Annotated in this window: 42 protein-coding genes (2 of these 42 only partly in view); 25 read left to right on the top strand and 17 right to left on the bottom strand. The window is 36.8% G+C overall.

What is annotated here, in order from left to right:
* Positions 1-1,136: the 3' portion of an SLC13 family permease gene (locus V5290_RS03575; protein WP_333381976.1), read on the top strand. Its footprint begins 601 nt before the window's first position; the window shows 1,136 of its 1,737 coding nt (coding positions 602-1,737); its start codon lies off the left edge, out of view; its stop codon occupies positions 1,134-1,136.
* A 77-nt stretch (positions 1,137-1,213) separates the two neighbouring features.
* The gene (gene cysC, locus V5290_RS03570) at positions 1,214-1,846 is read left to right on the top strand and encodes an adenylyl-sulfate kinase (protein WP_113817534.1); all 633 of its coding nucleotides are present in this window, start codon (positions 1,214-1,216) and stop codon (positions 1,844-1,846) included.
* 132 nt (positions 1,847-1,978) lie between these two features.
* Here the strand turns inward: cysC and V5290_RS03565 are convergent, their stop codons facing one another.
* From V5290_RS03565 to V5290_RS03555, 3 genes are all read right to left on the bottom strand, one after another.
* Complete coding sequence (locus V5290_RS03565) at positions 1,979-2,500, bottom strand: methyltransferase domain-containing protein (RefSeq protein ID WP_333381972.1); 522 nt, start codon at positions 2,498-2,500, stop codon at positions 1,979-1,981.
* Positions 2,500-3,912, bottom strand: a complete 1,413-nt coding sequence (radA, locus tag V5290_RS03560) for a DNA repair protein RadA (RefSeq protein WP_333381970.1) — start codon at positions 3,910-3,912, stop codon at positions 2,500-2,502. Before radA ends, V5290_RS03565 begins: the two co-directional genes overlap by 1 nt.
* Before the next feature lie 67 nt (positions 3,913-3,979).
* Positions 3,980-4,636: a regulatory protein RecX gene (locus tag V5290_RS03555; RefSeq protein ID WP_333381968.1), complete on the bottom strand. Its 657-nt coding sequence runs from the start codon at positions 4,634-4,636 to the stop codon at positions 3,980-3,982.
* A 201-nt stretch (positions 4,637-4,837) separates the two neighbouring features.
* Between V5290_RS03555 and V5290_RS03550 the strand changes: the two genes are divergently transcribed.
* Positions 4,838-5,500 carry a 7-cyano-7-deazaguanine/7-aminomethyl-7-deazaguanine transporter gene (locus V5290_RS03550; protein ID WP_333381966.1) on the top strand — a complete coding sequence of 221 codons (663 nt, stop codon included), beginning with the start codon at positions 4,838-4,840 and terminating at the stop codon, positions 5,498-5,500.
* Between the two features lie 159 nt (positions 5,501-5,659).
* Here V5290_RS03550 and V5290_RS03545 read toward each other — a convergent pair whose 3' ends face one another.
* Positions 5,660-5,914: a DUF2960 domain-containing protein gene (locus tag V5290_RS03545; RefSeq protein WP_333381964.1), complete on the bottom strand. Its 255-nt coding sequence runs from the start codon at positions 5,912-5,914 to the stop codon at positions 5,660-5,662.
* A 420-nt stretch (positions 5,915-6,334) separates the two neighbouring features.
* On the opposite strand from V5290_RS03545, the gene V5290_RS03540 reads away from it, so the two are divergent.
* The 3 genes from V5290_RS03540 (at position 6,335) to V5290_RS03530 (ending at position 9,720) form a co-directional block, all read left to right on the top strand.
* Complete coding sequence (locus tag V5290_RS03540; protein WP_333381963.1) at positions 6,335-8,059, top strand: AMP-binding protein; 1,725 nt, start codon at positions 6,335-6,337, stop codon at positions 8,057-8,059.
* 228 nt (positions 8,060-8,287) lie between these two features.
* Positions 8,288-8,566: a peptidylprolyl isomerase PpiC gene (gene ppiC / locus V5290_RS03535; RefSeq protein WP_333381961.1), complete on the top strand. Its 279-nt coding sequence runs from the start codon at positions 8,288-8,290 to the stop codon at positions 8,564-8,566.
* A gap of 263 nt (positions 8,567-8,829) precedes the next feature.
* On the top strand, positions 8,830-9,720 hold the full coding sequence (locus tag V5290_RS03530) for a J domain-containing protein (protein WP_333381959.1): 891 nt from the start codon (positions 8,830-8,832) through the stop codon (positions 9,718-9,720).
* A gap of 53 nt (positions 9,721-9,773) precedes the next feature.
* Here V5290_RS03530 and V5290_RS03525 read toward each other — a convergent pair whose 3' ends face one another.
* Positions 9,774-11,747, bottom strand: coding sequence for a sigma 54-interacting transcriptional regulator (locus V5290_RS03525; protein ID WP_333381957.1), 1,974 nt, complete (start codon positions 11,745-11,747; stop codon positions 9,774-9,776).
* 211 nt (positions 11,748-11,958) lie between these two features.
* On the opposite strand from V5290_RS03525, the gene cynS reads away from it, so the two are divergent.
* The 10 genes from cynS (at position 11,959) to V5290_RS03475 (ending at position 33,904) form a co-directional block, all read left to right on the top strand.
* Positions 11,959-12,402, top strand: a complete 444-nt coding sequence (cynS, locus tag V5290_RS03520) for a cyanase (RefSeq protein WP_333381955.1) — start codon at positions 11,959-11,961, stop codon at positions 12,400-12,402.
* Between the two features lie 183 nt (positions 12,403-12,585).
* Positions 12,586-13,398 carry a formate/nitrite transporter family protein gene (locus tag V5290_RS03515; RefSeq protein ID WP_333381953.1) on the top strand — a complete coding sequence of 271 codons (813 nt, stop codon included), beginning with the start codon at positions 12,586-12,588 and terminating at the stop codon, positions 13,396-13,398.
* A gap of 220 nt (positions 13,399-13,618) precedes the next feature.
* Positions 13,619-14,431 carry a helix-turn-helix domain-containing protein gene (locus V5290_RS03510; protein WP_333381951.1) on the top strand — a complete coding sequence of 271 codons (813 nt, stop codon included), beginning with the start codon at positions 13,619-13,621 and terminating at the stop codon, positions 14,429-14,431.
* 38 nt (positions 14,432-14,469) lie between these two features.
* Positions 14,470-22,377: an SDR family oxidoreductase gene (locus V5290_RS03505; RefSeq protein WP_333381949.1), complete on the top strand. Its 7,908-nt coding sequence runs from the start codon at positions 14,470-14,472 to the stop codon at positions 22,375-22,377.
* 2 nt (positions 22,378-22,379) lie between these two features.
* Positions 22,380-24,866 (top strand): PfaB family protein, encoded by a 2,487-nt coding sequence (locus V5290_RS03500; RefSeq protein ID WP_333381947.1) that lies wholly within the window; start codon positions 22,380-22,382, stop codon positions 24,864-24,866.
* A gap of 9 nt (positions 24,867-24,875) precedes the next feature.
* Positions 24,876-30,695: a beta-ketoacyl synthase N-terminal-like domain-containing protein gene (locus V5290_RS03495; protein WP_333381946.1), complete on the top strand. Its 5,820-nt coding sequence runs from the start codon at positions 24,876-24,878 to the stop codon at positions 30,693-30,695.
* A gap of 10 nt (positions 30,696-30,705) precedes the next feature.
* Positions 30,706-32,346 carry a PfaD family polyunsaturated fatty acid/polyketide biosynthesis protein gene (locus tag V5290_RS03490; RefSeq protein ID WP_333381944.1) on the top strand — a complete coding sequence of 547 codons (1,641 nt, stop codon included), beginning with the start codon at positions 30,706-30,708 and terminating at the stop codon, positions 32,344-32,346.
* 8 nt (positions 32,347-32,354) lie between these two features.
* The gene (locus tag V5290_RS03485) at positions 32,355-32,789 is read left to right on the top strand and encodes a VF530 family protein (RefSeq protein WP_333381942.1); all 435 of its coding nucleotides are present in this window, start codon (positions 32,355-32,357) and stop codon (positions 32,787-32,789) included.
* Between the two features lie 10 nt (positions 32,790-32,799).
* Positions 32,800-33,255 carry a GNAT family N-acetyltransferase gene (locus V5290_RS03480; RefSeq protein ID WP_333381940.1) on the top strand — a complete coding sequence of 152 codons (456 nt, stop codon included), beginning with the start codon at positions 32,800-32,802 and terminating at the stop codon, positions 33,253-33,255.
* Positions 33,256-33,385: 130 nt separating this feature from the next.
* On the top strand, positions 33,386-33,904 hold the full coding sequence (locus tag V5290_RS03475) for a VF530 family DNA-binding protein (RefSeq protein ID WP_333381938.1): 519 nt from the start codon (positions 33,386-33,388) through the stop codon (positions 33,902-33,904).
* 66 nt (positions 33,905-33,970) lie between these two features.
* Here V5290_RS03475 and V5290_RS03470 read toward each other — a convergent pair whose 3' ends face one another.
* The 4 genes from V5290_RS03470 to V5290_RS03455 all read right to left on the bottom strand — a co-directional run bounded on the left by V5290_RS03470 (position 33,971) and on the right by V5290_RS03455 (position 38,528).
* Positions 33,971-34,570 carry a hypothetical protein gene (locus tag V5290_RS03470; RefSeq protein WP_333381936.1) on the bottom strand — a complete coding sequence of 200 codons (600 nt, stop codon included), beginning with the start codon at positions 34,568-34,570 and terminating at the stop codon, positions 33,971-33,973.
* A 410-nt stretch (positions 34,571-34,980) separates the two neighbouring features.
* Positions 34,981-35,550 carry a DUF2057 family protein gene (locus V5290_RS03465; RefSeq protein ID WP_333381934.1) on the bottom strand — a complete coding sequence of 190 codons (570 nt, stop codon included), beginning with the start codon at positions 35,548-35,550 and terminating at the stop codon, positions 34,981-34,983.
* A gap of 451 nt (positions 35,551-36,001) precedes the next feature.
* The gene (fbp, locus tag V5290_RS03460; RefSeq protein WP_333381932.1) at positions 36,002-37,003 is read right to left on the bottom strand and encodes a class 1 fructose-bisphosphatase; all 1,002 of its coding nucleotides are present in this window, start codon (positions 37,001-37,003) and stop codon (positions 36,002-36,004) included.
* 232 nt (positions 37,004-37,235) lie between these two features.
* Complete coding sequence (locus V5290_RS03455) at positions 37,236-38,528, bottom strand: DEAD/DEAH box helicase (protein ID WP_333381930.1); 1,293 nt, start codon at positions 38,526-38,528, stop codon at positions 37,236-37,238.
* 234 nt (positions 38,529-38,762) lie between these two features.
* Here V5290_RS03455 and V5290_RS03450 point away from each other — a divergent pair, with 234 nt between their 5' ends.
* Together V5290_RS03450 and V5290_RS03445 are read left to right on the top strand one after the other, a co-directional pair.
* Complete coding sequence (locus V5290_RS03450) at positions 38,763-39,131, top strand: thioredoxin domain-containing protein (RefSeq protein WP_333381929.1); 369 nt, start codon at positions 38,763-38,765, stop codon at positions 39,129-39,131.
* Positions 39,132-39,150: 19 nt separating this feature from the next.
* Positions 39,151-39,489 carry a hypothetical protein gene (locus tag V5290_RS03445; protein WP_333381927.1) on the top strand — a complete coding sequence of 113 codons (339 nt, stop codon included), beginning with the start codon at positions 39,151-39,153 and terminating at the stop codon, positions 39,487-39,489.
* A 90-nt stretch (positions 39,490-39,579) separates the two neighbouring features.
* Here the strand turns inward: V5290_RS03445 and V5290_RS03440 are convergent, their stop codons facing one another.
* Complete coding sequence (locus tag V5290_RS03440) at positions 39,580-40,578, bottom strand: Gfo/Idh/MocA family oxidoreductase (protein ID WP_333381925.1); 999 nt, start codon at positions 40,576-40,578, stop codon at positions 39,580-39,582.
* Between the two features lie 138 nt (positions 40,579-40,716).
* Here V5290_RS03440 and V5290_RS03435 point away from each other — a divergent pair, with 138 nt between their 5' ends.
* Positions 40,717-42,903 (top strand): Tex family protein, encoded by a 2,187-nt coding sequence (locus V5290_RS03435; RefSeq protein ID WP_333381923.1) that lies wholly within the window; start codon positions 40,717-40,719, stop codon positions 42,901-42,903.
* 13 nt (positions 42,904-42,916) lie between these two features.
* On the top strand, positions 42,917-43,612 hold the full coding sequence (locus tag V5290_RS03430) for a tRNA (adenine(22)-N(1))-methyltransferase TrmK (protein ID WP_333381922.1): 696 nt from the start codon (positions 42,917-42,919) through the stop codon (positions 43,610-43,612).
* Between the two features lie 85 nt (positions 43,613-43,697).
* Here V5290_RS03430 and V5290_RS03425 read toward each other — a convergent pair whose 3' ends face one another.
* Positions 43,698-44,453 carry an SDR family NAD(P)-dependent oxidoreductase gene (locus tag V5290_RS03425; RefSeq protein WP_333381921.1) on the bottom strand — a complete coding sequence of 252 codons (756 nt, stop codon included), beginning with the start codon at positions 44,451-44,453 and terminating at the stop codon, positions 43,698-43,700.
* Between the two features lie 818 nt (positions 44,454-45,271).
* Here V5290_RS03425 and V5290_RS03420 point away from each other — a divergent pair.
* Positions 45,272-45,814, top strand: a complete 543-nt coding sequence (locus V5290_RS03420; protein ID WP_333381919.1) for an NUDIX hydrolase — start codon at positions 45,272-45,274, stop codon at positions 45,812-45,814.
* 55 nt (positions 45,815-45,869) lie between these two features.
* Here the strand turns inward: V5290_RS03420 and V5290_RS03415 are convergent, their stop codons facing one another.
* The 5 genes from V5290_RS03415 to V5290_RS03395 form a co-directional block, all read right to left on the bottom strand.
* On the bottom strand, positions 45,870-47,420 hold the full coding sequence (locus V5290_RS03415; protein ID WP_333381917.1) for a cryptochrome/photolyase family protein: 1,551 nt from the start codon (positions 47,418-47,420) through the stop codon (positions 45,870-45,872).
* Positions 47,421-47,443: 23 nt separating this feature from the next.
* Complete coding sequence (locus tag V5290_RS03410) at positions 47,444-47,590, bottom strand: DUF2256 domain-containing protein (RefSeq protein WP_333381915.1); 147 nt, start codon at positions 47,588-47,590, stop codon at positions 47,444-47,446.
* Position 47,591: 1 nt separating this feature from the next.
* Complete coding sequence (locus tag V5290_RS03405) at positions 47,592-49,112, bottom strand: deoxyribodipyrimidine photo-lyase (RefSeq protein WP_333381913.1); 1,521 nt, start codon at positions 49,110-49,112, stop codon at positions 47,592-47,594.
* Positions 49,113-49,115: 3 nt separating this feature from the next.
* Positions 49,116-50,474 (bottom strand): DASH family cryptochrome, encoded by a 1,359-nt coding sequence (locus tag V5290_RS03400; RefSeq protein ID WP_333381912.1) that lies wholly within the window; start codon positions 50,472-50,474, stop codon positions 49,116-49,118.
* Between the two features lie 391 nt (positions 50,475-50,865).
* Positions 50,866-51,510, bottom strand: coding sequence for a DUF2913 family protein (locus V5290_RS03395; RefSeq protein WP_333381910.1), 645 nt, complete (start codon positions 51,508-51,510; stop codon positions 50,866-50,868).
* A 265-nt stretch (positions 51,511-51,775) separates the two neighbouring features.
* On the opposite strand from V5290_RS03395, the gene V5290_RS03390 reads away from it, so the two are divergent.
* The 3 genes from V5290_RS03390 to V5290_RS03380 all read left to right on the top strand — a co-directional run bounded on the left by V5290_RS03390 (position 51,776) and on the right by V5290_RS03380 (position 53,874).
* Positions 51,776-52,693 (top strand): patatin-like phospholipase family protein, encoded by a 918-nt coding sequence (locus V5290_RS03390; protein ID WP_333381908.1) that lies wholly within the window; start codon positions 51,776-51,778, stop codon positions 52,691-52,693.
* Between the two features lie 185 nt (positions 52,694-52,878).
* Positions 52,879-53,418 (top strand): DUF1415 domain-containing protein, encoded by a 540-nt coding sequence (locus V5290_RS03385; protein WP_333381906.1) that lies wholly within the window; start codon positions 52,879-52,881, stop codon positions 53,416-53,418.
* Between the two features lie 15 nt (positions 53,419-53,433).
* Positions 53,434-53,874, top strand: a complete 441-nt coding sequence (locus tag V5290_RS03380) for a GNAT family N-acetyltransferase (protein WP_333381905.1) — start codon at positions 53,434-53,436, stop codon at positions 53,872-53,874.
* Positions 53,875-54,084: 210 nt separating this feature from the next.
* Here the strand turns inward: V5290_RS03380 and V5290_RS03375 are convergent, their stop codons facing one another.
* Positions 54,085-55,209 (bottom strand): conjugal transfer protein TraF, encoded by a 1,125-nt coding sequence (locus V5290_RS03375; protein WP_333381903.1) that lies wholly within the window; start codon positions 55,207-55,209, stop codon positions 54,085-54,087.
* Positions 55,210-55,691: 482 nt separating this feature from the next.
* Between V5290_RS03375 and V5290_RS03370 the strand changes: the two genes are divergently transcribed.
* Positions 55,692-57,671, top strand: partial view of an ATP-binding protein gene (locus tag V5290_RS03370; protein ID WP_333381902.1) — the 5' portion only. Its footprint extends 1,746 nt past the window's final position; 1,980 of the gene's 3,726 nt are visible here — the first part of the coding sequence; its start codon is at positions 55,692-55,694; its stop codon lies beyond the right edge, outside the window.

Genomic DNA, 57,671 nt, shown 5'->3' with positions numbered 1-57,671 from the left:
GTGATACCGCCCAAGAATATTTTATAGAAGCTAAGGTTAAACCTGAATCTAGTTTAGTGGGTAAAAGTATCGATGAAAATGGTTTACGTCATCTACAATCACTATTCTTAGTGGAGATTATGCGTGGTGATTTACAGTTAACCGCGATTAACCCTAATCAAGTGATTCAAGCCAATGACAAATTAATCTTCAGTGGCGATATCTCCAAAGTAAGCCAACTTCGTCTGTTTGACGGGTTATCTATCTTTGCTGAAAGCAGCGGTTTGCCTTTAGGTAATCTTCGTGAAGTTGTAGTCCGCCCTGAAAGTATCTTAAATGGTAAATCATTAAAGTCTGTTGGTTTCCGCTCTTTGTTTGATGCTGCTGTGGTAGCTATAAAACGCGATGGTGAAAAAGTCTCAGGTAAAATAGGTAAACTTAAAATTAAGCCTGGCGATTTTTTAGTATTAGCAGTCGGTGAAGACTTTAAATCACGTCGTAATATTCGTAAAAACTTTATTTTATTATCCGATGTTGAGCTGGATTCACGTTTATCAGGTAAAAAAGAGTTACTGGCTATTGCTGGTTTCTTTGTTGCCATTGGATTAGCTGCGCTTGGTGTTATTCCGTTATTTAAAGCGGTATTACTGTTACTCGGTGTGTTGTTATTGAGTGGCTGTGTGACGAGTAGTGAATTGTTAAGACGTTTCCCTACGGATATTTGGGTGATCATTTCCTCCGCTATTGTGTTGTCCTACGCCTTACAAAACAGTGGTGTGATTGATAACTTTAATCAGTTGATGAGCGCCAGTACACACCTATTTAGTCCATTAGTGGCCTTGATTGCAATATTTGCGGTCACCTTATTATTAACTGAACTGGTTACCAACAATGCGGCGGCGGCTTTGATCTTCCCCATTGCCTATGGATTAGCCTTGAGTATTGATGCTAATCCGACGGCGTTTATTATGGCAGTTGCGTTTGGTGCCAGTGCTAGCTTTATTAGCCCATACGGATATCAAACTAATTTAATGGTGTTTAATGCTGGCCAATACAAACTCAATGATTTTATTAAAATCGGCATCCCTGTTAGTTTGGTTTATAGCGTAACCTGCATCATAGCTATTGTTGGCGTATTTGGTTTAACAGCCGCTTAACCGTTTATTATTTATGTTTTCCAGTGTTTATTAATTAACTATAAGACTGGATAAAAGCACTTTAAGAGAGAATTATTATGACAAATCCTTATATTGAAAAAGAAGTTGATGGCGAGAAATCATCTGATGTTGTTTGGCATCAAGCTAGTGTGTCCCACCAAGACCACTGTCAATTAAATGGACACAAAGCCGCAGTATTATGGTTTACTGGTTTAAGTGGCTCAGGTAAGTCAACGGTAGCAAATGCCGTAGATCTAATGTTATTTCAACATCAAGCTAAAACCTACGTCCTTGATGGGGATAATGTTCGTCATGGTTTAAACGGCGATTTAGGTTTCTCAGATAAGGATCGCATTGAAAATATTCGTCGTGTTGGTGAAGTTTCTAAGTTATTTGCTGATGCAGGTTTATTAGTTTCAACTGCTTTTATCTCTCCTTTTGTTGCTGATCGTGAAATGGTGCGATCGCAATTGCCAGAAGGGCAGTTTATCGAAGTATTTATCGATACTCCTTTAGCAGTTTGTGAGTCTCGTGACCCTAAAGGCTTATATAAAAAAGCGCGCGCCGGTGAGATTAAAAACTTTACCGGTATTGATAGTGCTTATGAAAAACCAGTTAATCCAGAAATACATGTACAGACAGATAAAAAATCTATCGAAGCATGTGCGCAACAAGTTATTGATTATTTAAAAGAAAATAAATACCTATAATCGATTTTCAATAAGTATCGGGTTAATTGGTATAGCTGGTACACAGTAGCCAAATAATAAAAAGGGATGACAAGTTACTTGTCATCCCTTTTAGCTTTTATACTGCATTATTGTTGTTAGTATTATGTATATTTATGGCTTTTTACACACTATCTGCGCAATCGCTCGGTCTGGATTGTGTTGTATCCCTTCAAAATAAAATAAGATTTCCCAATCTTTAAAAATACTCTTTAATTCATCTTTTTGTAATAAAAAGTCATCGCGATTAGGGCGACCAAATTGCCGATTTTCTGTGGTAAAGGTTTCGTAAATAACAATACCTCCAGATTTGACTGCCTGTTTAATATGCTCAAATAGTGGGCGGTGTAAATAACGAAATACAATCACACCTTGTAATGTTAATTGCTCCAATTTGAATCTGTCCGCACCTTGCTCAGACTCAAAGTCAGCTTGCCACAATTGCTCTTTTGCTATGTTATGTTGCTCATGTAACGCTAATAAAGGCGCTCCTTGTATATCTGCAAATACAACCTCGATTCCAGCTTCGGCTAGTGCTAATCCATTTTGACCTTGACCACACGCTAGGTCTAACACTTGACCATTAGCTGTTTTAAAAAGGTGTAAATGGTCCTGAAGTAAGTTGGCAACTTGCATTATTGTAATGCCTCAATTAAATCTCGCACATTCTTCAATGGGATAATCTTTTGTTCACCTTTTACAAACTGTTGCATTGATGCGTGGTAAGCAATGGCTGGAATAAAGATCTGTTTTTTACCGTGGGTGAGGGCTTCTCTTACTCGTGGGACGATTTGTGGAATTTGGCGTAATTCACCGGTTAGTGCTAATTCACCAATAAACACTGCATCACTTGGTAAAGGTTTAGAGTTAATTGAGCTTAGTAAGGCTGCTGTTACTGCCATATCTGTAGAGGTTTCTGAGTCCGCCATTTTAAGGCCGCCTACTAAGCTAATATTAATATCATAATAAGTAGGAATGCCGCCGTGCTTTTTTAATACCGCGGTTATTAATGATAAACGACTGTAGGAAACACCAATACAGTTACGTATTGATTTTTCACCTTCGACTTCAGTCGCTAAGGCTTGAATTTCAATTAATAAATTACGCGCACCATCTTTAATGACAGAAATAGCTGAACCTTCAAAATGCTCTTCACTGCCCGATAAGAATAAACGACTTGGGTTATCAACAGAACGCATACCTTTCTCTGTCATTTGGAAGATACCCACTTGCTCAGTATCACCAAAACGGTTTTTATCTGCTCGAAGAATACGCACCGATGCATCATTCACTTCAATATGAATGGCGGTATCGATAATGTGTTTTAGGGTTTGTGGGCCAGCCATTTGTGAATTTTTATTTACTTGGCCAACTAGAATCAAGGTAATACCGTGTTGTTTACATAATCGGTTGAGTATTTTGGCGCAGGTTTTCACTTGTGTGACACCACCTGCTGACCCTTCAACTGTGTTCGATTCAAAGGCTTGAATAGAATCTGCGATTAAGAATTTAACTTTGTTTTCAATACATTGATCGACAATATCTTCAATGCTATCGGTATCAGAAAGTAAAAAATTATCTTCATTGAAGTTAAGTTGTAAGCGTTCAATGCCGCGTTTTGCCCATTGGCTAAGACTTTCTTCCGCGGTGACGTATAAAGTAGACATAGATTGCGACATTACAGAAGCTACTTTAGTCAGTAGGGTTGTTTTACCTGAACCAGGATCACCGCTAATTAAGACAACTGAGCCTAAGGTAATACCTTCACCTAATACTCTGTCTAATTCACTTAATCCGGTCGATACACGTTGTGCGTGCTCAACTTGAACTGACGAAATGCGTTTTACGCCGTTTGTGGTTACACCTGCATAACCACCTGATTGACTACGGCTGATAGCGGCATTGACTGACTTAGTTGCAGCAGAGGCTTCACGAAACTCAGTAATGGTATTCCAGGCTTTACATTCGCTACATTGCCCTTGCCATTTTGTATAGTCGGCACCACAGTCGCTGCATACGTAAGATATTTTAGTTTTTGCTTTTGCCATGGTTTGTTCCGTTGTGTATGAATTAAATAGTCGTTTTGCTTAGTTGTTGTATTAAGTGTATTTATCATTACTCATTTTTGTATTCATTGAACAATTTGATAGCATCATTGGCTTTTGCATAGGCATAACCATGTGATGTTAATAGCCTTACTGCTTTCATTTTTTGCTTTTGTTCATCAATAGTCACTTTGAATTTTTTGGATAACAATTCACAGGCTTTTTCTAGATCGTTAAACGTAGGTGCAGGGAAGAGTTGATTATGCTCTTCAATGGCTGAGTTAATAATATCGAAGCTAAATCCTTTGGCTTGAAGAAACCCCATAGCTTTTTGCTTTAAATGTTGGGTTACAATTGCTTCTCGATATTTATTAGCGAGTAACCCTTGTGCAGATTCGATATAATCGAATTCGCTTTCCTGCATCGCCTGCTTAATTAAAGCTTCACTGATCCCTTTTAAAGTAAGATCTTGCTTTATTCTCGTCATTCCATAGCCTTTGTTTTGCGCACTGCGTAAAAAAGAATGGGCAAAACGTTGGTCATCTAAATACTTAAACTCCACACACTCATTAATAACCGTTTCAATCCATTCTTTATTGTCAGTTTTACGTTGCAGTTTTTTTAGTAATTCTGCTTGACTGTGGTCCCGACGAGAAAGGTGCCAAAAAGCACTGCGACGAACTGCTTCGATATCTTTAGCTATTTTAATCGGCTTATTAGCAAACATCTGGTTACTCTTTTAAGTGTGTTTATATACAGTATATATTCAAAGCGTAAAAAATTACAGAGGCCACCAAAACAGATTGTAAAATAGTTGTCCAAAAGGTTGAATTGTCTATTTATCACTCTATAATGTGCGCCCCCATTATGGGATAAATAATTAAGCGGGTTCCCTCACCCCGTTATTACATATAAAAAAGGTTACAATATGTTATCACTTACACACTCGCAAATTCGCCGTGCATTGACGCTATTGGTCGGATTTCACATTCTTATTATTTGTGCTAGTAACTACTTAGTACAACTTCCTTTTACACTTTTCGGTTGGCATACCACGTGGGGAGCTTTTAGTTTTCCTTTTGTTTACCTTGCCACAGATTTGACTGTACGCATTTTTGGTCAAGAAAGTGCACGACGCATTATTTTTAAAGCAATGTTACCTGCTTTAGTTGTTTCTTATGTAATTGGTGTTTTATTTCATCAAGGTTCGTTACAGGGCATGGGAGCATTAGCTGAATACAACAGTTTTGTTCTACGCATTGCTCTGGCTAGCTTTGCAGCTTACTTGTTCGGTCAATTATTAGATATCAAAGTATTTGCTAAATTACGTGCAACTAAACAATGGTGGGTTGCACCAACAGCATCGACTTTATTAGGGAATCTATTAGATACGTTAGTTTTCTTCTCTTTTGCTTTTTATGCATCTACAGATACATTTATGGCTGAAAACTGGTTTGAAATCGCAATGGTTGATTATGGATTCAAATTACTAGTGAGTATTTGTTTATTCTTGCCCGCTTACGGCGTGTTATTAAAAACACTAGAAAAACGCATTATCAGTGTACCTAATAATCAATCTTCTGTTGTTTAAAAATAATTGCTGTCTTTACGAAACTAGCTATGAATAAGTAAGTTATTGCAATTGGTATCAATAAACAGCTCAAAGGGAGGGCTGTTTATTGATCGTTTCAATCCATACCTTTTGAACAAAGTAGACTGAGTTTAAATATATTTTATACTTAAAAAATGACTACTTTTCTTGCTCTTCATCTTTAATGAAACGAATCTCAGAAAATCCCATACGATCAAATTCATTTGCACGGTAATTTTTCATAATACCTTGACCACGAGAAGTCATCTCTAATTGTTTTTCCATTGCCCAAAATGAAGTTAAATCAACACCTTCAGCGGCAGCCACTGCTTCATAAATATCAAAGTGTTGGCTGAATGAAAATGCGATTGTTTTTTTAGTACCCTGGTAAAAATAGCTGACTTGACGTGCCATAAAAATTGTCTCAATAATGAAAAAACATAATATTAACACAGCTTGATATAGCAATTATATTAAATAACCTTAATTCGAGTTAATCAGAGCACAGTTAAATTTTAAACCTTAAGATTGGATTTACGCCTGTGCAGTATTTTATATTTGGGTTATTACAAAGAGCTAAGGTTTAACAATTTGCTGTATTTGGCTGAGAGGCTTGGCAATATTAAATGCATATAGTAAGAATTTTTGAAAAACGAACATATCAGAGCCATTTTTTTGTAGGAAAATGTTATAAGACTCTGATTATAAGCTAAACTCATTGTTTTTCGGTCGCAATTTCTTAACCGAATACGTTACAATTACTGTATTGTTCGACCCATTAAAACCGCTCTGAGACTTAATGGATCCACTCATTACTTATGGATAGGTTTATATATGACGTTGACACTTCCTTATAATAATTTTATGTCTTTTGCAGACCACACATTCAAAGAATATGCTGATAATGCATTTCTAGGTTTTGTTGATGATGAAATGCTTACATATCGTGAAGCACAACAAAAAGTTTTAGAACTTCAGGCGTTATTTAAAGATTTAGGTATCAAGCAGGGTGATAAAATTGCTATCTGCAGCGAAAACATGCCGCATTGGGGGATCGTATATTTAGCGATCACGGCGATGGGGGTTATTGCTGTTCCTATTTTGCCTGATTTTCATACCAATGAAATTCATCATATTATCAAGCATTCTGAAGTGACTGCTTTGTTTATCTCTAAAAAAATAGCACAGAAACTAAACGAAGAAGATTTTAGTTCAGAACTTTCATATGTATTTTCACTGGAAACATTTGACTTAATTGAAGATAAAACACCTAAACACTCTGAATTACTTGTTAAAAGCGCACAAGCAATTGCTATAATGAAAAGCAAGGCAATTAAGTTTGCCAAGCAAAATAAGTTATTAAAAATGAGTGAAATAGATAATACATTAAACATTAATCCTGACGATGTTGCTGTTATTATTTATACATCTGGTACAACGGGGCAGTCAAAAGGGGTGATGTTGAGTCACAATAATCTACTGTCACAGGTTCACCAGGCAAACGGACTAACAGAAATAGTTGAAACAGACCGTTTCCTCTCAATCTTACCTTTGGCACATACTTTTGAATGTTCAGTTGGATTCTTGGTTCCATTTTCCAATGGCGCATCTGTTTATTATATAAATCGTATTCCATCACCTAAAGTCATTTTATCTGCGATGCAAAAAGTTAAACCAACTTGTATCTTAAGCGTGCCTTTGGTTATTGAAAAAATATATAAAAACAAAGTATTAGCTGAGTTTAACAAAAAGAAGATCATTCAATATTTATACAATAACGTAGGTTTTATACGTAAAAAGCTTAATAAAATAGCCGGTAAAAAGTTGGTCGAAAGCTTTGGAGGCGAGATTAAATTCTTTGGTATTGGTGGCGCTAAATTATCACGCTTTGTTGAACAATTTTTAATTGAAGCTAATTTCCCTTATGCAATCGGTTATGGGTTAACTGAGACGGCTCCTATTATCGCTGGCGCAGTGCCAGGTACTACACGTTTAGGTACAACAGGTACATTGGTTGAAGGGATGGAATATCGTCTCATCAAACACTCAGAAGATGATACCGAAGGTGAGTTACATGTAAAAGGACCTAATGTCATGCTAGGTTACTACAAAGAAGAAGAGCGAACCAAAGAAGTGCTCGATGATGAGGGCTGGTTCAATACGGGCGACCTGGGTAATATTGATGAAGCAGGTGTATTAACGATTAGTGGTCGAAGTAAGAACGTTATTATTAGTGCTAGCGGTGAAAATATTTACCCTGAATCTATTGAAAGCATTATTGAACAACACCCGCTAGTCGTGGATTCAATGGTATATGAATTAGATAAAAAATTAGTGGCTAAGATTTATATTGATTATGACTTATTTGATGAGCAGCATAATCTAAAAAAACAAAGTGATTTTGATTTGCATAAAGATATTATTAACTTATTAGAAGAGATTAAAGTGAGTTCAAATCAACAGCTTTCTTCTTTTTCCAAAATAAACTCAGTGATTGAGCAAACAGAACCATTTATTAAGACACCGACTAAAAAAATTAAACGCTATCTACATATGTAGTAAAGTATAGATAAAAAATAGGGTAAAAAGTCTTATTCTTTTTATCTAAAACTAAAGAGCCTATTACTGTTGTTAATGCAAAAGTAATAGGCCTTTTACTATAGACTTGGACGTGTAGACGTAATCAAGACATAACAAGTACATGAATGATTATTCCATAAAGAATTTAGACCTCATGAACTGTTTAACAACACACATTTTAAAAGCGATTTAAATAGAGAAAATATTATGGCTAAAACCGCTGCAGCACTACATATTTTAGTTAAACATCAAGACAAAGCTGAAGATATTTTAGCACAATTAAAGAAAGGGGCTAAATTTCAAACCTTAGCTAAAAAATATTCAACGTGTCCTTCTGGTAAAAAAGGAGGCGATTTAGGTGAGTTTAAAAAAGGCCAAATGGTACCTGCATTCGATAAATTTTGTTTTACGGGTGAAATATTAACGCCAACAATTGTCAAAACAAAACACGGTTATCATATTGTTAAAATCTTATACAGAACTTAGTTTTTTATGTGATAGTTAATGCTAAAGCTCTGTTTATAGAACATAAAAATTCTCTATCACTAAATGAATACAACAATCATAAAATAATACTCTAATCTCTTTTTTTTAGCATATTCACTTGTTTTTTATCTATTTTTTTGATTTTCATCAATCAGAATGTCACAATTCACTGGCTGAAAATGGAGTCTTGAATTGGCTCTTTACTTCTCGGATACAATCAAGATTGATTTTATATTTCTACACATTGGAAAGTGCCTTATACGATGAATAACCATGATATTTTAGGGACAAATGACACTTGGTCTAAAAAAGCAATTCGTAAACAATTTAAACTGCTATCAATAAAAATTCATCCAGATAAATCAGGATCTAGTGAGTTATTTAAAATAGTACATATTGCCTACAAGAAAGTAATGGCTGGTGAAGGTAATGATCCTTTTGTTTACTTACCCTCAGAAGAGATCGATCTTAATCAACCTATACAAGATAAAGAAGCACTTAAATTACAGGTTCATCAATTATTGAAAGAGGTGAAGATTAAAACAGAGTGTTTAGATGAAGCAAATGCACAAATTCGTAAGTTATCGGTCAATTCAGATGTAGCTAAAGTAACCAGCCAACTTAAACTAGCACTTAGCGCTTTATTTATTATGATGCTAGGTGGTGCAATGGTCTTGTTATCTAACTTTGGTAAGGATGATTCAGATAATAAAGTGTCACCACGTTTCTTTTTAAGCTCTGTTCCTAAATTGTTGACAGAAAAACCTAAACTTGAACTGAAAGCACTGAAAAAAGATTGGAGCCATTTACCTGGTTATTCTAAAAAAGGGGACTTTGGTGATTTTATTCTGCTCACAGAGTTGGGGATTCCAACTTTAATGTTGCAAATAGATAAGAGCAAATATAACAGTGAGCAAAAAGCTAAACTTCGTAATGAAAAACATGGTTCTTGTGAAGCTGCGTTAACAGTCAATGGTTATCAACGTGTTGGACTGATCAATCCTTTTGCTCGGGCGACTGTCGATAAGAACTTTATTTTTTCTATTTGGCTGTTTGATAGTGTTAAGTTAGATATGTTTAATGATTTTCAACGTATCACTTTGATTTGTGATGACTTAATTTTTAATGGAAAATTAAATCATCAAGCTGCTTAAGGCATTTTAGTGTGTAGCAAAGCTTCATCAAATGGCTACACACGCCTGTTAGTCTAAATAAAATCGTGCCGTTTAATTGTATATTTTTTTAATTTTGAGCTTAATGTGGTTGGCTTTAAACCAAGTAATTCAGCCGCTCCTCCTGCACCATAAATCTTACCTCTACAGTCTTTTAATGCTTGGATTAAATTATCTCTTTCTAATTGTTTATGTTGCTGTGCATTAAGAACCTTGCTGTGTTGTGTGTATGATTGATTTTTTATATTGATTGCTTTGTCTTTATTCATAAACTCGAAGTTTAGTTTGTTACTTTTAGACAATATTACTTGCCGCTCAATGATATTCTCTAACTCCCGAATATTCCCTGGCCAACTATAGCTAATCAAATGTTGCATCTGCGCTATTGAAACTTGTGGGGAGGGCTGATTTAACCTAACACACACTTTATCGATAAAGTGTTTTACTAATAAAGGTAAATCATCAATACGCTCTCTAAGCGGAGGTGAATTAATAGGAAATACATTTAACCTAAAATATAGATCTTCTCTAAATTTATTGTTTGTAACCAGTTTGGTTAGGTCTTGGTTGGTTGCAGCAATCACCCTGACGTTGACGTTACGTGTGATTGATTCTCCTACACGTTCGAATTGTTGCTCTTGCAAGACCCTTAGTAATTTACTTTGTAATTGTAATGGTATTTCGCCGACTTCATCGAGAAAAATAGTTGCTCCGTCTGCTAATTCAAAACGACCTACACGATCTGAAAGAGCACCTGAAAATGCTCCTTTTACATGCCCAAAAAATTCACTTTCAAAGAGTTCTGCCGGTATCGCTGCACAGTTAACACGTATCAACGGTCTAACGTTACGTTTACTGGCTTCGTGGATAGCTCTTGCAATTAATTCTTTACCTGTACCTGACTCACCTATGATCAACACATTCGCATCTGTTGGTGCAACGAGTTCTATTTGATTCATCATATGTTTAATTTTATGACTGTTTCCAATTAAGTATTGATGATTAAAGTCTGCATTAATCTCTTCTTGTAGATACGCATTTTCCATTTCTAATCGATGTTTAAGTGCATCAACCTCTTTTAACGCATTCAGTAATTTATCTTGTGTGCGTTTACGCTCTGTAATATCTCGAAAGATAACAACCGCACCGATTAATTCGCCATTCTCCCTTAGAGGGGTACTGGTATATTCCACAGGAATAGGTTTACCTTGTTGAGACCAAAAAACTTCATTATCAACGCTGTGAATAGCACCGTCATTAAAGGCTGCATATATGGGGCAGTTATGCACGTGGTAGTGACTACCATTAATATGCGTATGATGGATAATATCGTGAATTTTTTTCCCCATTAACTGTTCTTTTTTCCAGCCAATAATCTCTTCAGCTGCTTTATTAACAAAAGTGGTTTTACCGTCGCAGTCAACACCATAAATGCCATCACCAACGGCTGTTAGGAGTAATTGGTTTTGGCGTTCTATTTGTTGAAATACTGTTTCATCAGTGTCCCATTGCGATAAGCCCAATCGGTAATTGGATTCTATTCGTGATTTAAAGTGACGTTCAAAAGTCACACTGCCATCTTCACAGCTTAATAAAATATTATTAGCGAATTGAGAGGCATTAATACCAATACTCACGTTTTTATTAACCGTTTGTATGCTCAGCTCGCTCGACCAAGCTGTACCTTTAGTTAATACTTGCTGGGTGAAGCTATGCAGTTTATTAAGGCAGTCTGGAAAGAATTGAGTCACCGAGTATTGGTTTAATGCTCTTCTATCTAAATTGAATAATGCTTCTGCTTGATTATTAGCTATCAATATTCGATTGCTAATCGGGTTAATTAATAGCATAGCCGTAGGGGCATTTAAAAAGAGTTGCTCCAACATCGTTTTCTCCATTTCCAAATGAATAGGTGCATAAATATTTTGATAATTAATCGTTTTACACTGCAAGGTTTGAACCATTTCAACGAAATTTAGTTGTGGTAACCGCGATAATTCGTTTTGCACGATATTTCGTGATTATTTTTATTTAGAGGATCTTCTTAAAAATTAATGAAAACAGTGGTTTATGGGGTTATCGTGAAATGGCATAGTAAATGCTATATCGATATTGATTTAAGAAGTTACGAGATAAGTTATTAGGCATTTTTCTCGTTGCACCAATCCAGAGCAAAATGTTCTCTGTTTAGTGTCATTATCATTCAGGTAAGGAAATAAAATGTTAAAAAAAATAGAAGTTACTGAAGCTATTTTCGCGATCAAAAAAGACAAGCAGTTAACTTGGGAGACGATTGCAAATGCTATTGGTATGTCAACTGTCTGGACTACTTCTGCTTGTCTAGGTATGAACAGTTTTACAGATTCTACAGCTGACAAACTGATTGAATACTTAGGGCTACCAGCAGAAACAAAGTTTAGCCTATTAGAGAACCCTACTAAAGAGTGGGATAAGTCGGTTCCTCAAGATCCTCTTGTTTATCGTTTTTATGAAGTCGTTGGTGTGTATGGCGATACATTGAAAGAGGTTATCCAAGAGAAGTTTGGTGACGGTATTATGAGTGCTATCGACTTTACAATGTCTGTTGATAAAGAGGAGAACCCAAAAGGTGACCGCGTAGTAGTGACGATGAATGGTAAGTTTTTACCTTATAACGCATGGTAGGTTGTCTATTGAAGTAGGTGATAGTTTCGAATTAATACATTTTTAGTAAAAGGGCGACCGATATTGAGAGTTACTGTAAAGACGTAATTGCTCTTTAAAAGGATGTTTGCCAACAGGAAGTTACATTAACCCGTAAGTTATTTAGCATATTAAATACTTACCAGAATAAAAGTGAGAAAAGCTATGTCTTATTTAGAACCCGCAGAGTTTGTAACCAAAATGGTCGATACTGGGGAATCCAAAGTTTATATGTCGACTAAGGACACCTTAATACGTGCTTTTATGGCGGGTGCCATTTTAGGATTGGCAGCTGTCTTTGCAATTACAGTTGCTACTAAAACAGGAAGTCCAATATTAGGTGCTTGTCTGTTTCCGGTGGGCTTCATTATGCTTTATTTAATGAAATTTGACTTGTTAACTGGTGTGTTTACTTTAGTGCCATTGGCATTATTAGATAAACGTGCCGGAGTTACTTTTTCAAGTGTTATGCGTAACTGGGGCTTAGTATTTATTGGTAATTTTGCGGGAGCAATGACAACAGCATTCATGATGTCCTTTATACTCACTTACGGTTATTCTGCAGATGGTGGGGTTATTGCAGCTAAAGTGAGTACAATTGGCGAATCAAGAACGCTAGGTTATCAAGAGCATGGCATTGGTGGATGGTTTACTATTTTTATTCGCGGAATGCTATGTAACTGGATGGTCTCAATGGGTGTAGTTGGTGCATTAATTTCAACTTCAGCTGGCAGTAAAATGGCTGCGATGTGGATGCCAGTAATGTTATTCTTTTACATGGGTTTTGAGCATTCAATCGTGAATATGTTTTTATTTCCATTTTCAATGATCATGGGCGGTGATTTTACTGTTTATGATTACCTGTTATGGAATGAAATCCCAACAGTATTAGGTAATCTAGCTGGTGGGTTATTATTAGTAGGTTTACCGCTATACTTTACTCATGTTAAAACGTCTAAAGCACGTAAATTAAGTTAAATAAAACTATTTACCGCCTGTTAATTTGCTCTTAATTGCTTAATATTTCAAATTGTAATTAAGGGCTTTCTGCATTGAATCTTCAAGACTTCCTTATTAATAAGCCAATATATTTTAGCGTGTTATTGCAATTCATTAAATATTAAGTATCGGTTGATTGTATAGGGTGTGATACCTGTGTATATTAAGCTTAATTTTAAATTTAAGTGAATTCATCATATTGAGCGCTAAGCAGCATAAAAACGCAACAACGACCCCAGAAATAAGAGCTTTTATCCATGACTCAGAGCTGCCGACTGCGGTACTTGCTCGTCTATTAAAAATTTCTGAATCTACCGTGCGCAAATGGCGCAAACGGGAAACCGTTGAAGATGCTTCTCACGTGCCAAAACATTTTAAAACAACGCTTTCACTTCAACAACAATATGTAGTTGTTCAGTTACGTACTCGATTAATGCTTTCTTTAGATGAACTGTTAGTGGTTTGTCGACAGTTTATTAATGAAAATACCTCGAGAGCTGGTCTACAGCGCTGCTTAAAACGCCATGGTGTGTCTAAACTGGCAGACATTGATCCTGCTGGTGAGTTAATTAAATTAGAGCAGCAAGTTACTGTTGCCATTAAAGACAATAGCTCGGATCAAGTACTTAAGTCAGTAGTGAGCCCTGAAGCAATGAGCGAAGTACTCAATCAACTACGTATTGAAGCCGCAGAGAAAAACAACACTAGTGAATTAGCTGATCATGCACGTAGTGCTAAAGCGCGCTCCTTAACTTGCTCAGATGTAGTACAAGTCAGCGTGACAACTTTGCCTGTTTTAGATAAAAAAACAACTAATCAACATCGTTTATTGATCGCTCATGACCCAGATAGTCAGTGGGTTTATGTCGATCTATATCAAGACGATGAAGCTGATGCTGCACGACGTTATATGCGCTACGTGTTAAAGCATGCACCATTTCATATTCGTCGCTTATTAGCGGCAAATTATAACGAATTTTTGAGCCGATTTCGTTTGCTAAGTGAAGTCTAAACACTAGTAAACAAATAGTAATGCCATTGGAGAACATAATGTCAAAAAAACAAAACACCAACATAGCGGCAGATAAGCGTATTAACTCTCGCTTACAAGAAACGCCAATAGCAATTGTTGGTATGGCTTCGGTTTTTGCTGAAAGTAAAAATCTAGGACAGTTTTGGGAAACCATAGTTAATTCTGTGAATGGCATTCAAGATGTACCAGAGGACCGTTGGGCAATTGATGATTATTATTCTGCAGACAAAAAAGAAGCAGATAAAAGCTATTGCAAGCGTGGTGGTTTTTTACCTGAAATTGATTTTGATCCGATGGAGTTTGGTCTTCCACCAAATTTATTAGAGCTAACTGATATTACACAATTAATGGCATTAGTGACGGCAAGAGATGTGATTGCTGATGCGGGTTTAAGTGTAGAAGGCAATATAGACCGCGATAAAATGGGTATCATTTTAGGTGTTGGTGGCGGTCAGAAGCAGGGCGGACAACTAATGTCTCGTTTGCAAGGCCCTGTATTAGAAAAAGTACTAAAAGCATCGGGTGTGAGTGATGCTGATACTAATGTGATCGTAGATAAATTCAAAAAAGCCTACATTCCATGGGAAGAGAATTCCTTTCCAGGCATGTTAGGTAATGTAATTGCAGGTCGTATTGCTAATCGATTCAATCTTGGCGGCACCAACTGTGTCGTTGATGCTGCTTGTGCAGGCTCTTTAGCGGCTATTAAAATGGCTGTATCGGATCTGTTAGAATATCGCTCGGATATGATGTTATCAGGTGGTATTTGTTGTGATAACTCACCGTTTATGTACATGTCATTCTCAAAAACACCAGCATTTACCGACGGTGACTGTATACGTCCATTTGATGATAAATCAAATGGTATGATGATTGGTGAAGGTGTTGGGATGATTGCGCTTAAGCGTTTGGAAGATGCTGAACGCGATGGCGACCGAATTTATTCAGTTATTAAAGGTATCGGTAGCTCTTCAGATGGCAAATTTAAATCTATTTATGCTCCTCGCCCAGAAGGACAATTAAAAGCATTAAAACGTGCCTATCAAGACGCAGGTTTTGACCCGAAAACATGTGGCTTAATAGAAGCTCATGGTACTGGCACTAAAGCGGGTGATGCTGCGGAGTTTAGAGGCTTAGAGCTACTGTTTAGTGAAAACAATGAACAAAAGCAACATGTCGCGTTAGGATCTGTTAAATCCCAAGTAGGTCATACTAAAGCAGCTGCGGGTACTGCTGGTTTAATCAAAGCTGCGTTAGCGCTACACCACAAAGTCTTGCCACCAACGATCAATGTAGATCTACCCAATAAAAATCTAAATATTGAAAATACCCCATTGTATATCAATACTGAGACTCGCCCTTGGATGCAGCGTACTGACGGTGTTAAACGTCAAGCTGGGATCAGTTCTTTTGGATTCGGTGGTACTAACTTCCATTTGGTATTAGAAGAATACTCACAACAACATGAACAACCTTATCGATTGAATGAGGTTGCTCAATCGTTTTTAATTGCCGCTGATAATAAAGCACAATTGATTGAGCTATTAACGACTCAGAAAAATGCTTTAAATGTTGACCAAGATAATCAGCCTTATGCTTATAATCAGTTTATTATCGATTTTCCGGTGCGTAAAATATCAGCCGATCATGCGCGTTGTGGTTTTGTAGCTAATGATATTGCCCATGCACAACAGCTATTAACACAAGCGATTGACAAATTAAAAGCCGAATCGTCTAAGCAGTGGTCAATGCCAACCGGTATTTATTATCAAGAGCAAGCTATTGACGGCAAAGGAAAAGTAGTTGCTCTATTTTCAGGTCAAGGATCCCAGTACGTTAATATGGGACGAGAATTAGTTTGTCATTTCCCAACTATGATGGCTAGTCAAGTTGCCATGGACAAACAGTTTGCTTTAACTGCATCAGGTAATGTCAGTGATGTGCTTTATCCTATTCCAGTATTCGATGCAGAGAAAAAAGATCAACAAGAGCAGACTTTACGTTCGACGGAGTACGCGCAACCTGCAATAGGTAGTCTGTCTGTTGGATTATTTAACACCTTCAAACAAGCTGGTTTTAAAGCTGATTTTACTGCAGGTCATAGCTTCGGAGAATTAACCGCTTTGTGGGCTGCAGGTGTTTATTCTGAACAAGATTATATGCGCCTTGCTATTGCTCGAGGCCAAGCAATGTCTACGCCCGATGGGGCTGATTTCGATGCAGGAACAATGGCGGCAGTCATTGGTGAAGTTGCATTAGTAGAGAATGTAATATCTGAAATTGATGGAGTCAGCATTGCTAATTACAATGCGCATAATCAAGCCGTTATTGCAGGTAATAAAACAGCGATTGCTGAAGCAACAGTAAAACTTAATAATTTACAACTAAAAGTAATTGAACTACCCGTTTCAGCTGCATTCCATACTCCATTAGTAGAGCACGCGCAGCAACCATTTGCTGCAGTAATTGATCAAATTAATTTCTTAAAACCGGATGTTAGCGTTTTTGCTAATGGTACTGGTGAAGCTCATAGCAAAGATCCTAAGAAAATTAAATCTGCACTTAAAGGGCATATTCTTGAATCAGTACAATTTAGTAAAGAGATCGAAAATTTATACAATGCAGGTGGTCGAATCTTTGTAGAATTCGGCCCTAAAAATGTATTAACTGGTTTAGTGAATAATATTCTGCAAGATAAATCAGATGTGGTAAGCATCGCAACTAATGGCAATGCCAAACAAGATGCTGATATGCAATTACGCTTAGCAGCAGTGCAATTAGCTGTTTTAGGGTTAGAGCTTGACAATATTGACCCTTATTCTGCTGTAAATCGCCCAACCGTTGCCCCTAAAAAATCGCCTTTAGCAATGAAGTTATCTGGCGCTGCCTATGTGAGCCCTAAAACGCAACAAGCTTTCCAAGATGCATTAACAGATGATTGGAAGATAAGTAACAATCAACAACCTATCACTGACATTAAAGAAGTAATAAAAGAAGTTGTTGTTGAAAAGGTAGTAGAAAAAGTCGTTGAAAAAATTGTTTACGTCGACAGTAATGGTAAACCTTTGGCTGATCAATCCGCTGTGGTAACAGAACCTGTGAAGACAGTAAATGCACAAGTATCGGTTAATAATATTCAAGATAGTGTTAAGCAGTTAATTGAGCATCAATCACAGTTATTGTCGGTACACCAAGCATATTTAGAAGGGCCAAACCAATATGCGGATACTTTCAAGTCCGTTTTAACTGCGCAAGCTGGTCAACAGGAATTACCTGAAGGTTTGGATAAAACCTTAAGTATGTATCATGATTTTCAAACAGAAACTTTAAGAGTACATGAGACTTACTTAAATAATCAGACGGAAAATATGCAGCAGATGCTGAGTAATGTGTCTGATACTAAAATAGTAAACACTCAAAAAATGGCATCTGCTACTGAAGATCAAAAAACTGTGCCACAGCAAAGTGACGTTAAACCCTTAGTAACTGATTTAAACCTGCAGGAGCAACTGCAAGCAACACATAATGTAGTTCAAGCTGCGCAAGTTAAACCGGTTAATAAAGTGCAAAAAAGCATATTTACCAACGAAGTGGTGTCACTTAATGGCAATCGTGATAATCAAGCAATAGCAGATACTATGCTCGCAGTGGTTGCAGATAAAACCGGTTATCCAACTGAAATGCTTGAGTTAAGCATGGATATGGAAGCTGACTTAGGTATCGATTCAATTAAACGTGTTGAGATTTTAGGCGCAGTACAAGACCAAATTACTGACTTACCAGAATTAGATGCTGAGCAACTAGCTCAAATGCGCACGCTTGAAGAGATTGTTATTTATATGAGCTCAGTGATGAGTGAAGCATCAAATACCTCTTCAAACATAGCAGTCAATAACAGCGAAGTAAGTTCTGTTTCTATTAACATTGACACAAAACTTATTGAACAAACCATGTTATCAGTTGTAGCTGATAAAACCGGCTACCCAACCGAGATGCTTGAACTGAGCATGGATATGGAAGCGGATTTAGGTATCGATTCAATTAAACGTGTTGAGATATTAGGCGCAGTGCAAGACCAAGTTACTGACTTACCAGAATTAGATGCAGAGCAACTAGCGCAAATGCGCACGCTTGAAGAGATTGTTATTTATATGAGCTCAGTGATGAGTGAAGCATCAAATACCTCTTCAAACATAGCAGTCAATAACAGCGAAGTAAGTTCTGTTTCTATTAACATTGACACAAAACTTATTGAACAAACCATGTTATCAGTTGTAGCTGATAAAACCGGCTACCCAACCGAGATGCTTGAACTGAGCATGGATATGGAAGCGGATTTAGGTATCGATTCAATTAAACGTGTTGAGATATTAGGCGCAGTGCAAGACCAAGTTACTGACTTACCAGAATTAGATGCAGAGCAACTAGCGCAAATGCGCACACTTGAAGAAATAGTCGTGTATATGAACTCGGTAATGGGTAGCACTTTAACTGAACAAGTAAACACACCGGTAGTAAATACCATTAGTACTGACACAAAGCTTATTGAACAAACTATGTTAGCGGTTGTAGCGGATAAAACTGGCTACCCAGCTGAAATGCTTGAGTTAAGCATGGATATGGAAGCGGACTTAGGGATTGATTCTATTAAACGTGTTGAAATATTAGGCGCAGTACAAGACCAAATTACTGATTTACCGGAATTAGACGCAGAACAACTAGCGCAGATGCGCACGCTTGAAGAAATAGTGGTGTATATGAACTCGGTAATGGGCAGTACCTTAACTGACCAAGTAAGTATAGTAGCAGTAAATACCACTAATATTGACACAAAGTTTATTGAACAAACTATGTTAGCGGTTGTAGCTGATAAAACCGGTTATCCAACTGAAATGCTTGAGTTAAGCATGGATATGGAAGCGGATTTAGGTATCGATTCAATTAAACGTGTTGAAATATTAGGTGCAGTACAAGATAAAGTTACTGACTTACCGGAGTTAGATGCAGAACAACTAGCGCAGATGCGCACGCTTGAAGAGATCGTCTTGTATATGAACTCAGTGATGCGAGGAAATGGTGTTATTACAAAGGCTAATGAAGATAGCATTACTGTAGATAGAGTATCTGCCGAAGACTCTGCGCAAAGTATCGATTTAGCCCATATAGAAAAAACTATGCTGTCAGTTGTAGCAGAAAAAACAGGCTATCCAATTGAGATGCTTGAACTAGATATGAATATGGAAGCGGACTTGGGTATCGACTCTATTAAACGAGTAGAAATTTTAGGTGGCGTACAAGATCAAATAACAGCACTTCCAGAGTTAGATGCAGAACAGTTAGCACAAATGTCTACACTAGCTGAAATTGTTAGTTATATGCACTCTGTACAATCTGATAATACATCTGTGATATCCGTTAATGCATTAAGCTCTGAATCATATGCGCCATTAACTGAAAACTTTGAGCCTGCACCTAGTGCAACGGTGGTAACAAAAAAGCTTGCTGCACTTGAATATTTTGATTCAAGTGCATTAAATCAAACCAATGGTAGTAAAAAACTATTGTTGGTTAATGATGGGCTTGATAGTTGTGTTTTAACTGCCAATGAATTAGCAAAGTTGGGTTGGAAGGTGACAGTGTTAACTCCTCACTGGATTAAGGTGAAGTTAACTAAACAGTTTGAGCAGCAGATTCAACTTGTTGATTTAGCATCCCTCGATGAATCGTTAATTGTTGAGGTTATGTCTGCTCAACAATGGCAATCGGTTATCTATTTGCACCCTAAAACTAATGCTCCTGGTATTGATTTTGATGTACAAGCTAAACAAGGGCTGCAATTAGCATTCTTGTTGGCTAAGTTATGTAAACTGAATCAAATAAATAATGAAGTCCGTTCATCTTTTTTAGTGGTGACACGACAAGGTGGTGACTTTGCAACAAACAATTTAGAAAGCAAAGCTGATTTAGTTCAGGGGGGGTTATCTGGGCTAGTTAAAACCTTAGCGCATGAGTGGGATAATGTTTTTTGCCGAATCCTTGATCTACCTTATAAATTTACAACGAACAAAGTTGCGAAAATAATCCTGTCTGAGTTGAATGACAAAGATCTTTTGCCAACAGAGGTTGGTTATAACAGTGACGGGCGATTGACTTTAGTTGCACAGAGTACAGATAGTTATCAATTAACTGCAGGTCAGACGATTAATCAAGAGTGTGTATTCTTAGTGAGTGGTGGTGCTAAAGGGGTAACTGCACATTGTATAGTCGAACTTGCTAAACAACATCAATGTAAATTTATCTTATTGGGCCGTTCGCAATACCAAGCTGTTGAAGCATCTTGGTCATTGGGCATAGACAGTGATATTGAATTGAAGAAAGCGGCAATGCAATACTTGCTAAATAACGGTGAAAAACCTAATCCAAAATCAGTGAAGCAGCTAATAAATACTGTTTTAGCTAATCGAGAAATTAAACAAACTTTACAGGCTATTACATTAGCTGGTGGTGTTGCTGAATATGTTGCAGCAGATGTATGTGATAAGCAGGCCTTACAGGCAGCAGTTGCTCCAATTATCGATTTATGGGGTAATGTTACTGGCGTTATTCATGGCGCAGGTGTGTTGGCCGATAAATTAATTGAAGATAAGACATTAAGTGAGTTCGAACAGGTTTATAGTACTAAAATTGATGGGTTAGCGGCTTTATTGTCCTGTTGTGAATTGGATAAGTTAACGCATCTTGCGCTATTTTCTTCGGCGGCTGGTTTCTATGGTAATCCAGCACAATCTGACTATGCAATTGCTAATGAGATCTTGAATAAAACAGCTTACCGTTTTAAAGCTTTATACCCTGCAACACAAGTATTGAGTTTTAACTGGGGACCTTGGGACGGCGGTATGGTTACAGCAGAGTTAAAACGCATGTTTGACCAACGTGGTGTGTACATCATTCCCATTGAATCGGGTGCTAAACTGTTAGCTCGCGAACTGGCAGCATCAGATAACCGCTGCGTACAGATTGTAGTGGGTACTGATATGTCTGGTTCAGATAAAGAGCCTGAATCAATAAAAGTAGACGGTCAAATTATTAAAGTATTTAACCATCAAGAAAATAGACTTTTATCCGACCACCAAATCGATGGCCAACCTGTTTTACCAACAGTATGTGCGATGGAGTGGCTTAAATCTGCCTGCGAGCAACAATACCCTGATTACCAATACCGTGGAATAAAAGGCTTTAAATTATTCAAAGGAGTTGTATTTGATGGGGCACATGCGGAACAATTTACACTGGACACGAAACTAGTAGAACAATCTGAAACGCAATTAAATATCGAGGTGTTGGTAAGCAGTAAGTCTGAGCAAGGCAAATTAGTTTACCATTATCAAGGCGTAGTGACTTTGATTAAACCTTTATCTGGTTTACCAACGTTGAAAGAACACCATACTGCATTGCCTGAATTAGTTAAAAAGCAGTCTCAGCAAGCATCTGAATTGTATGCTGACGGTAGTTTATTTCATGGTCAAAGTCTGCAGGGTATTCAACATATCCATCAATTAGATGAAACGGGTTTATTACTTGAATGTGCGATTAAAGTTGCTGCAAACCAAGATAATGATGAGTTCGATTTAACTGAAACGAATGTTGTTGCTAATGATTTGGTCTACCAAGCATTGTTAGTATGGACTAGTAAACAGTTAGGCATTGGCAGTTTGCCTACAAGTACTGGTAGCTGGGATGTATTCCGTGAAGTTAAATTAGGTGAGCACTTCTTTATCAAACTAACCGTAACCAAACACCAAGGGCAAAGTGTATTTGGTGATTTACTCTTAATTGATCAAGATAATAAAGTGATTAGTCAAATAAATGCTGCGGAAGTAACTTGTAGCCCAAGTTTATCTGAATTATTTAAGGCCAGCGCTTAATCATGATAGCGGTGTTGGGAATTGAGGTAAATATTGATTCAACTAGTAATGAAAATATTGCTATTGATGCTTTTGATTACCATTTATATCAAGGCTTGAAGATTGAGGCTCGAACCAAAACCTGTCTCAATAAGATGATCTCTGCTCTTAATTTATTAACCAATAAATTATTGAGTAATAATCACCTTAGCCGTTCGCAGGTTAAGTTGGCTATTTGTGGCACTAAAATTAACTCTGATATTCAGCCGTTTGCAGAGTTATTTTCTGCCACTAATAACTATGAGTCACTAAGTGATGCCTTAAGTGATTGTGTCTGTGGAGACATTGAGCAAGCTAAGCCAACGCTAATAGTTAGTCTTGATTATAGTTGCTTCAACGCTTGTGCAGCGATTTTGGTCACTCCGCAAGTTACGCTAAAAGATATTAATTCACCATTAAGCCAATGCCATTGTTATGGGTATATTAATGCACAAAGTGTGGCGAACAATGAATCATCTAAAACAAGCCAGAGAGACTTAATTGAACAGCATCTCGAAGAATTTATGGTGCATAGTGATTTAGACCCTGAACAACTTGAATCAATTATTATTAATCAAGCTATATCGTCGATATCGACCATTGATCATGCACAAACCTATTTAGCATTCTCTGATAAAAAGCTGCAACATAGCCCTTCAAATAAACGTACACTGTTAACCAGTATCGACTGCTATGACAGTCAAGACGAGCAGTTTATGGCGTTGCTTAGCTTAATTTCCAGTGTGTTATGTGTTGATCAACAATACCGTTTAGGTTGCCGAGGCAGATTATTATTGGCAGAGCCTACAGGTTCAAGAACTGGAATGTGGCGCAATTCTCCTTATTATTTATTGCCTGAATCAACAAGTTATTTAACCCAAAGCCAGAATCAAACTAGGCAGTTATTATTAAGTTTCGCAGCTAAAAGTTCACATCAATTAATATTGGTTTCTAACTTGGATATTATTAACAATAAGCAAGTTACTCCAAGTTATAATAATGGATTTTTAGCACAACAACAGATGAAGCCATTTGTATTCAAAGGGACTTCAGTACAACATTTCATTGAAATGTTGCGTTGCTGTGAGCAGTCAATTTTACAAGAAGAACAAAGTTTCAAAGGTTTTAGTGAAAAGCATTATAAAGCTAGTCAATATAATTATCTAAACCTTCAATCCAATCAAAAAAGTCATTATTGTCTAGTATTATTAGCCGATTGTTTTGAACAATTATCTGCAGAAATAACATTAGCTGTTAATGGTTTACCAGCAGCATTAAATAATAACCAAGTATGGAAAACACCACGAGGCAGTTACTTTAGTGGACAGTTAGTTGAAGAAATAAAGCCTAAAAAGCCACTCAGCTTTGTTTATCCTGGAGTGGGGGCTTTATATGTAAATATGGGGAAAGATCTATTACGTTTGTTTCCTCATTCGCATCATGCGTTGACCCAAATGAGCCCCGATCTAGCACAGAGCTTGCAGGATCAATTGATCACACCAAGACATCTTAGTGTTGATCGAGAACAGCAACTTCAAGACCAAAAAAACTTAAGGCATAACTTGGCAAATATTGCTGAAGCTGGTGTCAGTTATGCTTACTTATTGACTCATATTTTTCAATGCGGTTTGTCATTAAATGCCACTAGTGCTGCTGGGTATAGTATGGGCGAAGTAAGTATGTTTGCTGCATTAGGTTGCTGGGAAAACCCGCATTTATTAAGCCAAAGATTACGTCATAGTCCTATCTTTAATGATCAATTGGCAGGTCCTTTAAAACGTCTTGAGACAGCTTGGGGAGAAACTAATGGTGGTAATTCACATGATTGGGAATCATTCCATATCAAAGCTGGATTAGTACAGGTTAAAGCTATTATTTCAGATTACCCCCGTGTTTATATTACCATTCGCAATACTGCTGATAGTTTAGTGATTGCCGGCGAGCCAAAGCAGTGTTTAGCGCTAGCTGAGGAGTTAGGGGTTAGGGCGATTGCATTGAATGTAAATAACATTATTCATTGTGAATTATCTCAGACCGAATATCAGCGAATGCAATTAATGTATTCATTGCCCGTTCAGCAAAAGTTAGCGTGTCAGTTATTTTCTACTTCTTGCTATTTACCAGTACCTATTACTGAAAAAGCGATAGCTGTTAGCATCAGTAAGTGTCTAACTGAGTTTGTTGATTTTCCTCGTTTAATTAAAAATATGTATGCCACTGGCGAGCGAGTATTTATTGAAATGGGGGCTGGGAAATCATTAAGTACTTGGATTGAGAGAATTTTAAAGAATAATCAGCGTGCCGTAACTTGTTTGTCAGTGAATCAGAAAAATTTTGATGATTATACTGCGATTCTCAAAACTGTCGCAGCATTAGTCAGTCTTGGTTATCCCGTGAATTTACAGCCTTTTTTTAATGGAACGTTAGTTCGTTCCGTTGAAAAAATTGCTGAACCCGTATTAGTATCATAGAGAGTATTTATGGAAAACATTGCCGTTGTAGGTATTGCGAATCTTTTTCCTGGTTCAAGTGCACCAGAAGAGTTTTGGCAACAATTATTACAAAAACAAGACAATCGTACGGCTATCACTGAGCATGAGTTAGGGGTTAATCCTGAGCTATATTTGGGTAAAAAAGGTGATAATGATAAATATTATTGTCTGTATGGCGGTTATGTTCGTGACTTTGAATTCGATGCTCAAGAATATTTATCAGCCAATCATTCGTCTTTTACTGCTAGTGATTTAATGCAATTGGATGATTTACATCAATGGTCTCTTTACGTTACTAAACGAGCATTGCAGGATGCAGGGTATTGGCAAAGTGAACAGTTAAAGCAGTGTGGTTTAATTTTAGGGAATCTATCATTCCCAACAAAGCGCTCAAATCACCTGTTTTTAGAATCTTACCGTCAAGTCGTTGAGTTGGCGTTACAAGAAACTATTCACGCGAAGTTTAAATTATCTACTTTTGCAGCACAACAAAATGTAACTCCTGAAAACGGACTAGTGGCTGGATACCCAGCGGCTTTGTTAGCGCAAGTTAATGGTTTAGGTTGCCAATACTTTGCGTTAGACGCTGCTTGTGCATCGTCTTGTTATAGCGTCAAACTAGCCTGTGACTATTTACACACAGGAAAGGCAGATATGATGCTAGCTGGTGCGGTATCGGCAGCCGATTCATTATTTGTAAATATGGGTTTTTCTATTTTCCAAGCTTTCCCTGAAAATAACCGACATGCGCCATTTGATAAGGATTCGCAAGGGTTATTTGCTGCGCAAGGAGCGGGAATGATGCTGCTTAAGCGACACAGTGATGCCATTCGTGATGGAGATAAAATTCATGCTGTGATTAAAGGCGGAGCATTGACTAATGATGGCAAGGGAGAATTCGTCTTAAGCCCTAACAGTAAAGGACAAGTGCTCGCATATCAAGAAGCTTACCGTAATGCTGAAATCGATCCCAGACAAGTTGATTACATTGAATGCCATGCAACCGGTACTCCTAAAGGTGATAAAGTTGAACTCAGTTCAATGGAACAATATTTCAGTGAGTACCAGCATAAACCGTTACTTGGATCTGCAAAATCTAATCTAGGGCATTTGTTAACTGCTGCGGGCATGCCGGGAATGACTAAAGCGATTTATGCACTAAATAATGAGGTTATTCCTGCCACCATTAATGTAGATAATGCGATTAGTACTCAAAAAGGTTATTTTTCTGCCGCTCAAATTCCAACGGAAGCAGTCGAGTGGCCTCAAAAGGGTCATCAAAAAACCGCAGGTGTTAGCGTATTTGGCTTTGGTGGGAGCAATGCGCATTTGGTACTACAGGCAGGTAGAAGTGAATATATTGAAAATACGCAGCAAATCAACACGGTAGAAAAGCTTGCAATTGTTGGGATAGATTGCCATTTTGGTCAAGTAGACAGCATGTTGGCTTATCAAGAAGCTATTAACACCAAAAAAACATGCTTTAGTACTTTACCTAAACAACGTTGGCAAGGTATTGAGAAGCAATCATCACTACTGAATCATTTAGGGCTTAAAAATGCACCGAAAGGTAATTATATTAGCCAGTTCGATATTGATTTTTTGCGTTTTAAAATTCCTCCAAACGAACAAGATAGTTTAATTGCTCAACAGCTATTAATGATGAAAGTAGCTGATAATGCTGCAAGGGATGCAGGTTTAGTTGAAGGGGGAAAAGTTGCTGTGCTCGTCGCTATGGGCTTGGAGTTAGATCTTCACCAATACCGTGGCCGAGTTAATTTAGCAACACAAATTCAAGACAGCCTTGAGCAGCTTGGAGTTAAACTAACAGAACAACAACAGACAGAATTAATTAATATTAGTAAGCAAAGTATTAATGATCCAGCACAACTAAATCAATATACGAGTTTCATTGGTAATATTATGGCATCCCGGATCTCGGCACTATGGGATTTTAGTGGGCCTGCTTTTACCGTGTCTAGTGAAGAAAACTCAGTGTATAAATGTGTAGATATTGCAGATAATTTATTAAAAACATCAGACCTTGAAGCGGTGATTATTGCAAGTGTAGATCTTGCTGGTAGTTTTGAAAATATCAGTTTACGCCAACAGTTTTTACCTGTTTCTGAACAAGCGGAAGTTGCTGAAAGCCCTGCCCAACAATCACAATGGTTAGTGGGTGAAGGTGCAGGCGCGTTTGTTGTTAAAGCCAATCATCAAGTTAAACCAGAGCAAGTCTATGCAGATATTGATGCTTGTTTATTTGCTAATAACTCTGATGTAACGAATCAACAACAAGTAATTAATGCGAGTCTACAACAAGCTAAGATCACTGCACATGATGTGTGCCATGTTGAAACTTTTGCTGTAGGTGATACAAAACAATTAGCAGATGAGGCTCAATCATTAGCACAGGCTTACCCTAAAGCAGATCTTGTTTCTTCTAAACAATATGTTGGACATTGCTTTAATGCCTCTGGGATGGCGAGTCTATTATCTAGTGTTATCGCGCTACATAATCATCAAGAGAACACACCAGATAGCCAAAGTAATAAGTATGTAGCAGTGAATGGTCTAGGGTTGGATATGAGCGTAGCTCATTTAATTTTGTCTAATAAACAAGCCTGTAGAAAAATTAGTGCCTTACCACAAATAAAAACTAAATTAAGCTTAATGAAAACAGTGATTTTAGGTGGAAAATCGATTTTTAATGCAATATACGAGCTAAAGAACACCTCTGATATAAAAAGTATTCAACAACAGTTTATTAAACATTTTACACCAGCTACTGCTGCACCGGTTAGACAGCACCAGTCAATGCCGGAGATTGCATTACATAACAGGACTGTAATGGAAAAAACACAAGAAATGCCAATGAAACATAAGTCAAAAAACATGATTGAACACGCTGAGCAAATGACTCAAACTCAAGTAAAAAGTCATATCAGTCAACAACATCAAACTCACCAAGCTTTTTTGCGCCATCGTTTTATGGCGGAAAAACAAATCGCTAGTTTGATTAAATTACAGTCTGAAATGATAGGTTCTGATTCAGTAACGGAATCAACTAATGATAGTTTCGCGAGAAAACTCGAATCGACTAATGAATCTAATTTAAATGTTAATTATTCAAAGACTAAACTTTCGACACATTCAAGAATACCGGGTGTAATCAATATTAAAGGGCAGAGTGGTTATGACTATCCTCCTTTACAATTAGTTGAACAATATAACCAACCGAATAAAGTAATCTTCAATACGGCGCAACTAGTTGAGTTTGCTGAAGGCGATATTGGTAATGTATTTGGTGAAGAGTATCGTATTATCGATAGTTACCCAAGACGTGTACGTTTGCCAACCACTGATTACTTGTTGGTGAGCCGGGTTACCGATTTACAAGCAACAACAAATCAATATAAAAAATCGTCAATGATCACTGAGTATGATATTCCAATGGATGCGCCTTTCTTGATTGACGGGCAAATACCTTGGTCTGTAGCAGTTGAATCTGGGCAATGTGATTTAATGCTTATTGCTTACATTGGGATTGATTTTCAAAATAAAGGTGAGCGTGTTTACCGCCTGTTAGATTGTGAGTTAACCTTTTTAGAAGAGATGGCGTTTGGCGGCGAAACGCTTCGCTATGAAATTCATATTGATTCTTATGCTAAGAATGGTGAGCAACTGTTATTTTTCTTTCACTACGATTGTTATGTTGGTGATAAAAAAGTACTGATCATGCGCAATGGTTGTGCTGGATTCTTTACCGATGAAGAATTGGCTGACGGTAAAGGTGTAATTAGTACTGCACAAGATCAAGTACAATTAGATAACGCTCAAAAAAGTCAATTTACCCCGTTAATCAACAACAGCCAGACACAATATGATTATCAAGATATGTTAAAACTAGTCGACGGTGATATCACAGGATGTTTTGGTGAAAATTATGATCAACAAGGGAGAAATCCATCTTTAAAATTCTCTTCTGAAAAATTCTTAATGATTGAAAGGGTGACCAAGATAGATCCTCAAGGTGGGCATTGGGGACTAGGCCTATTAGAAGGCCAAAAGACCTTAGCTCCAGATCATTGGTATTTCCCATGCCATTTTAAAGATGATCAAGTAATGGCTGGATCTTTAATGTCTGAAGGATGTGGCCAAATGGCGATGTTCTTCATGTTGTGGTTAGGTATGAATGGTCAGGTTAATAATGCACGTTTCCAACCTATGCCTGGAGAAGCCCAAACAGTACGTTGTCGTGGACAAGTACGTCCGCAGCATAATACTTTAACATATCGTATGGAAGTGACAGCAATAGGCATGACACCACGTCCATTTATTAAAGCTAATATTGATATTATATTGGATGGTAAAGTCGTCGTTGATTTCAAAAACTTATGTGTCGAAATTAAAGAACAAGATCAAAATAGCCCATTTCCAGTGAAATTACCATACTCAGTGCAACAACAAAACTTAGAGTTGAGCGATGTTGTGGTGCCACACAGTGGTAAGGTGGTTTTGGATGAACGAGGCATTAATCCTTTTGCGCATATTGAACGCCCATTAATGCGTGTTGAGTCAGACTTTACAGCAGCAACGAATAAAGGGGTGGTGCCGATTAAACACTTCCCAGCACCATTTGCCGCACAACAAAACCGGGTTCCAGATACTGCACCTTTTACGCCTTGGCATCTTTTCGAGTTTGCAACGGGTGATATTAGTCAATGTTTTGGTCCTGAGTTTTCTGTGTATCAAGGCCGTACACCGCCACGAACTCCTTGTGGTGATTTACAGGTTGTTACGCAGGTTACGGAAGTTGTAGGCCAACGTATGGACTTTAAAACACCATCAAGTTGCGTTGCAGAATATGTTGTACCAGAAGACGCTTGGTATTTTACTAAAAATAGCGCTGAAAATTGGATGCCTTATTCATTGCTAATGGAAATTGCATTACAGCCTAACGGCTTCATTTCTGCCTATATGGGAACGACATTAAAATATCCAGAAAAAGATTTATATTTTCGTAACCTAGATGGCCATGGTGAGATAGTAAATAGTATTGATTTACGCGGTAAAACCATTGTGAATAAATCAGTATTACTATCGACGAGTATGGCGGGCGGAGCAATTATTCAAAGCTTTAGCTTTGAGTTAAGTGTTGCAGGGCAATGTATATATAGAGGTGGTGCAGTATTTGGTTACTTTAGTTCAGATTCTTTGACTAACCAATTGGGTATTGATAATGGAAAAATTACAGAACCTTGGTTTGTTACTAACAACACGCCAAAAACGCAACTGACTCAGTTAGATCTAACTAACGAGCGTTCAAGTTTATTTACGATAGATCCTGCCAAGCCTGCTTATCGTCTAGCAGGTGGACAGCTCAATTTCGTCGACCAAGTGACTATAGTGGAAGGGGGCGGTGATCATCAATTAGCCTATGTTTACGGGCAACGTACCATAGATGCGAGTGATTGGTTCTTCCGCTATCATTTCCATCAAGATCCTGTGATGCCTGGCTCTCTAGGTGTAGAGGCGATTATTGAACTGTTACAATGTTATGCATTACAGAATGATTTGGGCAAACAATTTAATAACCCACGCTTTATCGCACCTGAAACAAAAGTTGCTTGGAAGTATAGAGGTCAAATAACGCCATTAAATAAACAAATGAGTTTAGATGTTCATATCAAAGAAATTATTAGTAACACATCTGAAGTTCGAATTATTGGTGATGCCAATTTATCTAAAGACGGATTACGTATCTATCAAGTTGAAGATATCGTGCTGAGTATTATCGAAGCTTAAAGAGACATTTATGACACTAGCAACTAACAACACATTACTTGAAGCTAATGCCAATACCATAGATTGGAATTGGACAGTAGCTGAAAGTAACTTAAAGCATGAACAAGAAAATATTAAAACTGCACTATTAGCAGTTGATAAACCACTATATCTAGCGCAAACAGATCAAGGTGTAGGTGTTTGTCACCATCTATCTGATGAATCGGATCAACAGTCGGATAAGGCGGTAATTGGTTTTGCACAGGCCTTAACACCCGAACAATTAGGTAGCGAACAATTTAAACAAGCTCACGGTGTTAAGTATGCCTATCATGGCGGAGCAATGGCCAACGGCATTGCGTCTGTAGAACTAGTTATTGCATTGGGCAAAGCAGGTATGTTGTGTTCATTTGGCGCTGCTGGATTGGTGCCTGATGTCATTGAAGAGTCTATTAAGCGAATTCAAAAAGCGCTACCAAATGGACCATTTGCAGTAAACTTGATTCATGCACCAAGTGAAGAAGCTTTAGAATCGGGGGCAGTAGAGCGATTCTTAAAACTAGGTGTTAATACCGTTGAGGCTTCAGCTTTTTTGGCACTAACTCAGCATATCGTGCATTATCGTGTAGCTGGTTTATCACAAAATCCAGATGGTTCGGTGAACATTAACAATAAAGTCATTGCAAAAGTGTCACGCACGGAAGTGGCTGAACGTTTTATGTCACCACCGCCACAGAAGTTTTTAGATAAGTTGCTAGCAGCAGGTAAAATCACGCCTTTACAAGCAGAATTGGCCTTAAATGTACCGATGGCAGATGATATCACTGCAGAAGCAGACTCGGGTGGCCATACTGATAATCGTCCATTTTTAACTTTATTACCTACTATTATTAAACAACGTGATCAATTGCAAGCCAAATATAATTATGCAGTACCACTTCGTGTTGGTGCTGGTGGTGGCATTGGAACACCAGAATCTGCATTAGCAGCTTTTAATATGGGAGCTGCTTACGTTGTATTGGGTTCGGTAAACCAAGCTTGTGTTGAAGCTGGAGCTTCTGAACATACCCGCAAGCTATTATCTAATATCGAGATGGCAGATGTGACTATGGCACCTGCCGCTGATATGTTTGAAATGGGCGTTAAGCTGCAGGTGGTCAAGCGTGGTTCAATGTTTGCGATGCGTGCCAACAAATTATATGAACTGTATAGCCAATATCCAAGTATTGAAGCGATACCAAGTATTGAACGCGAAAAAATAGAAAAGCAGATATTTCGTCAAAACCTCGATCAGGTTTGGCAAACCACCATTAGCTTTTTTCATGAACGCGATCCCGCGATGTTAGCAAGAGCAAAAAATGATCCAAAACGTAAAATGGCATTAATATTTCGCTGGTATTTAGGGCTTTCTTCGCGATGGTCAAACATTGGAGAAGTAGGGCGGGAAATGGATTACCAAATTTGGGCAGGTCCAAGTTTAGGCGCCTTTAATAGTTGGGTTAAGCATACTTATTTAGCTGATTACCAACAACGTCGGGCTGTTGATGTAGCTTTACATTTATTAACTGGCGCAGTATACCTAGCACGTATTAATCAACTTAAATTACAAGGGATTAATATTCATAATAGTTTACTAAATTATCAGCCAGACACGACACTTTTAGCTCAATAAGGTATTACATGACCGCGAAAAAACAAAACAACCCACTCTTTGGTTTAAAGCTAGAAGTGTTACTCACTGAGCTATCTGATCACTATACATGGCCAGGATTAAGCGAAGCCTTATGCATTGACAGATTTAATTTTCATACGGGGATGAAATCAACCTGTAAATTTTTAAGAAATAATCAGTGGGCGAGAGAGAAAGTAGAGATGTTTTATCTTTATGAATTTAAGGCTTACCCTTACCCAGAAGCTAAGATTTTAGCTAAGCAACCTCGTGACCATAACTTACCAGAGGGGGCAGTAAGTGGAGAGCCTTCAGTAATAAACGATAGTTTAATTGATCGTGTGGATATTGCTTGTAAACATCGTGTTTATGAAAAAAAACCGCTAATAAATAATGAACCAGTTTATGACCCAAGTGATCCTTGGGGAGTTAATAAAAATAATTAGGAAGTAAATCATGGAAGACTGGCAGTTTCAGTTATTTTCAGAGTTATCGGCTCAACGCTTATATCAAATTTTAAAGCTAAGACAGGATGTATTTGTGCTTGAACAAAGCTGCTTGTATGCTGATTTAGACCAATTAGATCAACAATCAGCGCATGTTTCATTAATTGATGAAGAAAATGATGAATTATTAGCTTATTGTCGAATATTACCTGCAGGGCTTATTTATGAAGATGTTGCAATAGGTCGTGTTGTAGTCAGTCAAGGTGCTAGAAACAAAGGCATTGCCAAGAAATTAATGAAAAAAACTATCGCGTTTGTTGAATCCGAAATGCATGCATCAGCTATAACTGTTTCAGCGCAAAGTCATTTACAAGGATTTTACCAATCACTGGGATTTTTAGTGATATCTGAACCTTATGATGAAGATGGTATAGAGCATATTACTATGCGCTTAATTTTTAATTAATGCTTTAGTTAATTATTTAGTGAATAAACAGCTTAACCAATAACTGATTAGCTAATATAATTGTCTGGAATAGGTTTCAAATATTGAAGCCTGCTATAATCAAACAAAAAATATATCCCTAGGAATACAGATGTCTGCAGAGTTGCAACGTAACAATCCACTGCATGGTTTAAAAACAGAAACCATGTTAACTGAGCTCGTTGAGTTTTATGGCTGGAAAATACTATATGCCGCAACACGTTTTAAGTGTTTTGATGTAAATCCTACGATCAAAGGCAGTTTAAAATTTTTACAAAAACAAGAGTGGGCAAGATTGAAGCTAGAAAGCTTTTATTTATACCGTTTTAAGCGCATGCCTAAACCTAACGATGTAGAGTTTAACCTTAATCCTCGTGAACGTGGTTTCGAACATGGCATTGTGCCATTGTCACCAATGAAATTGACTATTGAATCTATTGAGTTATCTCAAGCTAAAGCTGCTTCAGCCTTTCAAGAAAGACAAAATGAAAAGCGCCACAGCAACAATATGCGACACCGTAAAGAGCAGGGGAGTAAACATCCAATGCGTGATAATAAAGTTAAGTCTCAATCTTCAACATCAAGCAAAAATGAGCCTAAATATGATCCAAGTAATCCTTGGAACGTGTAGCTTAGTTTTTTATATAGTCAGTTAGATAGCAAAGTGGTGTTACGAGCAGCTTTGTTATCTTTATGACTATACCTCTAACTGTCTTTTCAATAGTAGTATTTGCTTAATTAACTTAGATTTTTCTAATTTTGCTAATTCGGTAACTTGTAACTCAGTATTAAGTAATGTTTGTATGTCGACTTGATCATCTTCAGTAGAGCCCTGTAATGAAGCAGCATTTAGTTGCGCTTTTAATTGTAAGTTCTCTTGCTGCACTTGTTTAACTTGTTGCTGTAAAGATTGGATAGAACGGTGACTTTCACTCTCAGCAAAAATTAATAGTTCTAAAGTTGCATTTAAAGGTGACTTTTTGGCAATTTTTTTAAGCTGATCACCGGCTTTGACTGACATATTAAACGTATATAACTTTTTGCCGTTGTCACTGTCTCGCGACTTTTTGCTCCGCCAAGCTTTAAACATTTTATTACGCAACTCTCTGCCTTCTGCAGAAGTTTCTAACAGATGGCAAAAATCAATAAACTGAGCTTCATCCATAGCATCTACATCTAACTCCTCACCGTCTAATAATGGGGTTAAAAGCGCAGACTTAGGCATTAAATAGTGTTTAACCCAATTACGATTTAGATCGTTCCATTCAAATCCGGTAGGTGTTTCGACTGTGACCATATGAAGCTCCTTATCTCATATAACCTGAAGTAAAAAATAATGCCATTACTATAAGCATAAAGCATTTTAAAATAAAGTAATGCTGTTAGCTTGTTTAGAATGAGAAAACTTTAATACTAATTAATTGATTTAATTAACAAACTAAACAACTTAGTTATTCGTTGTAAGCTTTGTGAGAGGAGTTTTAATAAAAAGTTAGTACCATTGGTATATTTGCGATTAAATGATATAACTTTGTGTATTAAAAAAACAATCGCACGAAAGCAACTAAGTAATTTATCTGTTCAAAATAAGGCCATCTAATTAATATGCCCCTATCCGTTAGTATCAAGTTTTTAGTAATAATCTAGCGGCAGATTCAGATTTAATGAAAAATTCTGTCGCTATATAATTTGTGTGTTTAAAGAAAACTATTTAAAGTCGTTGTTGATTAACCAAATTTTAAATTGTTTCTTTTGTTCTGGACTAGCTACCTTGTATTGCTCTATTAAGCTATTGGTGGCTATTTTTTTGACTGAATTTTCAGTTACTTGCAAGTTGTTTTTTTGGTTATATTTGGCGACTAGACCTTCGATATCAGCGTAAGGAGCAAAGCCTTCTCCATATAATTGTTCTGATGAATCTACTTGATATTTACCTGCATCGTTATTAACGAACCAATTTAAGTGAGTCGATATTTTTTGCGTCGCTTGTGCGTAACTGGCCAGTTTTTCCGTAGATATCGTTGTATCTCCATCTACCTTGATATTGAATATATAAGGTCTACTTTCTAATAAACGTTCATCTCTAAATGCATTTGAGTACCTAACCACTACCTGATGAATGCCGTCTTTTACTTCGAATTTGTTATCAGATAAAAAAGAGCTTTTTACCTCAGTACCATTAACGGCCATTAATTGTAGATCGTTGTTGGTAATAATCTCACCCGAAAAAGCTAAAGGGCTGATGGCTAGTGATAAAATTAATCCTGCAATTCTCATATGTTTTCCTAACTGAATATTTTTGATTTTCCCAATATGACAGATCACTAAGGATTTTGGTATCTTCATAAATGATTTATGTCCATAAAATGAGAAAAAGTAAATTGTCTGCGTAAAATTTAAACTATCTTGAATCCAAGTAATAAGTGCAACAATATAAAATTTTTATTAGTTAATTAATATAACCGATTTATATTTCAGTTAAATAATAAGTGAGTATTAAATATATTGTTTTTTACAGCTTCTTAAAAAATTGCTCAGAACCTTTTATCACACCATTTATAGACTGCAGACTGGGTATATTAAAATACCTCACTTAAAAGCAAATAGGTGATAAAGTAATACAAATTGAAGGTGGGTTAGTATATGAATGCCTCACTACAAAGAGAATGGTGCAGGGGAAAGTGAGAGAATAGAGAGGTTATTTCAACCTCTCTATTTGATAGGTAACTTATTCTGGATTATCAGCAATCATTTGTTCTGCGGTTTTAACCATATCAGCACTACCACACATAAATGGTACACGTTGATGTAAGGCAGTTGGATCAATTTCCATAATACGTTGTGTACCAGTACTAGCAATACCACCTGATTGTTCAGCTAAGAATGCGATAGGATTACATTCATATAATAAACGTAATTTACCTTCTGGCGCTTGTGCTGTTGATGGATACATAAAAATACCACCTTTTAATAAATTACGGTGGAAATCAGCAACTAATGAACCGATGTAACGAGAAGTATAAGGGCGGTTATCTTCAGGTACGATTTCTTGACAGTACTTAATATATTTTTTAACGCCTAAAGGGAATTTGAGGTAGTTACCTTCGTTAATCGAGTAGCATTTACCTGATTTAGGTTGTTGCATATTTTCATGTGATAAGTAGAAAACACCTAACGATGGATCACATGTAAAGCCATGTACACCGTTGCCTGTTGTATAAACAAGCATTGTCGATGAACCATAGATAACGTAACCAGCAGCAACTTGCTTAACACCTGGTTGCAAGAAGTCTTCTAATATTACTGGTGTACCAACCGGACTAATACGTCGGTAGATAGAAAAAATAGTTCCAACAGATACGTTAACGTCAATATTTGTAGAGCCATCTAATGGATCCATTAGTACAACATATTTACTGTTCATGCCGCGTTCACTATCGAAGCTGACAAAGTCGTCTTCTTCTTCAGAGGCGATACCACAAACTTCTCCACGAGCTTCTAAAGCTTGTTTAAATTTATCATTTGCGTATAAATCGAGTTTTTGTTGTGTTTCACCCTGAATATTTTCAATACCAGTTGCACCAATAATATTGGCAATTCCAGCTTTATTTATTTCACGGTTAACAATTTTAGATGCTAAACGTATCGCACCCAACAAACCCGTAAGTTCCCCACTTGCTTCTGGGAAATCATGTTGTTTTTCAATTATGTATTCGCCTAAAGTGATCATATGCTCTCCAATAATTTTAGATTTTAATTATAATCTAAATAACAATCTTTGTTTGATTAAAGGTGTGAGCTACCTCTTAATATTGCACTTGGAAGTAGTATTGTATTACAAATTAGAGGTTAATAAAAAGTTAATAAGTTGTAGAATTATCTAGTATTAGGGATTGAAATAATTAAGATGAGGCAAAGCTAACATTCGATAACTTTACCTCTAAATTAGATTGTTAATTATATTATCTAGCTTTTCGAGCTTTATTCTTTGCTTTTCTGATTACCGAAGGTTTATTTTCAGCTTTGCGTTTTGCCATTAATTGATTGCGTTCTTGTGTTGCTTTATAACGGCTTTTCTTAAAAGCTTTTCCATCTTCTTGTACATCAACTGCACTATTAAACTCATAACCAGGGTAGACTATTCGTTCAAATTGGCGGCCTATTAATGTTTCTATGTTATCTAGAAATTGTTCATCTTTAGGGCTAACTAATGAAACCGCATGGCCACTTTTACCGGCACGCCCAGTTCTACCAATGCGGTGAACATAATCTTCGGCTAAAAAAGGTAAATGGAAGTTCACTACATGCGGTAAATCTGGAATATCCAAACCACGTGCAGCAACATCTGTTGCAACTAATACACGAACACTGCCTTCTGCAAACTGTTGAATAGCTTTATTTCGAGCACCTTGTGTTTTATCACCATGGCATAAAGCGGTTTTAATACCATCTAGTTTCAGCTCTTTTGCTAGTAGGTTTGCACTTTCTTTTGTGCCAGCAAAGACTAAAACTTGTTTCCAGTTTTTAACACCGATCAATTCAGATAATAGCTCACGTTTACGCGCTTCACTTACCCAATAGACTTGTTGTTTTACTTTGCCCGATGTTGAGTTTTGTTTTGCAGTTTCAATATTTTTGGGAGTGTGTAGAATTTGGTTTGCAAGTGTTTTGACTTTGTTTGAAAAGGTAGCTGAAAACATCAAGGTTTGATGTTTTTGTTTAATGATGTCGGTGATCTGTTGTATGTCTGTTAAAAAGCCCATATCTAACATACGATCGGCTTCATCTAATACTAGGTGTTTGATATGTGCTAAATCAACTTGCCTTGCATTAACATGCTCAATTAATCGTCCTGGTGTCGCTACTAATACATCAACACCTGTTTTTAACATTTGCGTTTGTGGTGACATATTTGCACCACCAGTTACAACACCTGATGTTAAAGGTAAAAACTGACTATATTGCTTAACATTTTCAGCAACTTGTAATGCAAGTTCACGAGTTGGTGTAAGAATTAAAACTTTGATGGTGCGTGAAGAGCCTATATTATTAGGTTGGTTTTTTGCTAAAATATCCAATAATGGGAGTGTAAAGGCAGCTGTTTTACCGGTACCTGTTTGTGCGCTTGCTAAAATATCATGACCAGCTTTGATCATCGGAATAGCTTGCTGTTGGATAGGCGTTAGTTTTGAATAACCACATGCTTTAACTGCCTTTAATAGATTTGCAGATAAACCTGCTGCATCAACACTCATATTTACTTCCTAAATTTATACACTACAAAATAATCGCGCAGTATAACAAACTCTGTTTTGTAATGTTATGAAAAACAAAGATTGATTACCACTAAATGGAAAACAGATTAATGTAAATTTAATATGTGAAGATTTATAGGGTAAGATGCTGATAACATAGATTTTTATATTAGATTGTTTGTTGTAATATAGTAAAATAATTTACTATAAATTTGCCTTTAAAAAGGAATCACTATGCTTAACCCTATTAAGATGATTAAACCTGACACGTTTTATGAAAAAATAGAACAACAAGACAGTTTTGTACTTAACATTGTTGCTTCGTGGTGCTCTGATTGTACAGACCAACAAAATAATATTAGCAGCCTAGTCGATACGTTAGATGTAAAGTTGCCAGTTCTACAGTTAACTGCGCAGAATGAGAGAGGTGTGTTTATAGACCAACAGCATCAAGATTTAGTTGATGAAATGGGCGGCCATGGCTATCCGCGTACAATATTGGTGATTGCTGGAAAAGTATTAAGTACCGATAATGTAGAGGTTATTAAACAACAAGATCTAATCAACCTTGCAAATAAATTCAATGTATTATTAAGTGCTTAAAGAATCTTTAAGGAATTATATGTCTGTATCAACAGCATTACCCAATGAAAAGAAAATGACTGTTATATTTCGTATGGAACCCGGCTCCCTGGGACCTGATGGATTGCAATATATCGAAGAGTTTTGCACGTTTGCACAAACTCAATTGCAAGCTTGTGCTGCATACTACCTAAACTTTTTTATTGAAGCTAGAATTGACAAAACCTTACCAGAAATGAGTTTTGTATTAGCTAATAAAAGTTTAAATCAAACACAAGTTGAAAAGTATTTAGCGTTATTTGATGAAGATTATGCTCACTTTGAAGACCAATTAGAAACTAACTTAGAAGCGATTGTTGATCAGTTCTTTGGTCGTTAAACCATACTCAATACTAGTTTGGTATGGTTGAAACTATTTAATCTAGAATCTATTAATTGTCGTAGTTTTACATGAATATTTTTAGTCTTGTTATGTTTTGTCACTAGGGAAAACTACACCAGTTTGGTGACGTATCTCTTCTATAATCTTGGATGTCTGCAATGCACGTTGTTCTAAAATAGGGTTAATCTGTGCGTTGTTAATTTGAGTTGCAAATGCCAATGCTTCATAGCACATACTATTATCAGATTGCGGCTGGGATAACGTTTGTTGGTTTTGTCCTTTGGGGTCTTGGTATATAACATTTAAACATTGACCAACATGCTCTATTAATAAAGTCCCAGACTCTCCTTGAATTTCACTTGCTTGGTTTGAACCTGATATCTTAGAATGATCGATTGTTACTGCAAAGCCTTGATATTCCAATATCACACTACCACACCCATCAACGCCAGATTCAAGTAATGTTGCCTGCGCTTTAATTGAGTCTGGCTTACCAAATAAAGCACTACTTAAAGCAACGCAATAAAAACCAATGTCCATAATTGAGCCATTGCAGAACTGAGGATAAAACGTATTAGGCTTCTCACCAGCTAAGTAAGCAGGGTATCGTGATGAATATTGACAGTATTGAATGTGTGCTTTGCGAATGTTACCTAAACGTACCAGATTATCTTTAATGACTTTAAAGTTGGGTAAATGTGCTGTCATATAGGCTTCAAAGAAGATCACATTGTTATCTTTCGCTGTTTGATACAGGTCTTGCGCTTGCTGAAAGCTGGAACTCAGCGGCTTCTCACAGATGACATGTTTGCCATGTTCCAACATCAATTTGCTTTGTTCATAATGCAATGAATTTGGACTTGCAATGTAAATCGCATCAATTTCTTTTGAACTTGCTAACTCGGATAATGTATCAAGTGTTAAGAGAGCATTATGTTTGTTAGCAAAGGATGTAGCTCGCTCAATATCCCTTGAATAAACACCATGTAGCTGCATAACTTGTGTTTCATCGTTTGGCGGATTGTTGGTACCTTCAATGAATTTTTCGGTAATCCAGTTAGTACCAATCACAGCAAATTTAATCATTATTCGACCTTATGTAAAAGCTATTAGCGATTGTAATATCACCCATAAACCAAGGTTAACAATAAAATCGCATCGAACAAAGTAACAAAGTGTGATAAAAATACTGCCTAATTACCTGAACAATAAAAGAATAACTTAATGTCATTATCTGCTAATCAACTTATCGACTATCTTGCATCTGCCTGTAAAATTAAAGCCTTTCAAGTTAACAGTGCCATTCAATTGTTAGATGATGGTAATACCGTGCCATTTATTGCACGTTATAGAAAGCATTTAACAGATTCATTAGATGATACGCAATTACGTTTATTAGAAAGTAAATTAACCTACTTTAGAGAGCTCGCAGCACGAAAAGAAACCATTATCAAAGCTATTGATCAGCAAGGCAAACTAACTCCTTTATTAAAAAATCAAATTGAAGCGATTAAAGATAAAGTTACTTTAGAACATTGCTATGCTCCTTTTAAAACATCACGCTTAACCAAGGCAAAGTTAGCTGAGGATGCAGGGCTAGGACGTTTAGCAGAACAACTGTGGCAGTCTCCTAAACAAGACTTAAGTAAAATGGCTAGCCGTTACATCAATATTGCTAAAGGTTTTGAGAACAATGCAAAAGTGTTGGAAGGGGCGTTAGCCATCGCCATTGATAAAATAGCGCAAGACATGAAACTGCAAAGCATGTTGAAAGATCACCTTGTGGAGCAAGCAGAACTGACTTCTACAGTGTTGAAATCTAAAATAGATGACGCTATTAAATTTAAAGATTATTTCGATTTTAAAGCACGTTTAAACCGCTTACCTGCTCATAGAGTGCTCGCTATGTTACGTGGTAAAGCTGAAGGTTTTTTACGTTTGAAAATTAATGCAGATCCCTTCCAAAAAGATAAAAAAGCGTACAGTTATTGCCAAACAATAATAGCAAAAAATTTAGGGGTTTATCTTGATAAACAAGATCATGATTCATGGCACAGATATGTTATTGATAACGCATGGCGAACAAAGCTGTTACCAAGTTTAGAAAAACAATGCTTAGTACAACTTAAAGAGCAAGCAGATACAGAAGCCATAGAACAATTTGCTAATAACTTGAAAGCGTTATTAATGGCTTCACCAGCAGGTGCTAAAATTACCTTAGGCTTAGACCCAGGTTTTAGAAGTGGTTGTAAATTAGCGGTAGTTGATAAAACGGGTAAACTCTTAGCGACTGATACTATTTATCCTCATCAGCCACAATCTCAAAGTGATAAAGCATCACAAGTAGTCGGTAAGTTAATTAACCAATATAAAGTCGAATTAGTGGCCATTGGTAATGGCACCGCCTCACGAGAAAGTGAACATTTTATTGCTAATACTCTTAAGGATCTGCGAACACCCATACAGGCTATTTCGGTGAGTGAAGCTGGTGCTTCAGTTTACTCGGCATCTGAATTGGCGGCGCAAGAGTTTCCTAAGTTAGATGTGACTTTGAGAGGGGCGATTTCGATTGCCCGTCGTTTACAAGATCCATTATCGGAGCTAGTTAAGATTGAAGCAAAGGCAATTGGTGTTGGTTTATATCAACATGATGTAAATCAGACAGCTTTAGCAAATCGTTTACAGGCAGTGGTGGAAGATTGCGTTAATAACGTTGGTGTCGACTTGAATACTGCCTCAAGCTGTGTGTTAGCTCATGTGGCAGGTTTAAATAGTAGTTTAGCGTCTAATATCGTTACTTACCGAGAAGAAAATGGTCGCTTTGATTCAAGACAAGCACTCAACAAAGTGCCACGCTTAGGCGCTAAAGCATTCCAGCAAGCGGCTGGCTTTCTAAGGGTCGTAGGAGGGGATAATTGTCTTGATCAAACTATTTTACATCCAGAACAATACTCGCAAGCTAAGCAGTTAGCTGCTTTTAACAAACAAACGCTCAGTAAAATTATCATCGAAAAACAAACCAGTAGTTTAGTTTTACCGCCTACAAATGGTTCACAAACACTTGAACAATATAAAGCAATTTTAGCGAGTTTAACCTCTGAACGGCTTGATCCAAGAGAAGAGTTTAAAACGGCAAACTTTGAGCAATCAGTTAATAAAATTAATGATTTAGAAGAAAATATGGAATTACAAGGTGTGGTGACTAACGTAGCTAACTTCGGTGCATTTGTTGACATCGGCGTACATCAAGATGGTTTAGTACATATTTCTATGTTGGCTGATCGATTCGTTGATGATCCACATAAAATAGTTAAAGTAGGACAGATTGTTAACGTTAAAGTGGTCAGTGTTGAGGTACAACGAAAACGCATCGCATTAACCATGAAACATGTCAATCAACCGAAAAACTAAGTCGAATTACATTATGAAGTTAAACAAACGTTTATTATCCCTTTCTGAAATGGTGCATGAACCCTATGATTTGGTATGGGACTGTTGTTGTGACCATGGGTTATTAGGTTTTAAAATTCTCGCTAGCGGTTTGATCAAACAAGTTAACTTTGTTGATGTTGTACCCGATATAACCGATAAACTAACAGCAAAGTTACAACAACATGGTCATCATCTACCCGCTGATGCTGGTTGGCAGGTGTTATGTCAGGATGTCAGTGAAATCAATCTAGAAAAATCTGCACAGCAGTTACCCATCGTTTCAAAACAACTTGTCATCATCAGTGGTGTAGGCGGTGACTTAATGATTGATATAATGAAACGTATTGTTACGTCTTATGATGACTTGAATGTTGACTTCCTTTTATGTCCTGTTCAACATTCCTATAAATTACGTAAAGTATTAAAAGATCTACAGTTCAAATCAAAAGCTGAGCGTTTAGTGCTAGAGAATAAGCGTGGTTATGAATTATTGTTAATAAGTCAAATAGAAGGGCAACCAATCAGCTTAGTTGGCAGCTATGAATTTTGGCAAAGTAATCCGAATGCTAATATTTACCTTGAAAATTTGATTACGCATTATCAACGCAGTGCTATTGCTAGTGAGGCCAACCAATTAAGTCAATTTGCTTTAGATGATTATCGAGTTGTTAAACAACAATACTTTTAAAGATACTAATACTGAATCAATCAAAAAAGCCACATAAAAAATTATGTGGCTTTTTGTTCAAACTATTTGTGTGAATCAGCTATAACTAGATACCTAGAGCTTGACCACCACCGATTTGGATTGTTTCAGCTGTGATAAACGCAGCATCTTTGCTTACTAAGAAAGAGATAACGCCAGAAACATCTTCAGGTTGGCCTAAACGACCTAACATGATGCTATCTTTCCAAGAAGCGAATACTTCTGGTTTAGTTTCTTTGATTTGTGCGTGGAATGGAGTATCAATAGTACCTGGAGATACTGCATTTACACGAATACCAGCTGGCGCTAACTCTTTAGCAAGTGCACGTGTTAATGTATGTACTGCCGCTTTAGATGTACCGTAGATACCAGCACCAGGGCCACCCGCATTCCATGCTGCGTTTGAAGTGTAGTTAATGATTGAACCACCTTCAGTTTTTTTCAAGAATGGGATTGCTGCACGTGAAACAAATACTGCACTATCAAGGTTTAATGCCATTACGAAACGGTAAAACTCAGTTGTCATCTCTTCAATTGGACTACGACCGCCTAAACCACCAGCGTTATTTACAACAACATCAATTTGACCATATTTATTACCAATTGCAGTTACATTTTCTGTTACTGCAACATCATCAGTTACGTCAAAACCGTAGTATTCAGCTTCGATACCTTCAGCTTTAAGCTCAGCAACACGTGTTGCACCCACTTCATCTTCGATACCGTTAAGTACTACAGTGTAACCATCTTGACCAAGGCGTTTAGCTACTTGGAAACCAATTCCACCAGTTGCACCAGTGATTAAAGCAATTTTTTTAGACATATTTATATTCTCATTGACTAGTTAATTGTTCGTAATGCCAGAGGCACGAAGGAGGTGATCAACCATGTTACAAAGAGGTCCTTAATGTAATATTAAAGTTTGGTATTAAAGAAGAAATTGTTTCTATATTCACAATGTCAGTCTTGTTACTCTATAACTTTGGTGACCACCTTTAAAAGTTAATTGATAGAAAACATTCTCAGTAAATACATATCAATCTAAATCACGGTGCTATTGTATTACAAATAATGCATTTGTAAAATCGTTTATAGAATGCAAATGTAGAAATTTTAACGTGAAAATAGACGTGAATGCTTGTTTAGGTGGAATAGATAATAAGAAAATAATTATATTTAATTTATCTAAGTTATTTTCCTATGTTAATTAATATATTTTAAGCTGTTGTTTTTAAATCAAATTGTTTTTTATTCTTCTTTATCGATTAAACTTTTTCTTTAAATGAATTTGAATTAACTTTACTCAGTACATGATTAACACTAATAATTACTCAGCTATTTTGTATGATTTAATTAAGTCTCGATTTGTGATCAATACCTCACCATTTTCTTCTCTATTTGTTGTACATAAGGGATGAAATTGAGGTTTATATAGCAGATATAGGTGATGTTTAGCATGCTGAAAGTAAAGTATTCTATTTGAATATGACCATTAGATTAATCTCTTCAAGTTCAATTAATTAAGTATTTTTCTGTAAAATATAAATTAGTTAATCGCTTAGTATGATGTGTGGTTAATGTTGGGTATGATGCCGCCTCATATTATTTTCATGTCAAGTTAGTTATTCATTAGAGATTGTTATGCAGCTATTAAAACGCGTTGTCCATCCGTCGATCACCGATACACATTTAACTCCTAAACATCCGGAAAGCTTTACGCGGCTAGCCACTCGAGCAATTGTGATTAAACAAAGTAAAATCCTGTTAATGTTCACCGAGCGTTATAATGATTATTCTTTACCAGGAGGAGGTGTTGATCTTGGAGAGGAATTAACAGATGGTTTAAAGCGTGAACTTTCTGAAGAAACGGGTGCACAGCAAGTTAGTAATATTCAACCTTTTGGTTTATTTGAAGAGTATCGCCCGCATAAAAGCCTTAAACATCGCCCTGAGTGTTCAATTATGCATATGCTATCTTATTGTTATACCTGTGATATTGCTGATCAGCTTGGAAAAAATAAATTAGAAGATTATGAAGTAAACAATGGTATGCGTGTTTGTTGGGTAGAGATCGAAGAAGCGATCCAACACAATCTACATACCATTGAACATGATAAAAAGCAGGGCTTATCTATTCAGCGTGAAACTTATTTATTGCAACAGATTAAACAACGATTAATTTAAATTTCTTGGTCCTTGGTCCTTGGTTAAGCTAAGCTGAAAGCTATATACACCTTGTTTATAGCTTATCTAAATTAGATAAAATATTTGCTGCTTTTTCTCTAATAGCGATTTTTTGATCGCTATTTATTTTATCCCAATTTCGTACTGGAAAGGACATTCTTGGGTTTTTAGAAAATTTATCATAATGCTGATCGATAAAGTTCCAATACAAACTATTAAGTGGACAAGCATCTTCACTGACTTTTTCTTTTACTTTATAACGACAGTTTTTGCAGTAATCACTCATTTTATTAACGTAATTTCCGCTAGCAGCATAAGGCTTGGTAGCAATCCAGCCACCATCAGCGAATAGAGCCATGCTGCGTGTGTTAGGTAATTCCACCCATTCAATAGCATCAATATAAATGCCTAAATACCATTCATCTACTTGATTAGGTGCGATTCCAGCTAATAGTGAAAAATTACCAGTGATCATTAATCGTTGAATATGATGCGCATAAGCATGCTCTAAAGATTGCGTAATAGCGCTCTTCAGACATTGCATTTTTGTTTTCCCATCCCAGAAGTATTGAGGGAGGTCGTTATTAGCAGATAGGAAATTTTGCTCTGAGTAATCTGGCATGTTGACCCAATACATTCCTCTTACATATTCACGCCAACCGATTATCTGTCTTACAAAACCTTCGATTTGCGGTAAAGTGATCACACCGCGAGAATGTGTGAATGCATGTAATGCAGTTTGTATCACTTCCAAAGGAGTAATCATTTTACAATTTAAGGAAAAGCTTAAACGAGAATGATATAAGCTCCATGAATAAGGGGAGTTGGCTGTCATTGCATCTTGAAAGTTACCAAAGTTTGGTAATTGATGCTCACAAAAGTAGTTCAATAATTGTAGTGATTGCTGACGATTAATTGGATAGTCAACTTGCTCAGAAGATTCGCCGATAGTCTTGATGTTATGATCTTCTATGCGTGTTAAATAAGATTTTGCTGGATTATTAAAGACCAGTGGACGTGGTATTTGCTTAAGATCTGAAGCATTAAATGATTTACGATTGTTCGAGTCATAATTCCAAGCACCGCCTTGTGGTTTGCCTGCTTCCATCAATATGTCAAAACGCTTACGCATAAAACGGTAAAAGGTTTCCATTCGTACGTGTTTTTTAGGCGTAAAATGCTCTCGTAACTGTTCAAAAGGTAATAAAAAATGCTCGGTATCTTCTTCAAACATGGGTAGCTCTATCTTTTTTGCCATCTGCTGTAATTGCTCGCGTAAACGGTATTCATCAGGCTGTTGGTAATAGATTGTTTCGCAGCTATATTTTGTAGCTAATGTAATGAGTAGATCTGGTAAGTCATCATATTCCTTTGTTTCATCTAAAGTCATATAACAGACATGGTGCCCTTGTTCTTTTAGATAAGTGGCAAATGCTTCCATCGCGGCAAAGAAAGCGGTTATTTTCTTAATATGATGTTTTGTATAATCAGCCTCTTGCTTTAACTCTGCAATGACATAAACAACATCGTCATCGACATTTTGGAACCAACTATGTAATGGATTGAGTTGATCGCCTAATATTAATCTAAGCTGTTTTGCTTTCATTGTTTTTCCTTATTGCACTTACACTATGTTTGTTTAGTTGTTTTGTTACGACGACAGCGTTCAGAGCAATATCGCACTTGTTCCCAGTTTAGTTGCCACTTTTTACGCCAAGTAAATGGCTTGTTGCATGTAAGACAAATCTTACTGGGTAGAAAAGATTTCTTATGCATTTTATCTTTTACTTTTAGTTGAAGAAGGGCGGCGTTTACGTACATGTTTAGCCACAATACGTTGACCTTCTTGTCGCGCGTCATAACGTTTACGAAAGCCCCACAGTAAGTCACGTGCAATTTTTCCTGTTTGCTCAATATCGACGATGGGTTCAGGGTAAGTTTTACCCACGGTAAATTGATAAAGTTGTTGCTCCATTAGCGATAATTCCCACGGAGTATGGATTATTTCATTCGGTATCTCAGATAGTTGCGGTAACCACTCCCTGATGAAATCCCCATCAGGATCTTTTTCCTGTGACTGCTTTACTGGATTATAAACCCGGATTGTATTGGTTCCGGTCACACCAGATTGCATCTGAAACTGTGGATAATGAATACCTGGTTCAAAATCAAGAAACAGTTTAGCTAGGTGTGTAACACCTAATCGCCAGTCGACTAATAAGTGATGGCATAAAAAACTGACTAACATTGCTCGCATTCTAAAATTAATATAACCAGTTTTTATTAAACACAGCATGCAAGCATCAACCAGTGGGTAGCCTGTTTGTGCTTTTTTCCATCGCTCAATTCTTGTCTCTACTGTTAACCCACAATGTAGTTCTGGGTACTCAAAATGATGATAGGCATGATTGATATGTCGCCATTGCATTTGATGCTCACTTTCAAACTTTTGAATAAAGTGACAGTGCCAATGAAGTCGTGAAGCTAAACCATCAATGGGCTTTTTCCAACCAAGCTCGGGACGTTTTTGTAAAATAGCCTGATAACATTGTTTTAAGCTAATGTTTCCCCAGGCCAAGTAGGGGGATAAACGTGAACAGCTTTTACGACTGGCTAAAGGTTTAGAAATGTTGAAGTGATAGTGCTTCCCTCGGCCACCAAGAAATGAGTTAAGTATCTTGTGCGCCCATTGCTCACCGCCCGTTAACATTGATTTATCATTAATCATCCACTCATCAGGTAACTCCGGCTGTGTTAATTCGGTCAGCTGATGGTTTGGCAACAAATTATGTGTAGACAGTAATGGCACTGTTAATTCACCCTTGAATACTTTACGCCATTGATTATCCCAGCCTTGTCTATCTTGTTTAGCGCGAATGACAGCACCAGTCTGAGTTTCATGCCACGGAACTTGATGTTGCTCACACCACTGTTTAATCTGTTTGTCTCGTTCAAAAGTAACTAATAATCCTGTTTCTTCATGACTGAATAATTGTTTAATGAAAAATTGTTTTTGAATTTCATCTAATGCCGCTTGAGCTTCACCATAAAAAATATAAACCTGCGAGTTAAATGTAGCGAGTTGTTGGTTTAAGTCTTGTATCGATTGCCATACAAAACGCCAATGTCGTAGGTCATAATGTGGATCGTTTATTAAACATGGTTCAAATACGTAATAAAGCAATGTTGGGCCTGATTCAACAGCAGAAGCTATTGGCTGATGGTCGTTCAGCCTTAAGTCTCGTTTCAACCAAACGAGATTAATAGCTTTACGTTCTAATGGAGACTCCTTGTTCATTATTTATTTCACAGGCCAATCGTCTGCAGAAACAGAGTCTAAAGGGGAATCAGTTTGTTGATTATGATGTCCAGCCCAAGTTGCTTGGTATTGACCATCAGGATCATGTATTTGGGTTTGTTTTTTTAAGTTAAAGTGTCTACCTCCACGTGGATCAACGCCAACGCCAGCAATATACTGCCAATTTCCCCAGTTTATCGCAGCATCGTAATCTATCAGGTGTTGCTCAAACCATGCTGCCCCGTATCGCCAATCAACACTTAATTCATTGACTAAACAACTTGCGACAATTTGTCTGCCTCGATTACTGAGGTAACCTGTTTCGAACAATTCAGTCATGCAAGCATTCACCAACGGGAAAGGAGTGCTTGCGGTACACCATTTTTTGAAACGCTCTGGATAGAAAGAGGTTAATGGTGAAGAATGTGCTAAGCCTTTAAAATGATATAACTTATCTTGAACTTTATAATGTAGCCATTGAAAGTATTCGCGCCATAAAATTTCGTGGTAGAGACTTTCGGTTGAAGCATTTTTACCATGTAATTGCTCAAACTCATTAATGGAGTTGATCACTTGCCTTACTGAAATAAAGCCATAATTGATCCATGCAGACAACTTGCTGCTATTATCCCAACCATCAAGCTTATTCCTCACTTCTTTATACCTTGCTGGTGCCGATGATGAGAAATATTGTTGAAGATGTTCAAACCCTGCTTGCTCACCGCCAGTAAATTCATAACCTCGCTGTTGGTTTTGGTTTTCAGTGCCTTCTACTATTATTTTTTTGGTTACTTCCTCATTCCAATACTTATGGCATTCGGCTAATGACTGAGTAAATTGAGATGGTAAACGATAGCTTGCTGTTGCTGGACTAGCAGCAGTGATATCTGCAACTACTTTCCTAAATTTTGAGTAACTTGCAGGTAGTTCCGCTAAGGCAAAGGGCAACATTTCCTCTGTGAAAAGCGTGAACTGTTGAACTTGATGTAAATTTAACTGAGGCTTTTTATGCTGTAATCTTGAGATGATGTCACGTTCATATGTCCCTGGTTGTTTGGTTACCACTAAATCTGTAATATCGAACTGTTCGCATATTGCATTCAAGGTATTGACGGTATTACCATTAATAATGTGAAGTTGTTGACCAAGTTTATTTAAGCTTTTATTGAGTGCTTGTAAACCTTGTAATAAAAAATTGAGGCGTTTTTTACCTAATGGAATAGCTTGTTGTTGATTAACTTTAAACCATTCTGGATCGATCACAGCAACACATATTAGTTGCTCACTTTGGCTTGCTAGGTCAAGCGCTAAATTATCACTAACTCGAAGGTCTTTAGTAACCCAATATAATGTACGTTGCATTGAAATCATTCCATAAATATAAAAATCATACGAACAATCAGTGCATTGAGATCAATATTTGGCTATTACATAATGATGGGCGGTAATGTAGTTACTATAGAAATACTTGTATTTAACAGCGATTATTAATGGTCGCCATAATATTAATCTTAAAACAGACAGGCTATTACACAGGCTATTACTCAGTGCAATTATGCAAAATAGTTTCGTAGGTTATGTTGGTCAGAAAGCATAGGATTACTGTCAATGGAAAGGATTTTATTCAAGATTGTTTTTAATCAATAAGTGTTGACTTGGGTAAACAGGCTACAAATAAAATTAGTAACCTGTTTATTCAACGTTCAATATTAAATGTTACTGAATATTGAATTCTGTTAATTGTTGAAGTTTATTATGCTTCCAATAACTCAGGTAGGAAGTCACCATTATTTTCAGGATATATGATGTATTCGCCGTGGTATTTTACTTTAGACTTATAATCGGTCACTTTATGTAATAACAATGTATGTTGGTAAGCAGCTGTTAGTGCTTCAGTCAGATCACCTCGAATGTATAAACTTAAAGGTTTTACTAGCAAACCATCTTCAAAGTTTGATTCAAATTGTTCCGAACAAATAATTAGTGAAGCTTGACCTCCGCTATGGCGATTTAATTTTTCGCCAACAACTAAGTCTGTATTTACCATCCATTGTTCTTCAATCAGTTGATTGCAAAGAGCAGATATTTGTTTTTTATCAACAGGCTTGGCACTAAGGCTTTCATCAAAAACGTGTTCATAAGTCGTTTTAATTGCAGTGAAGGTTGTTACTAACGCAGCATTCTTGCCTAAGCTACGCGCTCTACGTTGCCAAATTGTCAAAGTCGGTAACACATCACTTTCATAGCGTTTCTTCTTGATTGCGTTGGTTGTCCATGCCGCTAAGAAATGCGTTTCACTAAGTGGGTTTTTTGGGATTTTGCCTTTTATTTGGGCTTCGTTTAAATCTGCTAATGCATCGCTAACCACTTGATGAATTGATGTTGAGAAACTTGTCATGACGATCCTGATATTAATAAATGTAATTACAAAATTATGACAGGCTAAGAAGATCTGAACAAGTAAAGTTAATGTTATTTTGGTGCATATATTGTAAAAACCACTTATATTTTATTGATTAGTTCGGTAACTTAATAATCGCTTAAAAAACCGTTGTTTTTCGAGGAGATAATTGAGTTTTGTTTGATGACTTGAATATCAAAATGAATGCAAAACGTTACAAACTTGATTACACTCTTACTATGTCTTATTGCCTAGGTTTCATATGTCTAAATTCAGCTTAAAATTGGTACCTCCCTCCAACAAAAAAATATCACTGGTATTAGGCAGTGGTGGCGCTAGAGGAATGGTACACATAGGTATTATTAAGTGGTTAGTTGAACATGGTTATGAAATTCAATCTATCTCAGGGTGTTCAATAGGCGCATTGATTGGTGGCGTTTATGCCGCAGGTAAGTTAAAAGAGTTTGAACAATGGGTTTGTGGATTAGACAAACTGTCTATTATCTCGTTATTAGATATCTCTTGGACTTCTAGCGGCTTATTACGTGGTGATAAAATCATTAATACTTTGGTGGGGTTGTTAGGCGACCAAACCATTGAAGATTTACCATTAAAATACACTGCAGTAGCCGCAGATATTAAAAATGAAAAAGAGGTTTGGATTAATTCAGGTTGTTTGTTTGATGCGATCAGAGCGTCTATCTCATTACCGTTATTTTTTACACCTGTAGAAAAAGATGGAGTGCAGCTGATAGATGGTGGTGTACTAAATCCAGTGCCTATTGCACCAGTTTTTGGGGATAATACAGATGCTATTATTGCAGTGAACCTTTCAGGTGAATTTAATTATAATTGTGATGAAGTTGATACATTAAATGATGTAATCAATGAAGTTGAAGATCTTGCTTTTCATCAAAAAATTGGTCATTACATTAAACAGCTAAGTGAAAACCTGAGTATTACAGAAGCAAAGCCTTCTACTATTGCTGCCTATGATGTTGCTGATCAAGCCTTTGATGCAATGCAAGGTACCATTGCTCGTTTGAAGCTAGCCGCTTATCCCGCTGATTATAATATTGTAATCGCTCGCAATGCCTGTGGTACGTTAGAGTTTGATCGCGCTAAAGAAATGATTGACCTAGGGTATCGAAGCGCACATAAAATCTTAAATAACATTTAATACCAACTCCAATAAATAGCTTATTTATTTGTTAAAATAGCACACTTCTACGTTGTTAAATTCGTAAAGAAGTTGCTATTTATTACTTTAATTGAACTGTTTTTTCTAGCGTAAAATTTAATTAAAAAGTTTAATGTCAGCGGTATAACCATGCCCTCAATTAGTTACCATTTAAAGGATAGAAAGTGAACGCCATTAGTAGTACCCAAGCTTGGGTAAACAAAGTTATCGTAAAATACAATATTTGTCCCTTTGCTAGAAGAGAAGTAGAAAGAGGTAGTATTCGCTATGTTGACGATCATAGTGTAAACGTTGAAGCTGTGTTGGAAACTTTAAGTGAAGAATGGCGTTATTTAGATGAGAATCCTGCAACAGAAACGACCTTGTTAATTTTAAGTGAAACATGCAGTGACTTTGAATCTTTTCTAGATTGTGTTTACCTAGCAAACCACCTTTTACAGATGAATCGTTATGAAGGTGTTTATCAGCTTGCACATTTTCACCCTGATTACTGTTTCGAAGGTGACCCCGAAGATGCTGCCTCAAATTATAGCAATCGTTCGCCATACCCAACGCTGCATATCATTCGAGAAAGCAGCATGGAAAGAGCCATTGCGGCACACCCTGATGTGGATGCTATTCCGGAAAGAAATATCGAGTTTTTAAATAAAAAGGGCAGTCCATTTTTTGCAGATTTATTAGCAAGCTGTATGTTATCAAAATAGTATTAACAGGATTAAATGATGACCATAAGCTGTGAAATAGGCACTGTTGATGATGTGTTAAAAATTGATAAACAGATCACTGAGTTTGATCAGCCAGCTAACAAAGCCAGTTTATACAAGCGATTAGAGCATAAAAAAGCGTTAATTCTAATTGCTCGCTATCATGGCAAGTTAGCAGGTTATAAAATTGGTTATCACGTTTCAGATAATGAGTTTTACAGCTGGTTAGGTGGTGTTGCCCCACAATATCGACAACTAGGTATAGCCACCCAACTTAGAGAGAAGCAAGAAGCTTGGGCGTTGCAAGCGGGTTATTCGGTAGTAACAGTTAAATCAATGAACCGTTATCCTGCTATGTTGCAACTATTAATTAACAGTGGTTATAAGATTAATGGTTATCAAGATAATGGTAATGCAGATAATAGTAAAATTAGGTTTATTAAGCAGTTGGGGTAGATTTTAGATGCTAGATGCTAGATGCTAGATGCTAGATGCTAGATGCTAGATGCTAGATGATAGATGATAGATGATAGATGATAGATGATAGATGATAGATGATAGATGATAGATGATAGATGATAGATGATAGATGCTAGATGCTAGATGCTAGATGCTAGATGGTAAATCGAATGGGTTAATGACCACTCGATTTACCTAAAAATTTGGTTAGAATGTTAATGCTAGGTTAGCTGATACACCAGCTTGGTTTTCGCCTGCATATGAACCGGCAATATCTAAGCTCACAAGGTCAAAAGGGCTGAACCCAATACCTGCAGTGATTGAGTTATCTAATGTTTCTTCTAAATCTATTTCGTAACCTGCACGTAACTGCGCCCAACCCCAGGCATTGCCCTCAACACCAAAACGAATAAATTGTGTATCATCGTCAGTGCCAATACCTTCAAATCTTTTTTGTTTGGTTAAGTCTGCATCAATCGCTGCAACAAAATAATCAGCACTATAAGCGACAGCAACAGTTACTTGTGTATCAAGATGGTAACTGCCATTAATTGCACCGCTTGTATCAATTACATCGATTTCTTGATCAATGAGGTCTTTAACTGCAATCGCAGTACGGAAATTATCAACGTACCAAACGGCGCCTAAGTCGAAGTTGAAAGCGCTTTCTGATGTTTCACTTTCGTCATAATCATCTAAATCAAAATCTTCAACTGTCACTATTTGAGCATAAGTTCGCATTTGTTGGTATTTAGGAGTAATACCAAAAGAGAATTGCTGACCTGCTATTGTGTATTGTTGAGCAAAAGTTAAACCTGCTTCAACATAACCAAATGCGACAAAATCAACGTTAGATGTTTGATACTCGTCGGTGATGTCTGTTTGTGCGATTATTTCTGCATAACCACGAACGAAAAGGTTAGAGGAAACAACCTTAGTGGGTAAGGCAATGGCAATACTCGTTCCTGCGCTAACTTGAACTGGTTGAGAACCATCTAACTCAGCAAGATTTGCATCGATAGCTGTTGTATCCGTTGAATTTGAATCATTTAGTTCATCAATATTATCTTGAAGATCATCAAGCTCACTGATTGCATCATCTTTGTCACTGGCTGCAACATCTATGCCTATAAAAACACCAAAATCATCGTGATCTCGATAATTAGCTGCTAGTGCAGGGTTATAGAAGGGGGCTGTTAAATAATCAGCAGAAGCAACACCAGTATTACCCATGGCATTACCACGGGCATCTGCAATTTTATTCGATGCATGAACATTTGATACTGCTAATGAACTCAAAATAGCTAAAGCTAATAGTGATTTTTTACTCATGTTTAGTTCCTTCTAATTTAATTAGCACCACTGTAATGATGCATCTGGCGTGTTAGCAGTATTGCACTGAACAATAATAACTTTATGATTCTAATAGAATAATTTAATTCGCTACCATGATGTATGTTAGCTAAATCATAAGTAGTATCTCTAAGTGAGTAGTTAGTTTAATTTATATACCCATTTAAGGGTAGTTAATTTTGCAGAAAACAACAAAATAAATTAAAAATATAAAATTATTTTGTTATTTGATAAGCAATATGGAAAGTGCATTTGTATTGCATGGTATCTAAGATTAGAATGCGCAATTCTGTCTATTAATTAAATATTGTATGGATATACTTATTTAAAAAGTAGAAATGTGAAAGCAATCGTCCAAATAGCCCAACAACTGTTGATATGGCTTTTAGGGGGGCTTTTAAGTATGAAATATCTCGTTATTTATCTAATTTTTAACCTTTTCTCGTTTACAAGGAACCTTCATGTCAAACCAAGCTTATCAATTATTACGTATTATTATTATCGATAGCTTTTGGAAAGGACAAGTGAATGAATTGGATTTGTCTGGTCATACTCAATTAGAAGGCACTAACGGCGCGGGTAAAACGTCTTTGATGCGTTTATTACCACTATTTTATGGTATGCGCCCAAGTGATATCGTAAGTAAAGTTGATCAAGCCAAAAATTTTGCTGATTATTACTTACCGAGAGACTCCAGTATGTTGGTTTATGAATACCAACGTCCGGGTGGTCAAACCTGCATGGTTTTAGCTAGTTCTGATGGTCGTGGCGTTCAATTTAAATTCATTGATAGTGGTTTTGATAGTCAGATCTTTATCGGTGAAAATAAAATTCCGTTAACAGTTGCAGAGGTAGAGCGTGCATATCGCTCTCTGGGAGCCGAGTGCTCTATTTACTTGGGCGTTGATAAATACCGTCAAGTTATTCAAAACTTGCGTATTGGTCGAAAAGTTAAAGAAATTCGTCAGTTACAAAACCGTTTTGCATTCAGTGACTTAGCTACGCCACATCTCGATAAAGTAGTGAATGGTACCATCGAGAAAAATCTTGATTTTGATGCTGTTAAACAAATGCTGGTGGCGATTGCCAGTGATCATATCGCCCGTAGTGTTGGTCAGGAAAAAGAACAAATCACATTAAATAAACAAGATATCAGCTTATGGTTAGCGGATATTCAAGCTAGTCGTTCAATTCAAAAGGTTAGTGATAAAATAACGCTCTGGCAAACCGACTTTAACCAGCTAGATAACTTATTAATTAAACTACAACACTTGCATGTTGAAATGTTAACGCATCAAGAGAGCATAAACCTCAAACAAACTGAGCGAAGCCAGCAGAAATCTCAACTACGTGATGAAATTACTCAATTAGACAAACAATTAAAAGAGCAAACCTTATCATTACAAACTGATATTAATAAGTTATTGGTACAAATTGAAGCAGACCAAAGCCGTATCGATCTATTAGATGAAGATAAGCTCAAATTTGATGAGAATGACGCTGCAAGTTTTCAATTACAAGCTGATAATGCACCTCGATACCAACAGGCTTTAAACGATGTTAATGAGATCATTGAAGCATTTGAAGGAAATCTAAACAAAGTACAGGCTAAATTTGAATCTCTATTACAAACTTTGACCTTACAAAAAGTAAAAGATGAAGCTCGCAACCATGAGCAGGTTGCTAAAGTTAAAGAGCAAGCAAATACACAGTTATCGGTTATTTCTGAAACTTACCAAGGTCAGCTAGCCAAGCTAAATGAACAGTTAAATGATAGCTTTTTGAAGCTCAATATGGACCTGCAATTGCTACAAAATGATCTGAAGATGGCAGAGTCTGCACAGCAAAATATTAGCGTCGATCCTGAATTACAGAAAGAGATTGAAAGTAACCAAGTAAACATGTCCGATGCGAAAGATCGTTTAAGCGATTTATTACAGATACTAAGCAGTGACAATGATCAACTTAATACTTTAGAAAAACAGCGTGTATTAGTATTGGAACAACATACTAAAAACAATCGTCAATTAGATGAGCATAAAAAATCACGACAACAATTACATTTACAATTGTTGCCGGAAGTGAATTCATTACATCATTTCTTAAGTAACGAGAACCAAGCCCAAGGTTGGAAAGATAATATTGGCCGCGTCTTATCAGCAGAGCAATTAGCACGAAAAGATCTCAATCCACAATGGGTAACAGGGCAGCAAGAGCAAACACATAGCTTGTTTGGCTTACAAATCGATTTAGACCAGTTACAGGATAACGATTTACAACTTAATGAGAATGAGCTTCGCGATAAATTAAATAATATAGATGATAAAATCGTATCACTAAGTGACAAATCAGAGCAATTTATCAGCCAACTAAATGATTTGAATAAACAAATAGAACAACAAGGAATAGTGATCAGTGAGCGTAAACAAGCATTACAGAAA

This window comes from Psychromonas arctica (genome assembly GCF_036697365.1).
GTDB classification, from domain to species: domain Bacteria; phylum Pseudomonadota; class Gammaproteobacteria; order Enterobacterales; family Psychromonadaceae; genus Psychromonas; species Psychromonas arctica_A.
Note: the sequence above shows the minus strand (reverse complement) of the source record. Positions and strands in the feature narration are given on the sequence as shown.

Bases quoted from the DNA above. Each gene is read 5' to 3' on its own strand.
- V5290_RS03490 (WP_333381944.1), top strand. From the start codon at position 30,706: ATGACACTAGCAACTAACAACACATTACTTGAAGCTAATGCCAATACC.
- V5290_RS03435 (WP_333381923.1), top strand. From the start codon at position 40,717: ATGTCATTATCTGCTAATCAACTTATCGACTATCTTGCATCTGCCTGT.
- V5290_RS03380 (WP_333381905.1), top strand. From the start codon at position 53,434: ATGATGACCATAAGCTGTGAAATAGGCACTGTTGATGATGTGTTAAAA.
- V5290_RS03515 (WP_333381953.1), top strand. From the start codon at position 12,586: ATGTCTTATTTAGAACCCGCAGAGTTTGTAACCAAAATGGTCGATACT.
- V5290_RS03410 (WP_333381915.1), bottom strand. From the start codon at position 47,590: ATGCATAAGAAATCTTTTCTACCCAGTAAGATTTGTCTTACATGCAAC.
- ppiC (WP_333381961.1), top strand. From the start codon at position 8,288: ATGGCTAAAACCGCTGCAGCACTACATATTTTAGTTAAACATCAAGAC.
- V5290_RS03480 (WP_333381940.1), top strand. From the start codon at position 32,800: ATGGAAGACTGGCAGTTTCAGTTATTTTCAGAGTTATCGGCTCAACGC.
- V5290_RS03405 (WP_333381913.1), bottom strand. From the start codon at position 49,112: ATGAACAAGGAGTCTCCATTAGAACGTAAAGCTATTAATCTCGTTTGG.
- V5290_RS03420 (WP_333381919.1), top strand. From the start codon at position 45,272: ATGCAGCTATTAAAACGCGTTGTCCATCCGTCGATCACCGATACACAT.
- V5290_RS03500 (WP_333381947.1), top strand. From the start codon at position 22,380: ATGATAGCGGTGTTGGGAATTGAGGTAAATATTGATTCAACTAGTAAT.
- V5290_RS03440 (WP_333381925.1), bottom strand. From the start codon at position 40,578: ATGATTAAATTTGCTGTGATTGGTACTAACTGGATTACCGAAAAATTC.
- V5290_RS03540 (WP_333381963.1), top strand. From the start codon at position 6,335: ATGACGTTGACACTTCCTTATAATAATTTTATGTCTTTTGCAGACCAC.
- V5290_RS03375 (WP_333381903.1), bottom strand. From the start codon at position 55,209: ATGAGTAAAAAATCACTATTAGCTTTAGCTATTTTGAGTTCATTAGCA.
- V5290_RS03390 (WP_333381908.1), top strand. From the start codon at position 51,776: ATGTCTAAATTCAGCTTAAAATTGGTACCTCCCTCCAACAAAAAAATA.
- V5290_RS03450 (WP_333381929.1), top strand. From the start codon at position 38,763: ATGCTTAACCCTATTAAGATGATTAAACCTGACACGTTTTATGAAAAA.
- V5290_RS03395 (WP_333381910.1), bottom strand. From the start codon at position 51,510: ATGACAAGTTTCTCAACATCAATTCATCAAGTGGTTAGCGATGCATTA.
- V5290_RS03485 (WP_333381942.1), top strand. From the start codon at position 32,355: ATGACCGCGAAAAAACAAAACAACCCACTCTTTGGTTTAAAGCTAGAA.
- V5290_RS03475 (WP_333381938.1), top strand. From the start codon at position 33,386: ATGTCTGCAGAGTTGCAACGTAACAATCCACTGCATGGTTTAAAAACA.
- fbp (WP_333381932.1), bottom strand. From the start codon at position 37,003: ATGATCACTTTAGGCGAATACATAATTGAAAAACAACATGATTTCCCA.
- V5290_RS03505 (WP_333381949.1), top strand. From the start codon at position 14,470: ATGTCAAAAAAACAAAACACCAACATAGCGGCAGATAAGCGTATTAAC.
- V5290_RS03430 (WP_333381922.1), top strand. From the start codon at position 42,917: ATGAAGTTAAACAAACGTTTATTATCCCTTTCTGAAATGGTGCATGAA.
- cynS (WP_333381955.1), top strand. From the start codon at position 11,959: ATGTTAAAAAAAATAGAAGTTACTGAAGCTATTTTCGCGATCAAAAAA.
- V5290_RS03425 (WP_333381921.1), bottom strand. From the start codon at position 44,453: ATGTCTAAAAAAATTGCTTTAATCACTGGTGCAACTGGTGGAATTGGT.
- V5290_RS03470 (WP_333381936.1), bottom strand. From the start codon at position 34,570: ATGGTCACAGTCGAAACACCTACCGGATTTGAATGGAACGATCTAAAT.
- V5290_RS03415 (WP_333381917.1), bottom strand. From the start codon at position 47,420: ATGAAAGCAAAACAGCTTAGATTAATATTAGGCGATCAACTCAATCCA.
- radA (WP_333381970.1), bottom strand. From the start codon at position 3,912: ATGGCAAAAGCAAAAACTAAAATATCTTACGTATGCAGCGACTGTGGT.
- V5290_RS03465 (WP_333381934.1), bottom strand. From the start codon at position 35,550: ATGAGAATTGCAGGATTAATTTTATCACTAGCCATCAGCCCTTTAGCT.
- V5290_RS03445 (WP_333381927.1), top strand. From the start codon at position 39,151: ATGTCTGTATCAACAGCATTACCCAATGAAAAGAAAATGACTGTTATA.
- V5290_RS03455 (WP_333381930.1), bottom strand. From the start codon at position 38,528: ATGAGTGTTGATGCAGCAGGTTTATCTGCAAATCTATTAAAGGCAGTT.
- cysC (WP_113817534.1), top strand. From the start codon at position 1,214: ATGACAAATCCTTATATTGAAAAAGAAGTTGATGGCGAGAAATCATCT.
- V5290_RS03495 (WP_333381946.1), top strand. From the start codon at position 24,876: ATGGAAAACATTGCCGTTGTAGGTATTGCGAATCTTTTTCCTGGTTCA.
- V5290_RS03400 (WP_333381912.1), bottom strand. From the start codon at position 50,474: ATGCAACGTACATTATATTGGGTTACTAAAGACCTTCGAGTTAGTGAT.
- V5290_RS03550 (WP_333381966.1), top strand. From the start codon at position 4,838: ATGTTATCACTTACACACTCGCAAATTCGCCGTGCATTGACGCTATTG.
- V5290_RS03565 (WP_333381972.1), bottom strand. From the start codon at position 2,500: ATGCAAGTTGCCAACTTACTTCAGGACCATTTACACCTTTTTAAAACA.
- V5290_RS03555 (WP_333381968.1), bottom strand. From the start codon at position 4,636: ATGTTTGCTAATAAGCCGATTAAAATAGCTAAAGATATCGAAGCAGTT.
- V5290_RS03545 (WP_333381964.1), bottom strand. From the start codon at position 5,914: ATGGCACGTCAAGTCAGCTATTTTTACCAGGGTACTAAAAAAACAATC.
- V5290_RS03530 (WP_333381959.1), top strand. From the start codon at position 8,830: ATGAATAACCATGATATTTTAGGGACAAATGACACTTGGTCTAAAAAA.